The 57030-nt window shown below is 60.6% G+C and carries 53 protein-coding genes and 1 pseudogene (2 of these 54 only partly in view); 32 read left to right on the top strand and 22 right to left on the bottom strand.

The window, feature by feature from the left end; translation table 11 throughout:
* The 16 genes from rseP to ispD all read left to right on the top strand — a co-directional run.
* A protein-coding gene (rseP, locus tag L8I05_RS09550; protein ID WP_242168563.1) for a sigma E protease regulator RseP crosses the window boundary here: on the top strand, positions 1 to 195 show its 3' end. 1158 nt of this gene lie to the left of the window's left edge; the window shows 195 of its 1353 coding nt (coding positions 1159-1353); its start codon lies off the left edge, out of view; it ends in the stop codon at positions 193 to 195.
* A gap of 74 nt (positions 196 to 269) precedes the next feature.
* The gene (gene bamA, locus L8I05_RS09555; protein ID WP_177016259.1) at positions 270 to 2657 is read left to right on the top strand and encodes an outer membrane protein assembly factor BamA; all 2388 of its coding nucleotides are present in this window, start codon (positions 270 to 272) and stop codon (positions 2655 to 2657) included.
* Between the two features lie 45 nt (positions 2658 to 2702).
* Positions 2703 to 3206, top strand: coding sequence for an OmpH family outer membrane protein (locus L8I05_RS09560; protein ID WP_003172279.1), 504 nt, complete (start codon positions 2703 to 2705; stop codon positions 3204 to 3206).
* A gap of 3 nt (positions 3207 to 3209) precedes the next feature.
* The gene (gene lpxD, locus L8I05_RS09565) at positions 3210 to 4265 is read left to right on the top strand and encodes a UDP-3-O-(3-hydroxymyristoyl)glucosamine N-acyltransferase (RefSeq protein WP_177016258.1); all 1056 of its coding nucleotides are present in this window, start codon (positions 3210 to 3212) and stop codon (positions 4263 to 4265) included.
* A gap of 111 nt (positions 4266 to 4376) precedes the next feature.
* Entirely contained in the window at positions 4377 to 4817 is a 441-nt protein-coding gene (fabZ, locus tag L8I05_RS09570; protein ID WP_003172281.1) for a 3-hydroxyacyl-ACP dehydratase FabZ, read from the top strand.
* Positions 4814 to 5590, top strand: coding sequence for an acyl-ACP--UDP-N-acetylglucosamine O-acyltransferase (lpxA, locus tag L8I05_RS09575; RefSeq protein ID WP_159954662.1), 777 nt, complete (start codon positions 4814 to 4816; stop codon positions 5588 to 5590). Before fabZ ends, lpxA begins: the two co-directional genes overlap by 4 nt.
* A 2-nt stretch (positions 5591 to 5592) precedes the next feature.
* Entirely contained in the window at positions 5593 to 6732 is a 1140-nt protein-coding gene (lpxB, locus tag L8I05_RS09580) for a lipid-A-disaccharide synthase (protein WP_242168565.1), read from the top strand.
* Between the two features lie 2 nt (positions 6733 to 6734).
* Positions 6735 to 7361: a ribonuclease HII gene (gene rnhB / locus L8I05_RS09585; RefSeq protein ID WP_162530304.1), complete on the top strand. Its 627-nt coding sequence runs from the start codon at positions 6735 to 6737 to the stop codon at positions 7359 to 7361.
* Positions 7362 to 7438: 77 nt separating this feature from the next.
* Positions 7439 to 10960, top strand: a complete 3522-nt coding sequence (gene dnaE, locus L8I05_RS09590) for a DNA polymerase III subunit alpha (RefSeq protein WP_159954665.1) — start codon at positions 7439 to 7441, stop codon at positions 10958 to 10960.
* Positions 10961 to 11089: 129 nt separating this feature from the next.
* Complete coding sequence (locus L8I05_RS09595; RefSeq protein WP_159954666.1) at positions 11090 to 12037, top strand: acetyl-CoA carboxylase carboxyltransferase subunit alpha; 948 nt, start codon at positions 11090 to 11092, stop codon at positions 12035 to 12037.
* Between the two features lie 164 nt (positions 12038 to 12201).
* Positions 12202 to 13521 (top strand): tRNA lysidine(34) synthetase TilS, encoded by a 1320-nt coding sequence (gene tilS / locus L8I05_RS09600; RefSeq protein ID WP_242168567.1) that lies wholly within the window; start codon positions 12202 to 12204, stop codon positions 13519 to 13521.
* Positions 13522 to 13794: 273 nt separating this feature from the next.
* Positions 13795 to 15426: a CTP synthase gene (locus tag L8I05_RS09605; protein ID WP_106577157.1), complete on the top strand. Its 1632-nt coding sequence runs from the start codon at positions 13795 to 13797 to the stop codon at positions 15424 to 15426.
* Between the two features lie 5 nt (positions 15427 to 15431).
* Positions 15432 to 16277, top strand: a complete 846-nt coding sequence (kdsA, locus tag L8I05_RS09610; protein ID WP_010212442.1) for a 3-deoxy-8-phosphooctulonate synthase — start codon at positions 15432 to 15434, stop codon at positions 16275 to 16277.
* 157 nt (positions 16278 to 16434) lie between these two features.
* Positions 16435 to 17724: a phosphopyruvate hydratase gene (gene eno, locus L8I05_RS09615; RefSeq protein WP_106577156.1), complete on the top strand. Its 1290-nt coding sequence runs from the start codon at positions 16435 to 16437 to the stop codon at positions 17722 to 17724.
* A gap of 184 nt (positions 17725 to 17908) precedes the next feature.
* Positions 17909 to 18187, top strand: a complete 279-nt coding sequence (gene ftsB / locus L8I05_RS09620) for a cell division protein FtsB (RefSeq protein ID WP_058412406.1) — start codon at positions 17909 to 17911, stop codon at positions 18185 to 18187.
* Positions 18184 to 18891, top strand: coding sequence for a 2-C-methyl-D-erythritol 4-phosphate cytidylyltransferase (gene ispD, locus L8I05_RS09625; protein ID WP_242168569.1), 708 nt, complete (start codon positions 18184 to 18186; stop codon positions 18889 to 18891). The genes ftsB and ispD overlap by 4 nt, the downstream gene beginning before the upstream one ends.
* Before the next feature lie 111 nt (positions 18892 to 19002).
* On the opposite strand, the gene L8I05_RS09630 is transcribed toward ispD, so the two are convergent.
* Positions 19003 to 19899 (bottom strand): LysR substrate-binding domain-containing protein, encoded by an 897-nt coding sequence (locus L8I05_RS09630; RefSeq protein WP_242168570.1) that lies wholly within the window; start codon positions 19897 to 19899, stop codon positions 19003 to 19005.
* Between the two features lie 109 nt (positions 19900 to 20008).
* Between L8I05_RS09630 and L8I05_RS09635 the strand changes: the two genes are divergently transcribed.
* The 8 genes from L8I05_RS09635 (at position 20009) to rpoS (ending at position 27141) form a co-directional block, all read left to right on the top strand.
* Positions 20009 to 21121 carry an S-(hydroxymethyl)glutathione dehydrogenase/class III alcohol dehydrogenase gene (locus L8I05_RS09635; RefSeq protein ID WP_159954671.1) on the top strand — a complete coding sequence of 371 codons (1113 nt, stop codon included), beginning with the start codon at positions 20009 to 20011 and terminating at the stop codon, positions 21119 to 21121.
* Between the two features lie 8 nt (positions 21122 to 21129).
* Entirely contained in the window at positions 21130 to 21975 is an 846-nt protein-coding gene (gene fghA, locus L8I05_RS09640) for an S-formylglutathione hydrolase (RefSeq protein WP_242168572.1), read from the top strand.
* A 54-nt stretch (positions 21976 to 22029) separates the two neighbouring features.
* Positions 22030 to 22503, top strand: a complete 474-nt coding sequence (gene ispF / locus L8I05_RS09645; protein WP_012722614.1) for a 2-C-methyl-D-erythritol 2,4-cyclodiphosphate synthase — start codon at positions 22030 to 22032, stop codon at positions 22501 to 22503.
* A complete protein-coding gene (gene truD / locus L8I05_RS09650; RefSeq protein WP_159954673.1) occupies positions 22500 to 23558 on the top strand; it encodes a tRNA pseudouridine(13) synthase TruD in 1059 nt (352 codons plus the stop codon). Before ispF ends, truD begins: the two co-directional genes overlap by 4 nt.
* A complete protein-coding gene (gene surE, locus L8I05_RS09655; RefSeq protein WP_159954674.1) occupies positions 23546 to 24295 on the top strand; it encodes a 5'/3'-nucleotidase SurE in 750 nt (249 codons plus the stop codon). The genes truD and surE overlap by 13 nt, the downstream gene beginning before the upstream one ends.
* 41 nt (positions 24296 to 24336) lie before the next feature.
* Positions 24337 to 24972 carry a protein-L-isoaspartate(D-aspartate) O-methyltransferase gene (locus L8I05_RS09660; RefSeq protein WP_169850588.1) on the top strand — a complete coding sequence of 212 codons (636 nt, stop codon included), beginning with the start codon at positions 24337 to 24339 and terminating at the stop codon, positions 24970 to 24972.
* 209 nt (positions 24973 to 25181) lie between these two features.
* The gene (locus L8I05_RS09665; protein ID WP_159954675.1) at positions 25182 to 26024 is read left to right on the top strand and encodes a peptidoglycan DD-metalloendopeptidase family protein; all 843 of its coding nucleotides are present in this window, start codon (positions 25182 to 25184) and stop codon (positions 26022 to 26024) included.
* A 106-nt stretch (positions 26025 to 26130) separates the two neighbouring features.
* Complete coding sequence (rpoS, locus tag L8I05_RS09670; protein ID WP_159954676.1) at positions 26131 to 27141, top strand: RNA polymerase sigma factor RpoS; 1011 nt, start codon at positions 26131 to 26133, stop codon at positions 27139 to 27141.
* Between the two features lie 394 nt (positions 27142 to 27535).
* Here rpoS and L8I05_RS09675 read toward each other — a convergent pair whose 3' ends face one another.
* Positions 27536 to 27745: a cold-shock protein gene (locus L8I05_RS09675; RefSeq protein WP_002554837.1), complete on the bottom strand. Its 210-nt coding sequence runs from the start codon at positions 27743 to 27745 to the stop codon at positions 27536 to 27538.
* Between the two features lie 389 nt (positions 27746 to 28134).
* On the opposite strand from L8I05_RS09675, the gene dcd reads away from it, so the two are divergent.
* Together dcd and L8I05_RS09685 are read left to right on the top strand one after the other, a co-directional pair.
* Complete coding sequence (gene dcd / locus L8I05_RS09680; protein ID WP_003189215.1) at positions 28135 to 28701, top strand: dCTP deaminase; 567 nt, start codon at positions 28135 to 28137, stop codon at positions 28699 to 28701.
* A 107-nt stretch (positions 28702 to 28808) separates the two neighbouring features.
* Entirely contained in the window at positions 28809 to 29006 is a 198-nt protein-coding gene (locus L8I05_RS09685; RefSeq protein ID WP_083359791.1) for a hypothetical protein, read from the top strand.
* 31 nt (positions 29007 to 29037) lie between these two features.
* Here L8I05_RS09685 and pdeM read toward each other — a convergent pair whose 3' ends face one another.
* The 15 genes and pseudogenes from pdeM to L8I05_RS09760 form a co-directional block, all read right to left on the bottom strand.
* Positions 29038 to 29688 (bottom strand): ligase-associated DNA damage response endonuclease PdeM, encoded by a 651-nt coding sequence (gene pdeM, locus L8I05_RS09690; protein WP_242168574.1) that lies wholly within the window; start codon positions 29686 to 29688, stop codon positions 29038 to 29040.
* Positions 29688 to 32168 carry a ligase-associated DNA damage response DEXH box helicase gene (locus L8I05_RS09695; RefSeq protein ID WP_242169343.1) on the bottom strand — a complete coding sequence of 827 codons (2481 nt, stop codon included), beginning with the start codon at positions 32166 to 32168 and terminating at the stop codon, positions 29688 to 29690. Before L8I05_RS09695 ends, pdeM begins: the two co-directional genes overlap by 1 nt.
* Before the next feature lie 57 nt (positions 32169 to 32225).
* Positions 32226 to 32990: an ATP-binding cassette domain-containing protein gene (locus L8I05_RS09700; protein ID WP_242168576.1), complete on the bottom strand. Its 765-nt coding sequence runs from the start codon at positions 32988 to 32990 to the stop codon at positions 32226 to 32228.
* Positions 32991 to 33003: 13 nt separating this feature from the next.
* Positions 33004 to 34122 (bottom strand): succinylglutamate desuccinylase/aspartoacylase family protein, encoded by a 1119-nt coding sequence (locus L8I05_RS09705; RefSeq protein WP_242168578.1) that lies wholly within the window; start codon positions 34120 to 34122, stop codon positions 33004 to 33006.
* Between the two features lie 9 nt (positions 34123 to 34131).
* Complete coding sequence (locus L8I05_RS09710; protein WP_159954680.1) at positions 34132 to 34842, bottom strand: ABC transporter permease; 711 nt, start codon at positions 34840 to 34842, stop codon at positions 34132 to 34134.
* Positions 34839 to 35567, bottom strand: coding sequence for an ABC transporter permease (locus L8I05_RS09715; protein WP_177016247.1), 729 nt, complete (start codon positions 35565 to 35567; stop codon positions 34839 to 34841). The genes L8I05_RS09710 and L8I05_RS09715 overlap by 4 nt, the downstream gene beginning before the upstream one ends.
* 59 nt (positions 35568 to 35626) lie before the next feature.
* A complete protein-coding gene (locus L8I05_RS09720; protein WP_106577139.1) occupies positions 35627 to 36406 on the bottom strand; it encodes a transporter substrate-binding domain-containing protein in 780 nt (259 codons plus the stop codon).
* 328 nt (positions 36407 to 36734) lie between these two features.
* On the bottom strand, positions 36735 to 38369 hold the full coding sequence (locus tag L8I05_RS09725; protein WP_242168581.1) for an ATP-dependent DNA ligase: 1635 nt from the start codon (positions 38367 to 38369) through the stop codon (positions 36735 to 36737).
* Positions 38366 to 39370, bottom strand: coding sequence for a ligase-associated DNA damage response exonuclease (locus L8I05_RS09730; protein ID WP_242168583.1), 1005 nt, complete (start codon positions 39368 to 39370; stop codon positions 38366 to 38368). Before L8I05_RS09730 ends, L8I05_RS09725 begins: the two co-directional genes overlap by 4 nt.
* A 218-nt stretch (positions 39371 to 39588) precedes the next feature.
* Positions 39589 to 42030 (bottom strand): penicillin acylase family protein, encoded by a 2442-nt coding sequence (locus L8I05_RS09735; RefSeq protein WP_242168586.1) that lies wholly within the window; start codon positions 42028 to 42030, stop codon positions 39589 to 39591.
* Between the two features lie 195 nt (positions 42031 to 42225).
* Positions 42226 to 42870 carry a glutathione S-transferase N-terminal domain-containing protein gene (locus tag L8I05_RS09740; RefSeq protein ID WP_159954686.1) on the bottom strand — a complete coding sequence of 215 codons (645 nt, stop codon included), beginning with the start codon at positions 42868 to 42870 and terminating at the stop codon, positions 42226 to 42228.
* Positions 42871 to 42963: 93 nt separating this feature from the next.
* The gene (locus tag L8I05_RS09745) at positions 42964 to 43749 is read right to left on the bottom strand and encodes an ABC transporter ATP-binding protein (protein WP_242168588.1); all 786 of its coding nucleotides are present in this window, start codon (positions 43747 to 43749) and stop codon (positions 42964 to 42966) included.
* Positions 43746 to 44804: an iron ABC transporter permease gene (locus L8I05_RS09750; RefSeq protein WP_242168590.1), complete on the bottom strand. Its 1059-nt coding sequence runs from the start codon at positions 44802 to 44804 to the stop codon at positions 43746 to 43748. The genes L8I05_RS09745 and L8I05_RS09750 overlap by 4 nt, the downstream gene beginning before the upstream one ends.
* Positions 44805 to 44934: 130 nt before the next feature.
* Positions 44935 to 46062, bottom strand: a pseudogene (locus L8I05_RS09755) (ABC transporter substrate-binding protein).
* A gap of 25 nt (positions 46063 to 46087) precedes the next feature.
* Positions 46088 to 48472 (bottom strand): TonB-dependent siderophore receptor, encoded by a 2385-nt coding sequence (locus L8I05_RS09760; RefSeq protein ID WP_242168592.1) that lies wholly within the window; start codon positions 48470 to 48472, stop codon positions 46088 to 46090.
* Between the two features lie 196 nt (positions 48473 to 48668).
* On the opposite strand from L8I05_RS09760, the gene L8I05_RS09765 reads away from it, so the two are divergent.
* Positions 48669 to 49379 (top strand): response regulator, encoded by a 711-nt coding sequence (locus tag L8I05_RS09765; RefSeq protein ID WP_242168594.1) that lies wholly within the window; start codon positions 48669 to 48671, stop codon positions 49377 to 49379.
* Positions 49376 to 50761, top strand: coding sequence for an ATP-binding protein (locus L8I05_RS09770; protein WP_242168596.1), 1386 nt, complete (start codon positions 49376 to 49378; stop codon positions 50759 to 50761). Before L8I05_RS09765 ends, L8I05_RS09770 begins: the two co-directional genes overlap by 4 nt.
* A gap of 125 nt (positions 50762 to 50886) precedes the next feature.
* On the opposite strand, the gene L8I05_RS09775 is transcribed toward L8I05_RS09770, so the two are convergent.
* Genes L8I05_RS09775 through L8I05_RS09790 form a run of 4 tightly spaced genes read right to left on the bottom strand, consistent with a single transcriptional unit; the run spans position 50887 to position 52565 of the window.
* On the bottom strand, positions 50887 to 51096 hold the full coding sequence (locus L8I05_RS09775) for an SEC-C metal-binding domain-containing protein (RefSeq protein ID WP_065890089.1): 210 nt from the start codon (positions 51094 to 51096) through the stop codon (positions 50887 to 50889).
* Positions 51093 to 51575: an LEA type 2 family protein gene (locus tag L8I05_RS09780; protein WP_242168598.1), complete on the bottom strand. Its 483-nt coding sequence runs from the start codon at positions 51573 to 51575 to the stop codon at positions 51093 to 51095. The genes L8I05_RS09775 and L8I05_RS09780 overlap by 4 nt, the downstream gene beginning before the upstream one ends.
* A gap of 19 nt (positions 51576 to 51594) precedes the next feature.
* Entirely contained in the window at positions 51595 to 52065 is a 471-nt protein-coding gene (locus L8I05_RS09785) for a YchJ family protein (protein ID WP_242168600.1), read from the bottom strand.
* A gap of 2 nt (positions 52066 to 52067) precedes the next feature.
* The gene (locus tag L8I05_RS09790; protein ID WP_242168602.1) at positions 52068 to 52565 is read right to left on the bottom strand and encodes a DUF6231 family protein; all 498 of its coding nucleotides are present in this window, start codon (positions 52563 to 52565) and stop codon (positions 52068 to 52070) included.
* 190 nt (positions 52566 to 52755) lie between these two features.
* Between L8I05_RS09790 and L8I05_RS09795 the strand changes: the two genes are divergently transcribed.
* The 3 genes from L8I05_RS09795 to L8I05_RS09805 all read left to right on the top strand — a co-directional run bounded on the left by L8I05_RS09795 (position 52756) and on the right by L8I05_RS09805 (position 54656).
* Positions 52756 to 53451, top strand: coding sequence for an OmpA family protein (locus tag L8I05_RS09795; RefSeq protein ID WP_242168604.1), 696 nt, complete (start codon positions 52756 to 52758; stop codon positions 53449 to 53451).
* Between the two features lie 160 nt (positions 53452 to 53611).
* Positions 53612 to 53905, top strand: a complete 294-nt coding sequence (locus tag L8I05_RS09800; protein ID WP_159954697.1) for a DUF1145 domain-containing protein — start codon at positions 53612 to 53614, stop codon at positions 53903 to 53905.
* Positions 53898 to 54656: a collagen-like protein gene (locus tag L8I05_RS09805; protein ID WP_242168606.1), complete on the top strand. Its 759-nt coding sequence runs from the start codon at positions 53898 to 53900 to the stop codon at positions 54654 to 54656. Before L8I05_RS09800 ends, L8I05_RS09805 begins: the two co-directional genes overlap by 8 nt.
* Positions 54657 to 54759: 103 nt before the next feature.
* Here L8I05_RS09805 and L8I05_RS09810 read toward each other — a convergent pair whose 3' ends face one another.
* A complete protein-coding gene (locus tag L8I05_RS09810; RefSeq protein WP_242168608.1) occupies positions 54760 to 55224 on the bottom strand; it encodes a CopD family protein in 465 nt (154 codons plus the stop codon).
* 99 nt (positions 55225 to 55323) lie between these two features.
* Here L8I05_RS09810 and dinG point away from each other — a divergent pair, with 99 nt between their 5' ends.
* On the top strand, positions 55324 to 57030 hold the 5' portion of the coding sequence (gene dinG / locus L8I05_RS09815) for an ATP-dependent DNA helicase DinG (protein ID WP_159954700.1). 438 nt of this gene lie beyond the right edge of the window; only the first 1707 of its 2145 coding nucleotides appear in the window; the start codon lies at positions 55324 to 55326; the stop codon falls past the right edge of the window.

Raw genomic sequence — 57030 nt, forward strand, 5'->3', positions numbered from 1 at the left:
AGTATTAGCCTTGGGGTTCTGAATTTGCTGCCCATTCCAGTATTGGATGGGGGGCATCTGTTGTTTTATCTGGTCGAGTGGGTGCGTGGTCGCCCCTTGTCGGATCGGGTGCAGGGTTGGGGGATACAGATCGGTATCAGTTTGGTGGTCGGAGTGATGTTGTTAGCTCTGGTCAACGATCTGGGACGACTGTAACGCTTCGCTGAATTGCGAATCTGCCGCATTTTGCGGCAGTTTGTTTATTGCCAGTTGGAATAAGAAAGGACTTCATGAAACGTCTGCTGCTAACTGCGGTTCTCACCGTATTGATGATCGCCGAAGTTCACGCCGAGTCCTTCACTATCTCCGATATTCGTGTCAACGGCCTCCAGCGGGTTTCCGCGGGTAGCGTCTTTGGTGCCTTGCCGTTGAACGTCGGGGAACAGGCGGATGATCGTCGCCTGGTGGAATCCACTCGTGCGCTGTTCAAAACCGGGTTCTTTCAAGATATCCAACTGGGTCGCGAAGGCAATGTCCTGGTCATCACTGTCGTCGAGCGACCTTCTGTCGCCAGTATAGAGATCGAAGGTAACAAAGCGATCTCCACTGACGACTTGATGAAGGGGCTCAAGCAATCCGGCCTTGCCGAGGGCGAGATCTTCCAGCGCGCCACCCTTGAAGGTGTGCGTAACGAACTGCAACGCCAGTACGTTGCCCAGGGTCGCTACTCCGCGACCGTGGAAACTGAAGTGATCCCCCAGCCTCGTAACCGTGTGGGCCTCAAGGTCAACATCAACGAAGGCACTGTGGCGGCGATCCAGCACATCAACGTGGTGGGCAACACCAAGTTCGCTGATGACGACCTGATCGACCTGTTCGAACTCAAGACCACCAACTGGCTGTCGTTCTTCAAGAACGATGACAAGTATGCGCGTGAGAAGTTGTCGGGTGACCTGGAGCGTCTGCGTTCCTACTACCTGGACCGTGGCTATATCAACATGGATATCGCTTCGACCCAGGTGTCCATCACCCCGGACAAGAAACACGTCTACATTACTGTCAACGTCAACGAAGGCGAGAAGTACACCGTTCGTGACGTGAAGCTCAGTGGCGACCTGAAAGTACCTGAAGACCAGGTCAAGGCATTGCTGCTGGTGCAGAAGAACCAGGTGTTCTCGCGCAAGCTGATGACCACCACGTCCGAGCTGATCACCCGCCGCCTGGGTAACGAAGGCTACACCTTCGCCAACGTCAACGGCGTGCCGACGCCGCACGATGATGACCACACTGTGGACATCACTTTCGTGGTCGACCCAGGCAAGCGTGCCTACGTGAACCGCATCAACTTCCGTGGCAACACCAAGTCTGCGGACGAAGTGCTGCGTCGCGAAATGCGTCAGATGGAAGGTGGCTGGGCATCGACTTACCTGATCGACCAGTCCAAGACCCGTCTTGAGCGCCTGGGCTTCTTTAAGGAAGTCAACGTCGAAACCCCGGCCGTACCGGGTGTGGATGACCAGGTTGACGTGAACTACGCCGTTGAAGAGCAAGCCTCGGGCTCGATCACCGCCAGCGTCGGTTTTGCACAGAGTGCCGGCCTGATCCTGGGTGGTTCGATTACCCAGAACAACTTCCTCGGTACCGGTAACAAGGTTTCCATCGGCCTGACCCGAAGCGAATACCAGAGCCGCTATAACTTCGGTTATGTCGACCCCTACTGGACTGCTGACGGTGTGAGCCTGGGCTACAACGCCTTCTATCGCACCACCGACTACAAAGACCTCAACGTTGACGTTGCAAGTTATGCGATCGACAGCCTTGGTGCCGGTGTCAACATCGGTTACCCGATCAGCGAAACGTCGCGTCTGACCTTCGGTTTCACTGCGCAGCAGGACAAAATCAAGACCGGTGTGTACACCACGGATGAGATTTTCGACTTCGTGCGTAAAGAGGGCGACCAGTTCCTGAACTTCAAGGCGTCGGTCGGCTGGTCTGAATCGACCCTGAACAAAGGTGTGCTGGCGACGCGTGGCCATTCCCAAAGCCTGACTGCGGAAGCCACCACGCCGGGCAGCGACCTGTCGTTCTTCAAGCTCGACTACCGTGGCCAGTTGTTCCAGCCTCTGAGCGATAACTACACCATGCGCCTGCATACCGAGCTGGGTTATGGCGACGGTTATGGTTCAACCAACGGTCTGCCGTTCTACGAGAACTACTACGCAGGTGGTTTCAACTCGGTTCGTGGTTTCAAGGACAGCACCTTGGGCCCACGTGGTACGCCAAGCCGTGGTGTAGCCGTGACCGGCAACCAGGGTACGCAGCCTGATTCGGACAATGACGCGCTGGCCTTTGGTGGTAACGTGTTGATCCAAGGTGGTGCGGAGCTTCTGTTCCCGCTGCCATTCGTCAAGGATCAGCGTTCGTTGCGCACTTCGGTTTTCTGGGACGTCGGTAACGTGTTCGACTCCAAGTGCCAACAGATCACTAACCCGAGCGGTGTGAAGTCTCAGACCGAGTGCAACGACATCAGCCTGAGCAACCTCGCCAGCTCCGTGGGTGTTGGTGTGACGTGGGTGACCGCGCTTGGCCCATTGAGCTTTGCTCTGGCCATGCCGATCAAGAAACCGGATAACGCTGAAACCCAGATTTTCCAATTCTCCCTCGGCCAGACGTTCTAAGCGTCTGACCCAAGATAACGACAACGGATTCTGTAGGAGTACATCGTGCGTAAGTTGACTCAATTGGTTCTGCTGGCCACTGTGCTGGTAACCACCCCGGCCTTCGCCGAAATGAAAATCGCCGTTCTGAACTATCAGATGGCTCTGCTGGAATCCGACGCGGCCAAGAAATACGCCGTGGACGCCGAGAAAAAATTCGGTCCGCAGCTGACCAAGCTCAAGACGCTGGAAAGCAGTGCCAAGGGTATCCAGGACCGCCTGGTAGCCGGCGGCGACAAAATGCAGCAAGGCGAGCGTGAGCGTCTGGAGCTTGAGTTCAAGCAAAAGGCTCGTGACTATCAGTTCCAGTCCAAGGAGCTGAACGAAGCCAAAGCCGTTGCTGACCGTGAAATGCTCAAGCAGCTCAAGCCGAAACTCGACAGCGCTGTGGAAGAAGTCATCAAGAAAGGTGCCTTTGACCTGGTGTTCGAGCGTGGCGCCGTGATTGACGTCAAGCCTCAATACGACATCACCCGTCAGGTGATCGAGCGCATGAACCAGCTGAAGTAAGCCATGACCGCGACTATCAAACTCGGCGAGTTGGCCGAGTTCCTGGGAGCCACCTTGCGTGGCTCCCCGGAGAAAGAAATCACTGGGCTAGCCACCTTGCAGGAGGCTGGCCCAGCTCAGTTGAGCTTCCTCGCAAATCCCCAATACCGTAAATACCTGGTCGACAGCCAAGCCGCAGCCGTGTTGCTGAAGGCCGCCGATGCCGAAGGGTTTACCGGGGATGCGCTGGTGGTGGCTGATCCTTACCTGGCGTATGCCCGGGCCTCGCATCTATTCGATCCAAAGCCCAAGGCCGCTGCCGGTATTCATCCGTCGGCGGTTATTGCCGATGATGCTCAGGTTGACCCTGCGGCCAGCATTGGTGCGTTCGCCGTGATCGAGAGTGGCGCGCGCATTGGCGCCGGCGTCACCGTGGGTGCCCATTGCTTTATCGGTGCGCGCTGTGAAATCGGTGCCGATGGCTGGCTGGCACCCCGCGTTACCCTGTACCACGACGTGCGTATCGGTGAGCGTGTGGTGATTCAGTCGGGCGCCGTGATCGGCGGTGAAGGTTTTGGCTTTGCCAACGCCAAAGGCGTCTGGCACAAGATTGCCCAGGTCGGCGGCGTATTGATCGGCGATGACGTGGAAATCGGTGTCAACACCGCTGTGGATCGCGGGGCGTTGGCCGATACCGTGATCGGTAACGGTGTGAAGCTCGACAACCAGATTCAAATTGCCCATAACGTGCAGATTGGCGATCACACCGCCATGGCCGCCTGCGTGGGGATTTCCGGCAGCACCAAGATCGGCAAGCATTGCATGCTCGCCGGTGGCGTCGGGCTGGTGGGGCATATCGAAATTTGCGACAACGTCTTCATTACCGGCATGACCATGGTGACCCACTCGATTACCGAGCCTGGGTCCTACTCTTCCGGTACGGCCATGCAGCCTGCGGCTGAATGGCGCAAAAGTGCGGCACGTTTGCGCAAGATCGATGAAATGGCCCGACGTCTCAAACAGGTCGAAAAGCGTGTCGAGGACGTGACCCCTGGCGGTAATGCTTCATCAGAAGGCTGATACCATTTCCATATCAAGTGTGCACAGCCGCTAGACTGCCTCCTTGATTTGCTAGCGGGGCGTGCGTTTAGTCCGCCCGCCCCCAATCTTTATTACAGGCTTCCCCCCGAAATGATGGACATCAACGAGATTCGCGAATACCTGCCCCACCGTTACCCGTTCCTGCTGGTGGACCGTGTAGTGGACCTCAATGTTGAGGAAAAGCGCATTCGTGCCTACAAGAATGTCAGCATCAACGAACCGTTCTTCAATGGTCACTTCCCTGCGCATCCAATCATGCCGGGCGTGTTGATCATCGAAGCGATGGCCCAGGCTGCCGGTATCCTTGGTTTCAAAATGCTCGACCTCAAGCCTGCCGATGGCACGCTTTACTATTTCGTGGGCTCCGACAAGCTGCGTTTCCGTAACCCGGTCACCCCGGGCGACCAGTTGATCCTGGAAGCCAAGTTCATCAGCTGCAAGCGCCAGATCTGGAAGTTCGAATGCCAGGCCTCGGTGGACGGCAAGCCGGTGTGCTCCGCTGAGATCATCTGCGCGGAACGCAAACTATGAGTTTGATTGACCCTCGCGCAATCATCGATCCGTCGGCCGTTCTGGCCGCCGACGTTGAGGTCGGCCCCTGGTCGATCATCGGCGCAGGTGTTGAAATCGGCGAGGGGACTGTCATCGGGCCGCACGTGATCCTTAAAGGTCCGACCCGCATTGGCAAGCACAATCGTATCTACCAGTTTTCCTCGGTAGGCGAAGACACCCCGGACATGAAGTACAAGGGTGAAGAAACGCGTTTGGTCATCGGTGATCACAACATCATCCGTGAAGGCGTGACCATTCACCGCGGCACCGTGCAGGATCGTGCCGAGACCACCCTGGGCGATCACAACCTGATCATGGCCTATGCACACATCGGCCATGACAGTGTGATCGGCAACCATTGCATCCTGGTCAACAACACCGCGTTGGCGGGTCACGTGCATGTTGACGACTGGGCGATCCTGTCCGGCTTCACCCTCGTGCACCAGTATTGCCATATTGGCGCCCATAGCTTTTCCGGCATGGGCACAGCCATTGGTAAAGACGTTCCAGCCTTCGTCACGGTATTCGGCAACCCAGCCGAAGCACGCAGCATGAACTTCGAAGGCATGCGCCGTCGCGGCTTCAGCGAAGATGCGATTCACGCTCTGCGCCGTGCCTATAAGGTGGTTTATCGCCAGGGACTCACGGTTGACCAGGCCCTGACCGAACTGACCGAGCCGGCAGCGTTGTTCCCGGAAGTCGCGGTGTTCCGTGACTCGATCCAGGCATCGACTCGCGGCATTACTCGCTGATCATGGCCAATCTGCGTATCGCGCTGGTCGCCGGGGAAGCCTCCGGCGACATTCTTGGCGCCGGACTGATGCGGGCGCTCAAGGCCCAACATCCTGCGGTGGAGTTTATCGGTGTCGGTGGCCCGCTCATGCAGGCTGAAGGCCTCACTTCCTACTTCCCAATGGAACGCCTGTCAGTCATGGGCCTGGTCGAAGTGCTGGGCCGTTTGCGTGAGCTGCTGGCTCGCCGCAAGCTGCTGATTCAGACGCTGATCGAAGAAAAGCCCGACGTCTTTATCGGCATCGACGCACCGGATTTCACCCTCAATATCGAACTCAAGTTACGTCAGGCCGGGATCAAGACCGTGCACTACGTCAGCCCGTCTGTGTGGGCGTGGCGGCAGAAGCGCGTGCTGAAGATCCGTGAAGGTTGCGACTTGATGCTGACTTTGCTGCCCTTCGAAGCCCGGTTCTATGAAGAGAAGGGCGTGCCGGTGCGGTTTGTCGGGCACACCCTGGCTGATACCATCCCGCTGCAGGCTGACCGCGCCGCCGCGCGTACCGTACTGGGCCTGTCCGACGGGCCGCTGGTCGCGCTGATGCCGGGCAGTCGTGGTGGCGAAGTCGGTCGTCTGGGGGCGCTGTTTTTTGATGCCGCCGAGCGCTTGCAAGCACTGAAACCGGGTGTCCGTTTTGTTTTGCCCTGCGCGAGCCCGCAGCGTCGCGCACAAATCGAAACACTGCTGGAAGGTCGCAACCTGCCATTGACCCTGCTCGACGGCCAGTCACACCTGGCCCTCGCGGCGTGTGACGCGGTGTTGATCGCCTCAGGCACCGCCACCCTGGAAGCCTTGCTGTACAAGCGCCCAATGGTCGTGGCTTATCGCCTGGCGCCGCTGACCTTCTGGATTCTCAAGCGCATGGTCAAAAGCCCTTACATCTCCTTGCCCAACCTGCTGGCTCAGCGTCTGCTGGTGCCTGAGTTGTTGCAGGACGATGCAACGCCCGAGGCGCTCGCGCAAACTCTACTACCCTTGATCGACGGCGGCGAAGAGCAGACTCGTGGTTTCGACGACATTCACCGCACTCTGCGCCGTGATGCCTCGAACCAGGCGGCGGATGCGGTGCTGACCTTGATCGGCCACAAACAGGAAGCCTTATGAGCGTGCAAATGGGCCTGGATTTCAGCCTCGTTGCCCAAGCCCACGAACTGGTGGCGGGTGTTGACGAAGTAGGGCGCGGCCCGTTGTGTGGCGCAGTCGTGACGGCAGCAGTGATTCTCGACCCGAATCGCCCGATCCTCGGTCTCAACGATTCGAAGAAACTCACCGAAGCCCGTCGTGAAAAGCTCTATGACGAGATCTGTGAAAAAGCCCTGAGCTGGCACATCGCTCGGGCCGAAGTTGAAGAAATCGATAAGTTGAACATCCTCCACGCGACCATGCTGGCCATGCAGCGCGCGGTGGAAGGCCTGCACATCACGCCCAAAATGGCGATGATCGACGGCAACCGTTGCCCGAAACTGGCGATGCCGTCAGAAGCGGTGGTCAAAGGCGATAGCAAGGTTCCGGCTATCGCTGCTGCCTCGATCCTGGCCAAGGTCAGCCGTGACCGTGAAATGGCCGCGTTCGAATTGATCTACCCCGGCTACGGCATTGGCGGTCACAAAGGTTATCCGACGCCCGTTCATCTGGAAGCCCTGGCTCGCCTTGGCCCCACGCCGATCCACCGCCGCTCGTTTGCCCCGGTGCGCCAGGCTTACGAGGCGCGTGAGAGCCTCAGCGAGGTTTAGTCGCGAGGCTGATGTTTTGCTCAAGGCCCGGTACAATCCCGGGCCTTGTTGTTTCTAAGTTTTTAGACAGGATCACTATGCCGGCTTCATTCGTTCACCTGCGCCTGCACACTGAATATTCCCTGGTCGACGGCCTGGTACGGATCAAACCGCTGGTCAAAACCCTGGTGGGCATGAACATGCCTGCGGTAGCGGTGACCGATCAGAACAACATGTGTTCCCTGGTCAAGTTCTACAAAAACGCCATGGGCGCCGGCATCAAGCCGATTTGCGGCGTCGACCTGTGGCTGTCCAACAAAGACCCGGATAACCCCCTGAGCCGCATCAGCCTGTTGGCGATGAACGGCGTCGGTTACCGCAACCTCACCGAACTGATTTCCCGTGGCTTTATCGACGGCCAGCGCAACGGCTCGATCATCATCGAGCGCGAGTGGGTGGCCGAAGCGAGCGAAGGCGTGATCATGCTCTCGGCGGCCAAAGAGGGCGAGATCGGTATCGCGCTGCTCGGCGGTAACCCGCAGGAAGCCGAGGTGTTGGCCCGCGAGTGGATGGACGTTTTCCCTGACCGCTTCTATCTGGAAGTGCAGCGCACCAACCGTCCCAACGACGAAGAGCATCTGCACGCCGCTGTGGCCCTGGCCGACAAGCTGGGTGCGCCGCTGGTGGCGACCAACGATGTGCGTTTTATCAAGAAGGAAGATTTCGAGGCGCACGAAACTCGTGTGTGCATCGGCGAAGGCCGGGCGCTGGATGACCCGCGCCGCTCGAAGAACTACAGCGAAGAGCAGTACCTCAAAAGCGCCGATGAAATGGCCGAGCTGTTCAGCGATCTGCCCGAGGCCCTGGAAAACTCCGTCGAGATCGCCAAGCGCTGCAATATCGAAGTGAAGCTGGGCAAGCACTTCCTGCCCAACTTCCCGATTCCCGATGGCATGACCATCGACGAGTATTTCCGCAAAGTGTCGTTCGATGGCCTGGAGGAGCGCCTCAGCGTGCTGCTGCCCAAGGACACCACCGAAGACTACGATGCCAAGCGCCAGGTTTATGTCGACCGGCTGAATTTCGAGCTGGATATCATTATCCAGATGGGCTTCCCCGGTTACTTCCTGATCGTAATGGACTTTATCCAGTGGGCCAAAAGCAACGGCGTGCCGGTAGGGCCTGGCCGGGGGTCGGGTGCCGGCTCGCTGGTGGCCTATGTACAGAAGATTACCGACCTCGACCCGCTGGAATATGACCTGCTGTTCGAACGGTTCCTGAACCCGGAACGGGTGTCCATGCCCGACTTCGACGTCGACTTCTGCATGGATGGCCGTGACCGCGTGATCGAGTACGTGGCCGAAAAATACGGCCGCAACGCGGTCAGCCAGATCATCACCTTCGGTTCCATGGCGGCCAAGGCTGTAATCCGTGACGTGGCCCGGGTGCAGGGCAAGTCCTACGGCTTGGCGGACCGTCTGTCGAAGATGATCCCGTTTGAAGTCGGCATGACCTTGGAAAAGGCCTACGAACAAGAAGAAATCCTGCGCGACTTCATCAAGGTCGATGAAGAAGCCGCCGAAATCTGGGACATGGCGCGCAAGCTCGAAGGCGTGGTGCGTAACGTTGGTAAACACGCCGGTGGTGTGGTGATTGCGCCGACCAAACTCACCGACTTCTCGCCGATCTATTGCGATGAAGAAGGTGACGGCCTGGTTACCCAGTTCGACAAGGACGACGTGGAGGCGGCCGGCCTGGTGAAGTTCGACTTCCTCGGCCTGCGGACCCTGACGATCATCGACTGGGCGCTGAAGACGATTAACCGCGAGCGCGCCAAGGTCAACGAAGAACCGCTGGATATCGCCTTTATCCCGCTGGACGACAAACCGACGTACACCTTGCTGCAAAAAGCCGAAACCACGGCGGTGTTCCAGCTTGAGTCGCGCGGCATGAAGGAGCTGATCAAAAAGCTCAAGCCCGACTGCCTGGAAGACTTGATCGCACTGGTGGCGCTGTTCCGTCCGGGCCCGCTGCAATCGGGCATGGTGGACGACTTCATCAACCGTAAGCACGGCCGCGCTGAACTGGCGTACCCGCACTCCGACTACCAGTACGAAGGCCTCAAGCCGGTATTGGCGCCGACTTACGGCATCATCCTGTATCAAGAACAGGTGATGCAGATTGCCCAGGTCATGGCCGGTTACACCCTTGGCGGTGCGGACATGCTGCGTCGCGCCATGGGTAAGAAAAAGCCCGAGGAGATGGCCAAGCAGCGCGGCGGTTTCATTGAAGGTTGCGCCACCAACAATATCGACGCTGACCTGGCCGGTAACATTTTCGACCTGGTGGAAAAATTCGCCGGTTATGGTTTCAACAAATCCCACTCCGCCGCCTACGGCCTGGTGTCGTACCAGACCGCCTGGCTGAAAGCCCACTACCCGGCGCCGTTCATGGCCGCGGTACTCTCGGCGGATATGCACAACACCGACAAGGTCGTGACCTTGATCGAGGAAGTGCGCACCATGAAGCTGCGCCTCGACGCGCCGGACGTGAACGCCTCGGAGTTCAAGTTCACGGTGAACGACGAAGGTCGCATCATTTATGGCCTGGGCGCCATCAAAGGCGTGGGCGAAGGCCCGGTGGAGGCCATCACCGAAGCGCGTCAGGACGGGCCGTTCAAAGACCTGTTCGACTTCTGCGCACGGGTTGACCTCAAGCGCATCAACAAACGTACCCTTGATGGTTTGATCCGCAGCGGCGCACTCGACCGTCTCGGCCCGTATTTCCATGATGAGCCGAAGGCTTACCAGGCCAATATCGACCGCAACCGTGCAGTGCTGCTGACCGCCATGGAAGAGGCGATCAAAGCGGCCGAACAGACCGCGCGCACCCATGACAGCGGCCATGCCGACCTGTTTGGCGGGCTGTTCGTCGAAGAAGACGCGGATGTGTACGCCAACCATCGCAAGGCCAAGGAGCTGACCCTCAAGGAGCGCCTCAAAGGTGAGAAAGACACCTTGGGCCTGTACCTCACGGGGCACCCGATTGACGAATACGAAGGCGAAATCCGCCGTTTCGCCCGTCAGCGCATCATCGACCTGAAACCGGCGCGCGACACCCAGACCGTCGCCGGTATGATCATCGCCCTGCGGGTGATGAAAAATAAAAAGGGCGACAAGATGGGCTTTATCACCCTCGACGACCGCTCGGGCCGCATTGAAGCGTCGCTGTTTGCCGACGCCTTCCATTCCGCGCAGTCGTTGCTGCAGACGGATGCGATGGTGGTGGTGGAAGGGGAGGTCAGCAACGATGACTTCTCCGGGGGGCTGCGCCTGCGCATCAAGCGGGTGATGAGCATGGAAGATGCGCGCACCAACCTCGCCGAAAGCCTGCGTTTGAAGGTCAAGACCGAAGCCCTCAAAGGCGATCAGCTACGCTGGTTGGGTGACCTGCTCAAACGCCACCGAGGCGCGTGCCCGGTGACCATGGAGTACACCGGCAATGACGCCAAGGCGATGTTGCAGTTTGGCGAGACGTGGCGAATTGATCCCGCTGATGGCTTGATTCAAGCATTGCGTGACCAGTTCGGGCGAGACAACGTCTTCCTCCAATACCGTTGACGGTCAGATGTGTCTGATCTCGACTGAACATTTAATCTCGACCTAAACGCGCCTCTCCCTTAAGGTAGGGCGCGAATAGACAACCGGCTGGCCAGGCACTCCTTGGCCGTCGACCCAAGACGGACGCTTATGAACCCGAATTTTCTTGATTTCGAACAGCCGATCGCTGACCTGCAAGCCAAGATTGAAGAATTGCGCCTGGTCGGCAATGACAATTCGCTGAATATCGGCGATGAGATCGCTCGCCTGCAAGACAAGAGCAGCACGCTCACCGAGGACATCTTCGGCAAGCTGACCAGCTGGCAGATCGCGCGCCTGGCTCGCCACCCGCGCCGTCCGTATACACTGGACTACATTCAGCACATCTTTACCGAGTTCGACGAGCTGCACGGCGACCGCCACTTCTCCGACGACGCGGCCATTGTGGGCGGTATCGCTCGCCTGGACGACCAGCCGGTAATGGTCATCGGTCACCAGAAAGGCCGTGAAGTGCGCGAGAAAGTGCGCCGCAACTTCGGTATGCCGCGCCCTGAAGGCTACCGCAAGGCGTGCCGCCTGATGGAAATGGCCGAGCGCTTCAAGATGCCGATCCTGACCTTCATCGACACCCCGGGTGCCTACCCAGGTATCGACGCCGAAGAGCGCAACCAGAGCGAAGCAATCGCCTGGAACCTGCGCGTGATGGCCCGCCTGAAAACCCCGATCATCGCCACCGTGATTGGTGAAGGTGGTTCCGGCGGTGCACTGGCCATCGGCGTCTGCGACCAACTGAACATGCTGCAATATTCGACCTACGCGGTGATCTCGCCGGAAGGTTGCGCTTCGATCCTGTGGAAAACCGCCGAAAAAGCGCCGGATGCTGCCGAAGCCATGGGTATCACCGCTGATCGTCTCAAAGGCCTGGGTATCGTCGACAAAGTGATCGCCGAGCCGTTAGGCGGCGCCCATCGCGACCCGGTTGCCGCTGCTGCGACTATCCGCGCTGAGCTGGGTTCGCAACTGGCGATGCTCAAGAAGTTCGATAACGAGGCGCTGCTGGCCCGTCGTTACGAGCGCCTGATGAGCTACGGCCTCTAAAGTCGACACTACAATCGTTCCCACGCTCTGCGTGGGAATGCCGGCTGGGACGCTCCGCGTCCCGAGGGCGGTGTAAGGCTTGAGTCCTGCGCATAGGTGACGCGGAGCGTCACGGGATGCATTCCCACGTAGAGCGTGGGAACGATCATGCTCAGGGTGCTTCGATGAAATCGGTCCTATCTGCCAAACTTCTGCAAAGCCTGGCCCTGTGGCGCAACGCCCCGGCCTGGCATATCGCATTCTCGGGTGGGCTTGACTCCACCGTCCTGCTGCACCTCCTGGCCACCCTGGCAAACACCGAAACCCTTCCTCCGCTCAGCGCCATTCACGTCCACCATGGTCTGCAATCTGCCGCTGACGCCTGGCCCAATCATTGCCAAACAGTATGTGACAGCCTGGGCGTGCCCCTGCGGGTGATGCGCGTGCAAGTCCAACTCGGCGCAAGCCTCGAGCGTGCGGCGCGTGAGGTGCGTTATCAGGCGCTTACCGAGGTCACCGGGGCGGGGGAGGTGTTGCTCACCGGGCAGCATCGCGACGATCAGGCTGAAACCTTGTTGTTTCGCCTGCTGCGTGGGGCTGGCGTGCGGGGGTTGGCGGCCATGCCCGTGCATCGCCCTTTGGCGGATGGCCACTTGGTGCGGCCGCTGCTGGAAGCCTCGCGCGCTGAATTGGAAGCCTACGCCCGTGAGCATCAGTTGGCCTGGATCGAAGATCCTTCCAATGCTGATCCACGCTTCTCGCGAAATTACCTGCGTCACCGTGTTTTCCCTGCGCTGACGCAGCGTTGGCCCCAAGCGGTCGCCAGCCTGGCCCGTACTGCTGAGCACCTGAGCGAAGCCCAAGGCCTGCTCGACGAATTGGCAATCATGGACCTGCGCGCCGCCGACCAACCTTCGCCGTTTCCCTGGCTGGCCTTGCCGTCGCTGGCCCTTGCGCCATTACGCGAACTTTCCGATGCCCGCCAGCGCAATGCCCTGCGTCACTGGCTGACACCGCTTACCCGCTTACCCGACAGCGACCACTGGGCTGGCTGGTATTCCCTGCGTGATGCCAAGGGTGACGCACAACCGTTGTGGCGCCTGGCCGACGGCCAACTGCATCGTTGCGGTGAGCGCCTTTGGTGGCTGCCTACCACATGGTCGGAATTTTCCGATGCTATGGTGAGCTGGGCCGATCCGCAAAACCCACTAGAGTTACCCGGCAATGGCCAGCTCAAGTTTATTGGCAGTGCCCCCGAAGGCCTGTTGTCGGTCCGTTACCGCCAGGGCGGCGAAATCATCGAAGTGCCAGGTCGAGGCCGACGTGACCTGAAGCGTCTGCTTAACGAACGTGCGGTGCCCGGCTTCATCCGTGGCAGATTGCCGCTCCTCTATCAGGGCGAGCAATTGCTGGCAGTCCCAACCCTTGCGGGGCTATGGGCAAGCGCGTCTGGCGACTGGCAATTACATTGGATGCCACAGATCTGCGATCAAGGTTTGAGCTGATAGAGCCTTTCCGGTAGACTACGCTCCCTTCTTGATACAACTTCTGTGGATTCGACTGAATCGCAGCAGTTGCCGATTACCAAGCAGTCTTTGCTGGGCGATTCCAAAAAATGTGTAGCGATCAACGTACCGGTGTTTCATTGCTGGTCTGTCACAACGCGGCGGTTTTTTTGAAAGGTGCACTGTGATTAATGCAGGTGATCGGGGGCTTCGGCCTTCCTTCGCTTTCCCCGGCGGCTCGGACCGCTTTAACGCAGACTTCTAGGGTTTTTCATGACGCGCTACATATTCGTCACGGGCGGTGTTGTTTCTTCATTGGGGAAAGGCATTGCCTCCGCTTCATTGGCGGCCATCCTGGAGGCGCGGGGACTTAAGGTCACCATGCTCAAGCTGGACCCGTACATCAACGTTGACCCGGGCACCATGAGCCCGTTCCAGCACGGTGAAGTGTTCGTCACACACGACGGCGCCGAGACCGACCTGGACCTGGGCCACTACGAGCGGTTCATCCGCACGACCATGACCCAGAACAACAACTTCACCACCGGCCGTGTCTACGAGCACGTGCTGCGCAAAGAGCGCCGTGGTGACTACCTGGGTGCAACCATCCAGGTGATCCCGCACATCACCGACGAAATCAAGCGCCGCATCATCAAGGGTGCAGGCGATGCCGACGTGGCGATGGTCGAAATTGGTGGCACCGTGGGTGACATCGAATCCCAACCGTTCCTCGAAGCCATCCGCCAGCTGCGTTTCGAAGTCGGCGCCAAGCGCGCGATGCTGATGCACCTGACACTGGTGCCGTACATCGCCACCGCCGGCGAAACCAAAACCAAGCCTACCCAGCACTCGGTCAAGGAACTGCGTTCCATCGGCCTGCAGCCGGACGTGCTGGTGTGCCGCTCCGATCACCCGATCGATATTTCCTCGCGTCGCAAGATCGCGCAGTTCACCAACGTTGAAGAACGTGCGGTGATTGCCCTGGAAGACGCCGACACCATCTACAAGATCCCGGGCATCCTGCACTCCCAAGGCCTGGATGATTTTGTAGTCGAGCGTTTCGGCCTGCAGTGCAACGGCGCGGACCTGTCCGAGTGGGAAGCGGTGGTTGACGCCAAGCTCAACCCCGAGCACGAAGTCACCATCGCCATGGTCGGTAAGTACATGGAACTGCTGGATGCGTACAAGTCGCTGATCGAAGCGATGAGCCACGCCGGTATCAGCAACCGTACCAAGGTCAACCTGCGCTACATCGATTCCGAAGACATCGAGAACCAGGGCACTGCGCTGCTCGAAGGTGTTGACGCGATCCTCGTGCCGGGTGGTTTCGGCCTGCGTGGCGTGGAAGGCAAGATCACTGCCGTTCAGTACGCTCGCGAAAACAAAGTGCCGTACCTGGGCATCTGCCTGGGCATGCAAGTGGCCGTTATCGAGTTCGCCCGTAACGTGCTGGGCTGGAAAGACGCCAACTCCACCGAGTTCGATCACACCAGCGGCCACCCGGTCGTGGGCCTGATCACCGAGTGGGAAGATGCCACCGGCGCCGTTGAAACCCGTACCGAAAGCTCTGACCTGGGCGGCACCATGCGCCTTGGCGCGCAAGACTGCCTGCTGGAGCCGGGCTCGCTGGTTCACGATTGCTACGGCAAGGACGTGATCGTCGAGCGTCACCGTCACCGTTACGAAGTGAACAACAACCTGCTGCCGCAGATCAAAGAAGCGGGCCTGAAAATCTCCGGTCGCTCCGGTGATGGCAAGCTGGTTGAAGTGGTCGAGGCGCCGGATCATCCGTGGTTTGTGGCCTGCCAGTTCCACCCTGAGTTCACCTCGACGCCGCGCGACGGTCATCCGTTGTTCAGCGGTTTTGTCAAAGCAGCACTGACGCAACATCAGAAGAAGGCGTAAACCTGATGGCCCAGAAGATCATTCGCGTAGGCGACATCGAGATTGCCAACGACAAGCCCATGGTGCTGTTTGGCGGCATGAACGTGCTGGAAAGCCGTGACATGGCGATGCAGGTCTGTGAAGAGTACGTCAAGGTTACCGAGAAGCTCGGTATCCCTTACGTGTTCAAGGCCAGCTTCGACAAGGCCAACCGTTCGTCCGTGACCTCCTATCGCGGCCCGGGCCTTGAAGAAGGCATGCGGATCTTCCAGGACATCAAGCAAGCCTTCGGCGTGCCGATCATCACCGACGTCCACGAGCCTGAGCAGGCTGCCGTGGTCGCCGAGGTGTGCGACATCATCCAGCTGCCGGCCTTCCTGTCGCGCCAGACCGATCTGGTCGTCGCGATGGCCAAGACCGGCGCTGTGATCAATATCAAGAAGGCCCAGTTCCTCGCGCCCCAGGAAATGAAACACATCCTGAACAAATGTGTGGAAGCGGGTAATGACCAGCTGATCCTCTGCGAGCGTGGTTCGAGCTTCGGCTACAACAACCTCGTGGTGGACATGCTCGGTTTCGGCATCATGAAACAGTTCGAATACCCGGTGTTCTTCGACGTGACCCACGCGCTGCAAATGCCCGGTGGTCGCGCCGATTCCGCCGGTGGGCGGCGTGCCCAGGTGCTGGACCTGGCCAAGGCCGGTATCAGCCAGTCCCTGGCTGGCCTTTTCCTGGAAGCTCACCCGGACCCGGACAATGCCAAATGCGACGGCCCATGCGCCCTGCGCCTGGACAAGCTGGAGCCGTTCCTGGCCCAGCTCAAGCAGTTGGACGAACTGGTCAAGAGTTTTCCGACGGTAGAGACCGCGTAAGCGCCATTTCTCCGGTAGACTTTCCCTCGCTTTACGCTCAGGCCTGCGGGCCTGAGCCTTGTCGCCTGCAAGCCTGCCTCGTTGTTCCACCCTTGCGGTCGGTCAAAAGATTTCCTTCAGCTGCGTCGTTTTCGTCAACTTTGGAGTGTTTACAACAATGGCAAAAATCGTCGACATCAAAGGTCGTGAAGTTCTCGACTCCCGTGGCAACCCCACCGTCGAAGCCGACGTGCTTCTCGATAACGGCATCATCGGCAGCGCCTGCGCGCCGTCCGGTGCTTCTACCGGTTCGCGCGAAGCGCTGGAACTGCGTGATGGCGACAAGAGCCGTTACCTGGGCAAAGGTGTACTGAAAGCGGTCGCCAACATCAATGGCCCGATCCGTGACCTGTTGCTGGGCAAGGACCCGCTGGACCAGAAAGCCCTGGACCACGCGATGATCAAGCTCGACGGCACTGAAAACAAAGGCAGCCTGGGCGCCAACGCCATCCTCGCCGTGTCCCTGGCTGCTGCCAAGGCCGCCGCCCAGGACCAGGACCTGCCGCTGTACGCACACATCGCCAACCTGAACGGCACGCCGGGTGTTTACTCGATGCCGGTGCCGATGATGAACATCATCAACGGTGGCGAGCACGCTGATAACAACGTCGACATCCAGGAATTCATGGTTCAGCCGGTTGGCGCCAAGACCTTCTCCGAAGGCCTGCGCATGGGCACCGAGATTTTCCATCACCTCAAAGCTGTGCTGAAGGCCCGTGGCCTGAGCACTGCCGTGGGTGACGAAGGTGGTTTCGCACCCAACCTGGCGTCCAACGAAGATGCACTTAAAGTGATCTCCGAAGCCGTGGCCAACGCTGGCTACAAGCTGGGCACCGACGTGACCCTGGCCCTGGACTGCGCCGCGAGCGAGTTCTACGAAGACGGCAAGTACAACCTGTCCGGTGAAGGCCACGTGTTCACCTCCGAAGGTTTTGCCGACTACCTCAAAGGCCTGACCGAGCGCTACCCGATCATCTCGATCGAAGACGGCCTGGACGAGTCTGACTGGGCGGGCTGGAAAGTCCTCACCGACAAGATCGGCGAGAAAATCCAGCTGGTGGGCGACGACCTGTTCGTGACCAACACCAAGATCCTGAAAGAAGGCATCGACAAAAAGATCGCCAACTCGATCCTGATCAAGTTCAACCAGATCGGCACCCTGACCGAAACCCTGGAAGCCATCCAGATGGCCAAGGCTGCGGGCTACACCGCCGTGATCTCGCACCGCTCCGGCGAAACCGAAGACTCGACCATTGCCGACCTAGCCGTGGGCACGTCGGCGGGCCAGATCAAGACCGGTTCCCTGTGCCGTTCCGACCGCGTTTCCAAGTACAACCAATTGCTGCGTATCGAAGAGCAACTGGCGGGTAAAGCCAAGTACAACGGTCGCAGCGAGTTTCGCGGCTGATCGCTCCTTGATGGTAAAGCGTGGTAAAAAGTCAGCGGATTACGTCGGAAAAATCACGACAGCGTGAATTTCGCCGCTAATCTGATGGCTATCAAGCACAAGCCTGGTTCATCCAGGCTTCGTGCTATCAGTTGCTTCAAAAGTTTTGCATGGCTGTCTTTTTTTACTGGATACCCGGATTTCGATGCGCAGTCCCAATTGGTTGTTCCTCGTCTTGCTTTTATTGCTGGCTGGCCTGCAGTACCGCCTATGGGTCGGTAACGGCAGCTTTGCGCAGGTGAAAGAACTGACCCAGCAAATTGCCGATCAGCACGCCGAAAACGAAATCCTGCTGGAGCGCAACCGCGTGCTTGATGCCGAAGTGCTTGAGCTGAAAAAAGGCACCGAGACCGTTGAAGAACGGGCGCGTCATGAGTTGGGCATGGTCAAGGAGGGTGAAACCCTCTACCAGTTGGCCCAATGAGTAACAGTTTGCCGGCCTTCTGGGCCGTGATTCCTGCCGCGGGCGTTGGTGCCCGTATGGCCGCGGACCGTCCCAAGCAATATCTGCAACTGGGCGGGCGCACTATTCTCGAACACAGCCTTGGCTGTTTCCTCGATCATCCTGGTCTCAAGGGGTTGGTGATCAGTCTTGCGGTAGATGACCCCTATTGGCCAAGCCTGTCGAGTGCCAACGACTCTCGCATTGTGCGCGCGGACGGCGGCGACGAGCGCTCGGGTTCAGTACTCAATGCGTTGCTGCAACTCAATGCACTCGGCGCCAGCGATGACGACTGGGTGCTGGTGCACGATGCCGCGCGCCCTAACCTGAGCCGTGATGACCTCGATAAGCTGTTGGCGGAACTCGCGGATGATCCGGTCGGCGGCTTGCTCGCCGTACCTGCGCGCGACACGCTCAAGCGCGTCGACAAGCACGGCCGCGTGGTGGAAACCGTGGATCGCAGCCTGATCTGGCAGGCGTACACGCCGCAGATGTTCCGCCTCGGCGCCTTGCACCGTGCCTTGGCCGACAGCCTGGTCGCAGACGCAGTGATCACCGACGAAGCCTCGGCCATGGAATGGTCCGGTCAGGCACCACGCCTGATCGAAGGGCGCGCCGACAACATCAAGGTCACTCGTCCCGAAGACCTGGAGTGGCTCAGGTTGCGGTGGGCAAACCGCAGATAGTCAGTGACACCGCGTCGACTTCATCGCAGGCAAGCCAGCTCCCACAATTGAAATGCAATTCCCTGTGGGAGTCGGGCTTGCCCGCGATGAAGCTCGAACAGTCGCCCCAAATTACGCGCTGTACTCCGGCCGCTCAGCCAACCCCTCCTTCAAAAAATCCACCAGCTTCCTGACCTTTGGCGACAAATGCCGTTGCTGTGGGTACAGCGCCCACACCGCTGTATTCGGCGGCTGATTCGCTTCCAGTAACGACACCAGTGCGCCACTGTGCAGATGCTCCAGCACGTAATAGTCCGGCAACTGGCACAACCCGACGCCTTGCAATGCAGCGTCCAGCACCGCTTGCCCACTGTTGCAGCGCCAGTTGCCCTGCACGCGTTGTGAGAATTCGCGCCCGTCCTGGGCGAGTTGCCAGATATCCGAGCTGCCGATCAGGCAGTTATGCCGACTCAATTCCGACAAACTATGTGGCCGACCATACCGCGCCAGGTAGGAAGGTGACGCACACAAATACATGCGCCGTGGCGCCAAGCGACTGGCAACCATGCGCGAGTCTTGCAAGCGGCCGAGACGGATCGCCAGGTCGAGGCCTTCATGCACCAGGTCCAGCTGGCGATTGGTCAGCTCGATATCGACGCGCAGTTGCGGGTAGAGCCCCATGAACCGCGTGACCAGCGGCACAATAAACCGCTCGCCGTACGCCACCGCGCAGGTCATGCGCAACATGCCCTTGGGTTCACTGGTGAGATCGCCCACGGCGCGCAAGGCTTCTTCGCGACCATCCTGTAAACGCTGGCAGTGCTGCAGGAAGGTCTGGCCGGCCTCGGTCAAGGTCACTTTGCGGGTGCTGCGATACAGCAATCGCGTTTGCAGCCGCTCCTCCAGGCGTGCGACCTGGCGGCTGATGTGCGACGACGACACGCCCAGGCGTTCGGCAGCCGCCGTAAATTGGCTGCATTCGGCCACCGCGACAAACTCATCAATGCCTTCCCAGCGGTTCTCCAGCATCTTGATTATCCCTGTACAGCAATAAAGTTTTGCTTTGGGCCGGATTATTAATCAATGAGCCATGTTTTACACTCACGGCCTCAGTTTTTAATTCCATGGAGAAACCCGGATGATCAAGTCCCGCGCCGCCGTAGCCTTCGAAGCGAAAAAGCCCCTTGAGATCGTTGAAGTGGATGTCGCCATGCCCAAGGCCGGCGAAGTGCTGTTGCGCGTGGTCGCGTCCGGCGTGTGCCATACCGACGCCTACACCTTGTCCGGCGCCGACCCGGAAGGCATCTTCCCGTCGATCCTTGGCCATGAAGGCGGCGCCGTCGTTGAGGCGATTGGCGAGGGCGTTACGTCGGTGGCCGTCGGCGACCACGTGATCCCGCTGTACACCCCGGAATGCGGCAAGTGCAAATTCTGCCTGTCGGGCAAGACCAACCTGTGCCAGGCCATCCGTTCCACCCAGGGCAAAGGCTTGATGCCCGACGGCACCACGCGTTTCTCCTACAAAGGCCAGCCGATTTTCCACTACATGGGCACCTCGACCTTCTCCGAATACACCGTGCTGCCGGAAATTTCGGTAGCCAAGATTCCTAAGGAAGCACCGCTGGAAAAAGTCTGCCTGCTGGGCTGTGGTGTCACCACGGGCATTGGCGCGGTGATCAACACTGCCAAGGTCAAGCCGGGCGACACCGTGGCCATCTTTGGCCTCGGCGGCATTGGTCTGTCGGCCGTCATCGGTGCGGTCAAGGCCAAGGCCGGGCGCATCATTGCCATCGACATCAACCCGGCCAAGTTCGAAATCGCCAAGCAACTGGGCGCCACTGACTGCATCAACCCGAAAGACTACGACCGCCCAATCCAGGACGTGATCGTCGACTTGACCGACGGCGGCGTGGACTTCTCGTTCGAGTGCATCGGCAATGTGCACTTGATGCGCGCCGCGCTGGAGTGCTGCCACAAGGGGTGGGGCGAGTCGGTGATCATCGGTGTTGCCGGTGCTGGCCAGGAAATCGCTACTCGCCCATTTCAGCTGGTGACCGGGCGTGTCTGGCGCGGTTCGGCGTTCGGTGGCGTGCGTGGCCGCACCGAATTGCCAAGCTACGTGGAAATGGCCCAGACCGGCGAGATCCCGCTGGACACGTTCATCACCCACACCATGGGCCTGGAAGACATCAACAAAGCGTTTGACCTGATGCACGAAGGCAAGAGCATTCGTACCGTCATCCACTTCTGAGGTCGGCCATGAGTCTGGAAAACCTGTCCTGCCAGAAGAGCTTCGGCGGCTGGCATAAACGCTACAAGCATCATTCCGATGTGCTCGGTTGCGACATGACCTTTGCCGTCTACCTGCCGCCGCAAGCGGAGCAGGGCGGCAAGCTGCCGGTGGTTTACTGGCTGTCCGGGCTGACCTGCACCGATGAAAACTTCATGCAGAAGGCCGGCGCGCAGCGCGTGGCCGCCGAGCTCGGGTTGATTATCGTCGCGCCGGACACCAGCCCGCGTGGCCCGGGTGTGCCCGGCGACCCGGACAACGCTTGGGATTTCGGCCTGGGTGCCGGCTTCTACTTGAACGCCACGCAGGAACCCTGGGCCAAGCACTATCGGATGCACGACTACGTGGTGCAGGAATTGCCTGCGTTGGTTGAAGCGCATTTCCCGGCATCGGATAAACGCGGCATCAGCGGTCACTCCATGGGCGGCCACGGTGCGTTGGTGTGTGCCTTGCGCAACCCGGGGCGTTACCAGTCGGTGTCGGCCTTTTCGCCGATCAACAACCCGATGGATTGCCCGTGGGGCCAGAAAGCCTTCTCCCGCTACTTGGGCGAAGAGCGCTCGAAGTGGCGCGAATGGGACGCCTGCGTGCTGATCAGCGAAGCCTCGCAAAAGCTGCCATTGCTGGTGGATCAAGGCGACCGCGATGATTTTCTCGCCGTGCAGCTCAAGCCCGAAGCCCTGCAGCAAGCAGCCAAGGCCGCCAACCATCCGCTGGAACTGCGCCTGCAACCTGGCTACGACCACAGCTACTTCTTTATCGCCAGCTTCATCGAAGATCATTTGCGACATCATGGTCGTGCTTTGCTCGGTTAATGTGAGGCAAAAGTAGGTAGAATCACGCCCTGAATTAAATCGGGGCGTTTTTTTATGCGTATTGGCCACGGCTATGATGTGCACCGTTTCGCCGAAGGCGATTTCATCACCTTGGGCGGCGTGCGCATTGCACACCACCATGGGTTGCTGGCTCATTCCGACGGCGACGTTGTGTTGCATGCCTTGAGCGATGCGTTGCTCGGCGCGGCGGCGTTGGGCGATATCGGCAAACACTTTCCGGACACCGACCCTACGTTCAAGGGCGCGGACAGCCGTGTGTTGCTGCGCCATGTGGTTGGCCTGATCCACGCCAAAGGCTGGAAGGTCGGCAACGTCGACAACACCATCGTGGCCCAGGCGCCGAAAATGGCCCCGCACATCGAATCGATGCGCGCACTGATTGCCGCGGACCTGCAAATTGAACTGGATCAAGTCAACGTGAAAGCGACCACCACCGAAAAGCTCGGGTTTACCGGCCGGGAAGAGGGCATCGCGGTGCACTCCGTTGCCTTGTTGCTGCGCGCATGAATGACCTGCAACTGTTGGGCCCACGGGCCTATGGCGAGGCCTTGGGCAGCGCGGTCCTGAAAGCGACGGCTGAAGATTTCCAGGTCGACGAAGTGCTGGATATCCCGCTGACCGGCGACGGCGAGCACCTGTGGTTGTGGGTAGAGAAACGTGGCCTGAATACCGAAGAAGCCGCGCGGCGTATCGCCAAGGCCGCCGGCGTGCCGTTGCGCACCGTCAGTTATGCCGGGCTCAAGGACCGCCAGGCGTTGACCCGCCAGTGGTTCAGCATACAGCTGCCGGGCAAGGCCGACCCGGACATGAGCGGTGCGGAAAACGACACCCTCAAGATCCTCAAAATGGCCCGTCACAAGCGCAAGCTGCAGCGCGGCGCGCACTCAGCCAACGGCTTTACCTTGCGCCTGACCCAATTGGCCGGCGACACCGCTGCCATCGACGCGCGTTTGCAACTGATTGCCCAGCATGGCATCCCCAATTACTTCGGCGCCCAGCGTTTCGGCCATAACGGTGGCAACGTGGTGGACGCGCGTGAATGGGCCGCGCGCAAGGCCTTGCCGGAGCAGCGCAATGTGCGTTCGCGACTGCTGTCCACCGCGCGTAGCTTTTTGTTCAACAAAGTCTTGGCGGCACGTGTGGCAGACGGTTCCTGGCAGCGCGCCCAGGTCGGCGACCTGTTGGCGTTCACCGACAGCCGCAGTTTCTTCCCCGCGGGGGAGGCTGAATGCAGCGACCCGCGCCTGGCCATTCTGGACCTGCACCCAACCGGGCCGCAGTGGGGCGAGGGCGATTCGCCCGCCACCGGTGCAACCCACGCGCTGGAACAAGCCGTCGCCGCCAGCGAAGCCGACCTGCGCGATTGGCTGGTGAATGCCGGCATGAGCCAGGAACGGCGCATTCTGCGACTGCCCATTGGCGGGTTGACGTGGCATTATCCCTCGCTGGACATTCTGCAATTGGAATTCGTCCTGCCGGCCGGATGCTTCGCCACTGTGTTGGTGCGCGAGCTTGTTGATCTGGTGCCGGTGGGGCAGACGGACAACCCATGCGTATTCTGATATCAAACGATGACGGTGCCACCGCACCTGGCCTTGCCGCGCTTTATGCTGCGCTGGAAGATTATGCCGAGTGCGTGGTGGTTGCCCCGGACCAGGACAAGAGCGGCGCCAGCAGTTCGCTGACGCTCGACCGTCCGTTGCACCCGCAGGTTCTGGCCAATGGCTTTATCAGCGTGAACGGCACCCCCACCGATTGCGTGCACCTGGCGATCAACAGCTTGTTGGACCAGGAGCCGGACCTGGTGGTGTCGGGCATCAACCTGGGCGCCAACCTGGGCGATGACGTGTTGTATTCCGGCACCGTGGCGGCGGCCCTTGAAGGCCGTTTTCTGGGGCGTACCTCGTTTGCTTTTTCGTTTGCCTCGCGGCAACTGGATAACCTGGCGACGGCGGCGTATTTCGCGCGCAAGCTGGTAGAGGCCCATGGTTCCCTGGACTTGCCGCCGCGTACCGTGCTCAACGTGAACATTCCCAACTTGCCGCTGGACCATATTCGCGGCATCCAGCTGACGCGCCTGGGCCATCGTGCCCGTGCGGCGGCGCCATTAAAGGTGGTCGACCCGCGTGGCAAGGAAGGTTATTGGATTGCGGCGGCGGGCGACGCCGAAGATGGCGGCCCAGGCACTGACTTTCATGCGGTGATGCAAGGTTATGTTTCGATTACCCCGTTGCAGCTTGATCGCACCTTCAGTGATGCCTTCAGTAGTCTCGATGGCTGGCTCGAGGGGCTACGTTGATGGCGCGTGAACAAGACGACCTGCTGCGCCGTGGCATCGGGATGACCTCCCAGCGTACCCGCGAGCGTTTGATTCAGCGTCTGTACGAAGAAGGCCTGTCCAATGCCCAGGTATTGGAAGTCATCCGGCGCACACCACGCCACCTGTTCGTCGATGAAGCACTGGCGCACCGCGCCTATGAAGACACCGCATTGCCCATCGGCCATAACCAGACCATCTCGCAGCCTTATATGGTCGCGCGCATGAGTGAGCTGCTGCTGGCGGCGGGGCCTTTGGACAAGGTGCTGGAAATCGGCACCGGGTCGGGTTATCAGACCGCCGTGCTGTCGCAACTGGTCGAGCGGGTGTTCTCGGTGGAGCGCATCAAGGTGCTGCAAGACCGCGCCAAAGAGCGCCTGGTTGAATTGAACCTGCGCAACGTGGTGTTCCGTTGGGGCGATGGCTGGGAAGGCTGGCCCGCGCTGGCGCCGTATAACGGCATCATCGTCACGGCCGTTGCGACCGACGTGCCACAAGCGTTGCTCGATCAACTGGCGCCTGGCGGGCGGCTGGTTATCCCGGTGGGCTCCGGCGAAGTGCAACAATTGATGCTCATTATCCGTGAGGACGAAGGCTTTTCGCGGCATGTGCTGGGCGCCGTACGCTTCGTACCCTTGCTTAATGGCCCGCTGGCCTGATCATTTGTTCGCAAACAGTGAATTCTGTTGTTGGGGATGTGTCTTACAGCGGGGCTTATTGAGTCAACATGAATAGAAGCCGGCCTTAAACATGATGAATTTTTCGTTTCAGTCGTGTGCCGGTAAAAGTCCAATGCCCAGTTATACTTGCGTCATATTTCAGGCCTGATACAGGCATTCATGTTCAGCCACCACAAAGGGAGCGGCGGGTGAGTCTCACAGGTCTTGCGCAGCGTATGAGTAAAACAAGCTTTCAGCGACTGGTGCTTGGCCTTGTCTTGAGTTCCTTATTGGCGGGTTGCTCCAGCTCTCCCTCCAGTGGCGCGCGGGTTGTCGACCGAAGTAAGGCCAGCGCCGTGCCGCAAAAGCCGACGGTCACCACCGGCCAATATGTAGTGCGAAAGGGGGACACGATGTTCTCGATCGCCTTCCGCTACGGCTGGGATTACAAGGCGCTGGCAGCGCGTAACAATATTCCTGTGCCATACACGATACATCCGGGGCAAACCATTCGTTTCGATGGGCGCACCGGTTCTGCGCCTACGGCAGTTGTGACAAATTCCGGATCTTCGCCTTCCTCCTCGAGCAGAACCACGATCATCACCCGGCCTGCAGGCAGCGCCACGCCTACCGTTGCGAGCAAGCCGGCCCCCGCGCCGTTGCCGCCTGCAGGGCCTGCGCCGACCGGTTGGGGATGGCCTTCAAACGGAGTGTTAATTGGAAAATTCTCTTCAAACGGTAGTTTGAATAAAGGCATTGATATCGCCGGGGATTTGGGACAGCCTGTTTTAGCTGCGTCTGATGGGACAGTGGTGTACGCCGGGAGTGGTTTACGGGGCTACGGCGAGCTGGTCATCATCAAACACAGCGATACCTACGTCAGTGCCTACGGTCATAACCGCAGGTTGTTGGTTCGGGAGGGGCAGCAGGTCAAAGTCGGACAGACAATTGCCGAAATGGGGTCAACGGGTACGGACCGGGTGAAACTGCACTTTGAGATTCGCCGTCAAGGGAAGCCTGTAGATCCGCTGCAATTCCTACCCCGTCGTTGATGTGTTGCACAGCTTGTTCCCTCACGTAGAAGGAACAGGCTCCAGCGTTGCCAAGGATAAAGGCGTCGCTTGAGCTTGAGGTCGAACTCACCAAAGGACTATAACAATGGCTCTCAGTAAAGAAGCGCCGGAGTTTGACATCGACGATGAGGTTCTCCTTGAAATGGAGATTCTCACCGAAAAGGAATCGATGTCGAATGATGAGGGGTCTGTTGCACCTTCAGTTCGTACCAAATCCAAGAACTCCACCGCGTTAAAGCAACACAAGTACATTGACTACACGCGGGCGCTCGACGCCACGCAGCTGTACCTCAATGAAATCGGCTTTTCCCCTCTGCTCACTCCCGAAGAAGAAGTCCATTTTGCGCGTTTGTCGCAAAAGGGCGATCCGGCTGGGCGCAAGCGCATGATTGAAAGCAACCTGCGACTGGTGGTGAAAATCGCCCGCCGCTACGTCAATCGTGGCCTGTCGCTGTTGGACTTGATCGAGGAGGGCAACCTGGGCTTGATCCGGGCGGTGGAGAAGTTCGACCCTGAGCGCGGCTTTCGCTTCTCAACCTATGCCACCTGGTGGATTCGCCAGACCATCGAACGGGCGATCATGAATCAGACCCGCACGATCCGGTTGCCGATCCATGTGGTCAAGGAGCTCAACGTCTACCTGCGGGCGGCGCGTGAGCTGACCCAAAAACTCGATCATGAACCCTCGCCTGAAGAAATCGCCAACCTGCTGGAGAAACCGGTAGGGGAGGTAAAGCGTATGCTCGGCCTGAACGAGCGCGTGTCTTCGGTCGATGTCTCGCTGGGTCCGGATTCGGATAAAACCCTGCTGGACACCCTGACGGATGATCGTCCGACGGATCCTTGTGAGCTGTTGCAGGACGATGATCTTTCCCAAAGCATTGACCAGTGGCTGTCTGAGCTTACGGACAAGCAGCGTGAAGTGGTGATTCGCCGCTTCGGCCTGCGTGGCCATGAGAGCAGCACGCTGGAGGATGTAGGCCTGGAGATCGGCCTGACCCGTGAGCGGGTGCGGCAGATCCAGGTAGAGGGCCTCAAGCGCTTGCGTGAGATCCTTGAGAAGAATGGCTTGTCGAGCGAGTCGTTGTTCCAGTAACGGCTTATACGCAGCTATGAAAACGCCCGGTGCATGGGAGTGCACCGGGCGTTTTGCTGTCTGATCGTTCCCACGCTCCGCGTGGGAATGCAGCCATGGACGCTCAGCGTCCCCCAGCGTGACGCAGAGCGTCACAAAAGGCATTCCCACGCAGAGCGTGGGAACGATCAAAATATACGCAGCTATGAAAACGCCCGGTGCATGGAAGTGCGCCGGGCGTTTTGCTGTCTGATCGCTCCCACGCTCTGCGTGGGAGTGCAGCCAAGGACGCTCTGCGTCCCCCGGCGTGACGGAGAGCGTCACACGAGGCATTCCCACGCAGAGCGTGGGAACGATCAGGCATAAAAAAACCCCGCTTTTAAGGGCGGGGTTTTTTCGACTAAGTCAGTACAAGTTAGATAACTTGAACTTCTTCAGCTTGCATGCCTTTCTGACCGCGGGTAGCGATGAAAGAAACCTGTTGGCCTTCTTTCAGGCTTTTGAAGCCGTCGGATTGGATAGCTTTGAAGTGAACGAACAGGTCGTCACCGGATTGTGGAGTGATGAAGCCGAAGCCTTTTTCATCGTTGAACCACTTAACGGTACCAGTTTGGCGATTAGACATGGTGTATCTCCTTGGACAAAGTTAACTGCGACTCAGGAAAAGCCCTGGCCGAGACTGAGTGCAAAGAGCAGGAAAAATTCTTGGAGATGGTTGGATCGAAATTCAACATATCGTGTAGAGATTCTCAGTGACACAAGCAGCACAGTGGCGCCACCTTAACCCTTTTTGCGGAACGTGCCAATGGTATTTCCGAAGGTTTCTCTATTTTCGTGACTGGCGGTGGTATTTACAGTCACTGCCGGCTGCACTATGAGTCCCGGCCCCGCTGGCTGCGGCTTATAGCAGCCAGTGCATTCGTCAAGAAAAGCCCCGCGCCCTTTGAACCCCACGGCCGGCCCCGGTAAGATGCCCAACAGAATTTTTCCACCTCGCTATTCAGGACACCCGCCATGAGCATCAAATCGGACAAGTGGATTCGCCGCATGGCGCAAGAACACGGCATGATCGAACCGTTCGTTGAACGCCAGATTCGTGGCGAAGGCGATGAGCGTGTGATTTCGTACGGTGTGTCCAGCTACGGCTACGACGTACGCTGCGCCGATGAGTTCAAGGTGTTCACCAATATCAATTCGGCGATTGTCGACCCGAAAAACTTCGACGAAAAGAGCTTCGTCGACGTCAAGAGCGACGTGTGCATCATCCCGCCAAACTCTTTCGCCCTGGCGCGCACCGTGGAGTTTTTCCGCATTCCCCGCGACGTACTGACCATTTGCCTGGGTAAAAGCACCTACGCGCGTTGCGGCATTATCGTCAACGTGACGCCGCTTGAGCCGGAATGGGAAGGCCACGTGACCCTGGAGTTCTCCAACACCACCACATTGCCGGCGAAGATCTACGCCAATGAAGGCGTGGCACAGATGTTGTTCCTGCAGTCTGACGAGGCTTGTGAAGTGTCCTACAAAGACCGCGCGGGCAAGTATCAGGGCCAGCGCGGCGTCACACTCCCACGCGCTTGATCGAAAGGTCTTACACGTAAAGGGAATTAGTCTGCGGGAAGTGACTCTATTGGGTGTACTGCCTCGGTGCGTGCAAAACGCACCGAGCCACGCTTGAGGAGTACTTTATGAAGATCGACCCGCGAATCAGCGCCGAACTCGCCCGGCTTGAACCCAACCAGATTGGTGTTTTGGCCTGGTCCCTGATGGCCGACCCTGCGTATGCAGGCGGCATCCCTGGCCAACCTGACGAAGATTACCCCCAGCCCACCGAGCCCGGTGTGCCCACAATTCCCGATGAGCCGCCACCCGCACCCGTCGCTTGACGGTTGTGTGTCAGCACGTCTGGCCGGACCTTTACTGGACTGGCCAGACATCCTCATCGCCGATCACGTAGATCCGCTGATGATCCTTCTGATCCACCGCATAGCCACCGGTAAAGGCGCCAAATGCGGGTAGCAGGCTGACCTGCAGCCCAAGCTGAAAACAGGGCAGGCGCAAACTCTGCCGGCCCTTGCCGCGCAAGCGATACACTGGATGCACATGCCCTGCCAGCACATGGTGGCTGGCGTGCGCGTCCGGCTCGTGTTGCAGCGCAAACGGGCCCATCAGCAACGGTTCGGCGACCACCTCAATCCCCAGGTCGGCAGGCGGATCGCCCGCGCGTTTATCATGATTGCCGCGAATCAACGTCAGGGCCAACGCGTGATTACGCTCACGCCAGGCTCTCAAGGCGCTCAGGGTGCCGCTGGCGTGAGAGCCGGGGCCATGCAGGAAGTCGCCGAGAAAGATCACCTGCGCGCACGGCAGAGCCGATAACAAGCGGTCCAGACGCTGCAGGTTTTCAGTGGTGGTGCCCTGCGGCACCGGTTGCCCCAGGCTGCGATAGGCCGAGGCCTTGCCAAAATGCGCATCGGCAATCAGCAGGCACCGGCGCGCGGGCCAGTACACGGCCTTTTCCGCCAGCAGCCATAGTTCTTCTCCCTCAAGTGTCACCGAACACACCATCAACGTTTCCCGTTATCCGCGACTTTTTCCAGGTCCTTGACCATCCGTGCAATGCGCTCCGAAAGCTTCTCCGAACTCATGCTCTCGCGCATCCGCTCAACCAGCAGCGGGAAGGCCAGCGGCGTCGGTCGCTCAATCACATGCAAGTCCAGTTTCAGCGCCGACAGGTGGAGCAATGTCGCTTCCAACCGACGAATATCCAACTCGTCACGCAGGACTTCTTCCCCGGCCTGGGTCAGCAAAAGGTTCTCTGGGTCGTATTGCTTGAACACTTCAAAAAACAAACCGCTGGAAGCCTGCACCTGGCGTGTGCTTTTGGGGGCGCCGGGATAACCGGCAAACACCAGCCCGGCGATGCGTGCGATTTCGCGAAAGCGGCGCAGAGCCAATTCACCTGCATTCAGGCTGGCTGCCACGTCCAACAGCAAGTTGGCCGGACTCAACAGCGCTTCGTTGAGCAACAGAGGCCACTCCACCGGCGTGGCACTCAACAGCTCCAGGCCGTAATCATTCACTGCAATCGAAAAGGTCACAGGTTGCAATTGGCTGACGCGCCACGCCAGCAAACTCGCCAGCCCCAAATGCACCTGGCGCCCGGCAAACGGGTAAAGAAACAGGTGCCATCCCTCCCGCGACTTCAGCGCTTCGGCCAACAAATGCGTGCGCGTCGGCAGGCCTGACCAGCGCAACTGAGTTTGCAGCAAAGGCTGCACTGCGCGCATTTCAGGGCCGTCGAAGTGGCCGTGTGCTGCCGCATCAAAACGCTCGACCACAGCCTGTGCCAGCTCATTGGAAAGTGGCATGCGCCCGCCATTCCAGCGCGGCACAGCGGCTTTTTTCGCGGTGCTGCGGCGCACATAAGCGGTCATGTTTTCCACCCGCACCAATTCCAGCAAACGCCCGGCAAACAGGAAACCATCGCCGGGCTTGAGCCGCGCAATAAAACCTTCTTCGACACTGCCCAGGTTCTTGCCGCCGCCGCCCTTGCTCCAGAATTTCAGCTGGATACTCGCATCGCTGACGATGGTGCCGACGCTCATGCGATGGCGCCGCGCCAGGCGCGCATCCGGCACGCGCCAGACGCCTTGCTCATCGGGCTCCACACGACGGTAATCGGGGTAGGCGGTCAGCGACAGCCCGCCATGGCGCACAAACCCCAGCGCCCAGGCCCAATCAGCGTCCGTGAGGTCGCGATAAGCCCACGCACCGCGTACTTCGGCGAGCAGCGCGTCGGGCGTAAACCCGCCGCCAAGAGCCATGCTCACCAGATGTTGTACGAGCACATCCAGCGGCTTGTAAGGCGATTCGCGAGCCTCAATGCGCCGCTGCGCGATTGCATCCTGGGCGGCGGCGGCCTCCACCAGTTCCAGGCTGTGGGTTGGCACCAGCGTCACACGCGATGGCCGCCCCGGCGCATGGCCCGAGCGTCCGGCGCGTTGCATCAGGCGCGCCACGCCTTTGGCCGAGCCGATTTGCAGCACGCGCTCCACCGGCAGGAAGTCCACGCCCAAATCCAGGCTGGAGGTGCACACCACCGCCTTGAGCTGGCCGTCTTTCAAGGCGCGCTCCACCCAGTCGCGGGTTTCGCGGGACAGCGAGCCGTGGTGCAAGGCGATCACGCCGGCCCAATCCGGGCGCGCGTCCAGCAACGCCTGATACCAGATTTCCGACTGCGCCCGCGTATTGGTAAACACCAGGCAACTGCTGCTGGAGTCCACTTCGGCGACGACCTGCGGCAACATCTTCAAACCAATATGCCCGGCCCAGGGAAAACGCTCGGAGGTGGGCGGCAACAAGGTATCGACCTGCAACGCTTTGGCCGTTTGCCCCTGCACATTGATCCCGCCGCCTTGTGGGACCAACACTTCCAGCGCGTGAGCCTGATTACCCAGCGTCGCTGAAATCCCCCACACCATCAGTTCCGGGTGCCAGCGCCGCAAGCGCGCCAGCGCCAGTTGCAACTGCACGCCACGCTTATTGCCGATCAGCTCATGCCACTCATCCACGATCACCATGCGCACGTGCGCCAGGCTCGTCTCGCTGTCAGCCCGCGCCAGCATCAATGTCAGGCTTTCCGGCGTGGTGACCAGCGCGGTCGGCTGGCGGCGGCTTTGGCGCGCGCGTTCGCTGCTGCTGGTGTCGCCGGTGCGCAGGCCGACGCTCCAGGGAACCTGCAACGCCGCAAGCGGCGCTTCTAGGGCGCGCGCAGTGTCGGCCGCAAGTGCGCGCATGGGCGTAATCCACAGCACTGTCAGCGGTTCAGCAGGTGGTTTGCGTTTACCCGTGGCGGGCGGGCGAGTGATGGCGAAACGATTGAGGGCGGCAAACCACAGCGCATAGGTTTTACCCGCGCCCGTGCTGGCATGCAGTAAGCCCGAGTGGCCTTGCTTGACTGCCGCCCACACCGCTTTCTGAAAGGCGAACGGCTTCCAGCCCTTGGCGGCAAACCAGTGTTTTGCGAAATCGTGAGGTTTTGCCATACGGCGGCTGACGCTCTGGAGGCTCTCTTTCAAAGACCCTCCAGGCGTCACAAAGGTTTACTTCAAATTACCGCTCAAGAACTGCTGCAGGCGCTCGCTCTTCGGATTGCCCAGCACGTCCTCAGGCGTGCCTTGCTCTTCCACCAGGCCCTTGTGCAGGAACAGCACCTGGCTCGACACCTTGCGCGCAAAGCTCATCTCGTGGGTGACCATGATCATGGTGCGGCCTTCCTCGGCCAGCCCCTGGATCACCTTCAATACTTCACCGACCAACTCCGGGTCGAGGGCCGAGGTCGGCTCGTCGAACAGCATCACCTCCGGCTCCATCGCCAGGGCGCGGGCGATGGCCACCCGTTGCTGCTGGCCGCCGGAGAGAAACGCCGGGTATTGATCGGCAACGCGCGCCGGCAAGCCCACCTTGTCCAGATAGCGGCGGGCGCGGTCTTCGGCGTCTTTCTTGCTGCAACCCAGCACCCGGCGCGGGGCCATGGTGATGTTTTCCAGCACGTTCATGTGGCTCCACAGGTTGAAATGCTGAAACACCATCGCCAGCCGCGTGCGCAGGCGTTGCAGTTCGGCGTCGTCGGCCACGCGCATGCCGTGGCGGTCGCTGACCATGCGGATCGGCTGGCCGTCGAGGGTCATCGCGCCGTCGTTGGGGGTTTCCAGAAAGTTGATGCAGCGCAAAAAGGTACTTTTGCCGGAACCGCTGGCGCCGATCAGGCTGATCACGTCACCGGTCTTGGCCTTGAGCGAAACACCTTTGAGCACTTCATTGTCGCCATAGCTTTTATGCAGGCCTTCAACCGTCAATTTGTACATGGGGCGTGCATCCTCAAGGCGAAAGTAGGTAGCCGCTGCGATAGGCTTCATGGCCTGCGACATGGCTGATCACCATCCCGGCAGTGGCCATGCGCCGCAGCGAACGGGCGTAAAGCAGGCCGGCCTTTTGGCAGTGCACAGGCGTTACGCGGTCAGTAATGGGGTCGATGATTTCGGCGATCAGTTGCCCGGCTTCCAGGTACTCACCCGGCAGCACGCTGAACACCAGCAAGCCGCCGACCGGTGTGGTCACCGGTTCCACGCCCGCCAGCGGGGTGGCCGGGTAGGGCAGCTCGGGCAGTGGCGCCGCGTCGCCGGCAATCGCGCCGAAGTGTGTCAGGTAGTCGATGATCGCCTGGCAGTCGAGGCTGGCCAGGCCATGATTGACGTCGCCTTGGCCGCGCAACTCGACGGTCACCGAGAAGCTGCCCATGGGGATCGGGAAGCGCTCGCCGAAGCGTTGCTGCAACTGCCACCACACCAGCGTGAAGCACTCATCAAAGGATTGCCCGCCGGAATCGGTGGCGAGCAAGTTGGCTTCCGAGCCGATATAGCGCGCCAACGGTTCCACCTGCGGCCAGGCCTCGGGCGTGGTGTACAGGTGCGCCACGGCTTCGAAGTCGCAATGCAGGTCGAGCACCATGTCGGCATCGCAGGCCAGGCGTTGCAATACCAGGCGCTGGGATTGCAGCTGGGTGTCGGCGGTTTGGGCGGCGAGGGCCAGACTCAAGGCGTCGCGAATCAGCTCGACGTTGTGCTTGGGGTCATCGCCCAAAAAGTCTTCAACCTGATTGCCGACTTCTTCGCTGAGGTCGACAAACAGGCGATTGAAGTTCTGCCCGCTTTCCAGCTCGTAGCGGCCCAGCGGAATGTCCATCAACACCTGTTCCAGGCCCACCGGGTTGGCGATCGGCACCAACACGATTTCGCTGCGCAGCCTGCCGGCAGCCGCCAGTTCAGCCAGGCGCACCTTGAGGTGCCAGGCCACCAGCATGCCCGGCAGTTCATCGGCATGCAGCGATGACTGGATGTAGATTTTGCCTTCGGCCTGTTCCGGGCCGAAGTGGAAACTGTGGATCTGCCGCGCCGTGCCTGGCACCGGCGCGATCAGATCATGTACCTGATGACGCATCACGACTCCTTAGTGACTCGGCCCGAGGAAGGCCAGCCAGCGACGCTCGGCCAAGCGAAACAGACCGACCAGGGCAAAGGTCACGGTCAGGTAGATCAACGCGGCGATGCCGAAGGATTGAAAGGTCATGTAGGTGGCCGAGTTGGCGTCCCGGGCGACCTTGAGAATATCCGGCACCGTCGCGGTAAAGGCTACCGTGGTCGAGTGCAGCATCAGGATCACTTCGTTGCTGTAGTACGGCAACGAGCGGCGCAGGGCGGACGGCATGATGACGTAGGCATACAGCTTCCAGCCGCTTAAGCCGTAGGCCTTGGCCGCTTCGACTTCGCCATGGGCCATGCTGCGAATCGCCCCGGCGAAGATCTCGGTGGTGTAGGCGCAGGTGTTCAGGGCGAACGCGAGGATGGTGCAGTTCATCGCGTCGCGAAAGAACGCATCCAGTACCGGCTGCGCCCGCACGGCCGCGATGCTGTAGATCCCGGTGTAGCAAATCAGCAACTGGATATACAGCGGCGTGCCACGAAACAGGTAGGTGTAGAACTGCACCGGCCAGCGAATGGAGCGCTTGCGCGAAACCCTGGCGATGGACAGCGGGATCGAGACCACGAAGCCAATCACCAGCGCTGCGCTGAGCAGCCACATAGTCATCGCCAGCCCGGTGATGTGCTGGCCGTCGCTATAAAGGAAGGGCCGCCAGTATTGCTGCAGAAGTTCGATCATCGCACGGCCTCCCGGGACCCAGCGGAGTAGCGGCGCTCAAGCCAGCGCAGGACGACGTTGGACGCGCTGGTGATCAGCAGGTAGATCAACGCGGCGATAACCAGGAAGTAAAACAGCTGGTAGGTGCTCTTTCCGGCGTCTTGAGCGGCCTTGACCAGGTCCGCCAGGCCGATGATCGACACCAGCGCCGTGGCCTTGAGCATCACCATCCAGTTGTTGCCGATGCCTGGCAGGGCAAAGCGCATCATCTGCGGGAAGGTCACGAAGCGAAAGCGCTGCCCGCGCGTGAGCCCGTAGGCGGTCGCCGCTTCCAGCTGGCCGCGTGGCACCGCGAGGATCGCGCCACGAAAGGTCTCGGTGAAATAGGCACCGTAGATAAAGCCCAGGGTGATAACCCCGGCGCTGAATGGGTCGATCTCGATGTAGTCCCATTCCATAAAGTCGGTAAAACCGGTCAGCCAGATTTGCAGGCTGTAGAAAATCAGCAACATCAGCACCAGGTCGGGCACGCCGCGAATCAAGGTGGTGTAGAGCTGGGCGGGAATGCGGATCAGGCTGACGCTGGACAGTTTCGCGCTGGCGCCGAGCAGGCCCAGCAGGACGCTGACGGCCAGGGAGGCGACCGAGAGTTTCACGGTCATCCACGTACCTTGCAGCAACAGCGGGCCGAACCCCTTCAAACTGAAGGCACTCAGCCCCAGGGTTTGCAAAAGATCTTCAAACATGAATTCAGGACCTATGGCGATAAAAAAGCGCCCACCTGAAACAGGTGGGCGCCAGGGTGTTATTTACCGCTGTACAGGTTCAGATCGCCGAAGTGTTTCTTCTGGATGGTGGCGTAGGTGCCATCATCGTGTAACGCTTTGATACCTTTATCGAGCAAGGCCTTGAGGTCTTTGTTACCTTTTTTGATACCGACCGCAGTTTTCGACGGCAGCAATGGGTCGTCGATGGCCTTGCTGACTTCGTAGTCAGCGCCTGCCGGCGACTTCAAAAAGCCCAGTTCGGCTTGCAGCATGTCCTGCACCGACGCGTCGAGACGGCCGGAAGTCAGGTCAGCGTACACCTGGTCCTGGTTGGCGTAAGCCTTGGTGGTCACACCGGCCTTGTCCAGCACGGCCTTGGCGTAGGCTTCCTGGATAGTGCCTTGCTCGTAGCCCACGGTTTTACCCTTGAGGGACTCAGGCGTGGAGAAGTTCGCGCCTTTTTTGAACACCAGGGAGGTCGGGCCGGAGAACAGCTCGTTGGAGAAGTCGATCGCCTTTTCACGGGCTTCGGTCACGGTCATCGAGGAAATCACGCCGTCGAACTTGTTGGCGTTGAGGCCTGGAATCATGCCGTCGAAGTCACTTTCGACCCACTTGCACTTGACCTTCAGCTCGGCGCAGATCGCATTGCCCAGGTCGATATCGAAGCCCACCAGGCTGCCATCGGCGGCCTTGGATTCGAACGGCGCGTAGGAAGGATCGACACCAAAACGCAATTCCTTGTATTCCTTGGCTGTAGCAACACCAGCAGCCATGCACAGAGCCAGTGCAGAAAGGGTCAGCAATGCTTTTTTCATTATGTAATCCCTGGAAACCAAGATAAGCGCTTGTGGCGCGTTTAGGACTGTTACTGAACGGTGTCAGACGGATCACAAGTAGCAATTTCTGCACCATAGTTCCGAATGACTGTTTTAAAAGGTGGGATAAGGGAGATGTGAGTGTAGGAGATGCCCGAAAATGGGCACGAAAATTCGAGTGCACTATTTCAGGTCAGGCACCAACACAAAATGTGGGAGCTGGCTTGCCTGCGATGGCAGTGGGTCAGCTAAACAAAGCTTAATTGACCCACCGCCATCGCGGGCAAGCCCGGCTCCCACAGTGATTTGTGGTGTTTGTGGAAAAGGGTCAGGTCAGTAAGTCCTGCAGCGTTCCGAGGTTATCGGCCTCATCCACCGCCTTATCCTGCCGCCACCGCAACATCCTCGGAAACCGCACCGCAATCCCGCTCTTATGCCGCTTCGACAGGGCAATCCCTTCAAACCCCAACTCAAACACCATGCTCGGCGTCACGCTGCTGACCGGCCCGAACTTCTCCACCGTGGTTTTGCGCACAATGGCGTCAACCTTGCGCATCTCTTCGTCGGTCAGCCCCGAATAAGCCTTGGCAAACGGCACCAACGTGCGCTCAGTGCCGGGCGGGCCGTCCCACACCGCAAAGGTGTAGTCGCTATACAGGCTGGCGCGGCGGCCATGGCCACGTTGGGCGTAGATCAACACCGCATCGACACTGAACGGGTCGACTTTCCATTTCCACCACACGCCCATGTCCTTGGTGCGGCCCACGCCGTACAGGCCGTCCCTGGCCTTGAGCATCATGCCTTCCACGCCAAGGCGGCGAGAGTCTTCGCGTTGCTCGGCCAGGTCGGCCCAACTTAAGCCCGTCAGCAAGGGCGATGGCAACAGTACCGCCTGGTTGCACTGCGCAATAACCTGCTCAAGCTGGGCGCGGCGCTCGGCCTGGGTGTGGTTACGCCAGTCGTCGCCCTGGTATTCCAGCAGGTCATAGGCGAGGACCGCGACCGGCGCGTCCTCGAGGACTATTTTGCTCAGGGTCTTGCGGCCGATCCGCTGCTGCAACAGGGCGAAAGGTTGCACCGAATCCTTCCACACCACGATTTCGCCGTCGATCACCGTGCCATCCGGCAAGCCGCTGACCAGGCTGTGCAGCTCAGGAAAGCGCTCGGTCACCAGCTCTTCGCCACGCGACCAGACCCACAGCCGGCCTTCACGCTTGACCAGTTGCGCGCGAATACCATCCCACTTCCATTCCACCTGCCAGTCGGCGGGCGAACCGAGCAGGGTGTCGAATTGCTCCACCGGTTGCGCCAACCCGTGGGCGAGAAAAAACGGATAAGGCTGCCCGCCGCGTTGCGCATGTTCGTCAGACGATTCGGCGGCGATCAACTTGAGGTAGCCCTCAGCCGTAGGACGGTTCGACAAGTCGGTGTAACCCACCAAGCGCTGCGCCACACGTTTGCTGTCCAGTTCAGCCATGGCGGCGAGGGCGCGGGTCACCAGTAATTTGGACACGCCCACGCGAAAGCTGCCGGTGATCAATTTGATGCACACCATCAAGCTCGGCTGATCCAGTTGCGCCCATAGCGCGGGCAGGCGTTCGGCCAGTTCCAGCGGTGGCAAACCGCGCAAGGGCAGGAGTTTGTCTTCCAGCCACACCGCCAAACCATCTTCTGAGGTGTAGGAAGATTCCGGCAACAGCAGGGAAATGGTTTCGGCCAGGTCACCCACCGACTGGTAACTCTCTTCGAACAGCCAGGGTTCGATGCCCGACGCTTCGGTGGCCATGTCGCGCAGCAAGCGCGTCGGCACCAGTTGCCGCGGCCGCCCACCGGAGAGGAAATACACCGCCCATGCCGCATCTTCTGCTGGGGCCTGGCGAAAGTAGGCTTGCAGCGCGGCGAGCTTGGCGTTGCTGGAGGTGGTGGCGTCGAGGTTGGCGTACAGCTCGGCGAAGGCTTTCATGCCGTGGCCTCTTCTTCGTCGTCACCGTATTCGGTGGTGAATCCCTGGGCATCCAGGCCTTTTTCCCGCAGGTGACGCACCAGAACGCCGACAGAGCCGTGGGTGACCATCACCCGCTCGGCACCAGTTTGCTCGATGGCCCACAACAGCCCCGGCCAATCGGCGTGGTCCGAGAGCACAAAGCCTCGGTCCACACCACGCCGCCGCCGTGTGCCGCGCAGGCGCATCCAGCCGCTGGCAAAGGCGTCGCTGTACTCACCGAAGCGGCGTATCCAGGTGCTGCCCCCGGCCGACGGTGGCGCGATGATCAGGGCTTGGCGCAGCAGCGGGTCGGTCTTTTTGAAGTCGCCGGCGTAGAGGGTTTCGGGGATATAGACCCCGGCCTCGCGGTACACGCGGTTCAGCGGCTCGACCGCGCCGTGGCTGAGGATCGGGCCGATGCTGGCGTCAATCCCATGCAGGATGCGCTGAGCCTTGCCGAACGAATAACAGAACAACACGCTGGCCTTGCCGGCGGCGATATTGGCCTGCCACCAGTCATTGATGCCGGCGAAGATTTGCGCCTGGGGCTGCCAGCGGTAGATCGGCAGGCCAAAGGTGGATTCGGTGATAAAGGTGTGGCAACGCACCGGTTCGAAGGGCGCGCAGGTGCCATCGGGCTCGACTTTGTAGTCGCCGGACGCGACCCAGACTTCGCCCTGGTATTCCAAACGCACCTGGGCCGAGCCCAGCACATGCCCGGCCGGGTGAAAACTCAGGGTCACGCCGTGGTGCACGAGTTGTTCGCCGTACGCCAGGGTTTGCAGGTTGATGTCCTGGCCCAGGCGCGAACGCAGAATGCCTTCGCCGGTGGCGGCGGCCAGGTAATGCTGGTTGCCGGTGCGGGCGTGGTCGCCGTGGGCGTGGGTGATGACCGAACGCTCTACCGGGCGCCACGGATCGATATAGAAATCTCCGGCGGGGCAGTAGAGGCCTTCGGGCCGGGCAATGACAAGGTCCATGGGCGTGCCGGGGGCAGTGGGCTTATCAGGTAGGAGGCGGGGGGAATAAAAGAAGTTCGATTGGATATGGGATCGTTCCCAATGTGGGAGCTGGCTTGCCTGCGATGGCGGTGCATCAGCCACTTGATCAGTGACTGACACGGCCTCATCGCAGGCAAGCCAGCTCCCACAGAAGCCAGCTCCCACATTTTTATCGGGTTCCTCCAGCGGGAACCGGGTTACTTGCCGGGCGTGAGGGTCAACCGCGTCTTCCCATACGCCTTGTCGAAGTTCTGCGGCTGCATCGGGAAGCTCAGGTATTGCGCCTTGAGCAACGGGTCGATGCCATTCGCGTAGTTCGGGCTGGCCGGGTTGCCGGACTGGCCGATGCCGCCCTGGCCGGTCATCGGTTCCACCTGGCCGAAGTCGACGATCATGCGCAACGCCGGCACCTGGGTGGTGTTGAAATCCTGGCCCCAGCTGTACGGCGCCGGGTTCAGGGTGTTGTGGTCGCCACCACTGGCCAGTGGGCCGCGAATCACTTGGCCGTTGGTGTTTTTCCAGGTGGTGCTGTGCAGTTTGCCCCACTGCCAGGCCTTGTGATCGCCGCCCAGTTGGCTGTCGCCTGCGGTGATCGCAGCGGCCAGGCTGCGGGCGAGGATCGCCGGTTTGTCTTCTTTCTGCGCGGTGCGCACGTCGTCCCAGAACGGGCTGTCTTCGCGGCCCAGCAAGTGGTCGGCATTGGCGGAGTACGACAGGTTGGCGTTGCTGATAAAGGCTTTCCAGCTGGCGCTGGTTTCCGGGCCGAGTTCGTCGAGGAAGATCTGCTTGGTGCTTTCCTGCAGGAACAGCTCGTAGATCGCCGCATCGGCGGAGGTTGGCGCCAGGCGACCATCAAAGGCCATCAGGCGATTCAGCGCCTCGCGGGCCTTGGTCGCGTCAGCCGCGGGCAGTGCATCGATCGCCTGTTTCAGCGGCTGGGCCATGCCCGGCGCCTGGAACATGGTCTTGAGCTTGGCGGCGAAGGGGGTGGTCTGGTCGTATTGCATGGCGATCATGCTGCGGCTGTCATGCTTGCCGGCATTGGCCAGTTGCGCCAGGCGTTCGCTGCGCTCCGGCGCATCCCAGGAGTTGGACAACTGCATGCCATAGCCGCGCGGCGCGGTGCGCTGGTTGGCGGTGCCAATCCAGCCTTGGGCCGGGTCTTGATCGTACGGGTGCAGCATCGCGTCGGCGTAACCGTCCCAGTCAAACCGCGCGTCCCAGCCCGGCGAGGGCAGCAGGCCTTCGCCTTCGCGGCGGTTGGGGAAGCGGCCGGTGACTTGCCAGCCGATGTTGCTGGCGTCGGCGAAGATCATGTTCAGTGCAATGGCGCGGATTTCCCGGGTCGCGTCCGAGGCCTTGCCGGCGTTTTGCGCGCGGGACAGGTCGAAGAACGCGTCCAGGCTCTTGTCGTCCTTGAAGTCAGCGGTTTGCAGCGCTAGGCCAAACCCGGTGGTCAGCGCCTGGCTGCTGTTGAGCAGGGCGCCGTGGCGGGTTTCGTACACCACTTCGCGCAGTGGCCGCTGGCCTTTGGCGAAGAAGGTTTCGTTGCGCACGATGGCCGGCAGCCATTTGCCGTTGTTCTCGTAGTACAAGGCGTTGCCTTGGCGCTTGACCTTCTCCAGGAACAGGTCCTGGGTGTCGCCTTTGACGGCGCTCATGCTCCACGCCACTTTGCCGTTGAAACCGGACAGCAGCGTTGGCAGGCCAGCAATCGAGGCGCCGACCGCTTGATATTTCGGCGCACGAATCTGCACGTAATTCCACGGCGACGGCGCTTGTGGCTGGGCCGCAAGGTCGCTGGCCAGCAGGCTTTTGCCACTGCGGCTGCGCTGCGGGCCGATGGCCCAGTTGCTCGAGGTCGTCACCGCCAGTGCGTTGAGGCTGTTGAGTTGCTGGCCGACGGCTTCCAGCCCGGCAAGGCCGGTGATCTGGCCGAGGTTCACGCCTTTGAGCTTGTCGGTTTCAGCCTGCGGAATCGGCTCATCCGGCGCGCTTGGGGTAAGCCAAGCGAGTTTGTCGACGCCGACTTTCTGCGCCAGCACCAGCGACGAGAGTTCTTCCTGCAGGTTGCTCGACTCGCTGAAGTTCAGCAGGCAGAACAACAGCGCCGAATCTTCCGGCTTCCAGTACTCGGGCTTGTAGCCGGTCTGGGCCAGGTCTGGCGGCAGCTTGTCGCGGTAGCGGAACAGGTAGGCGTTGACGCCGCGGGCGTAGACTTCAAAGAAGCGCTTGAGGCGCGGCGACGAGGCGTTATACAGCTCGCCGGCGCTTTTTTTCAGGTTGACGGCGCGCATGAAACGGTCGACGTCGAGCACTTGCGGGCCGGACATTTCCGCCAGACGGCCCTGGGCCAACAGGCGCAACGTGACCATCTGCGTGATGCGGTCGCTGGCGTGGACATAGCCGAGGCTGAACAGCGCGTCATGGAAGGTGTTGCTTTCGATCAGCGGCATGCCTTGGGCATTGCGGCGTACCGAAACATTCTGTGCCAGGCCTTTGAGCGGCTGCACGCCGGCAACGGGAGGCAAGGTGTCCTGGGTGCTCTGGAGCTGGCAACCGGCCAGGCTTAATGCACTGGCCACTGCCGCGGCAACGCCGAACCGGGGAAGAAAATGTGAGAGGGCTGGCGAGGCCATGGCAAAGCTCCTGCGGGGGGTAGCGTCATTAAAGGCGCTACGTTAGTGAGCGCGGCGAAACGACGCAAGCAGGATCGTTCCCACGCTCTGCGTGGGAATGCATTTTGTGACGCTCTGCGTCACGCTTTGTGAGCGGACGCAGAGCGTCCAGGCGGCATTCCCACGCGGAGCGTGGGAACGATCATTGCCTGGGGCTCAGGCTTTGGGCGGATTCACTTTTTGCACCCATTCATACGCCCGAACCGTCGCCGGCCGTTCCTTGATGCTGTTGAACCAGCGCTGCACGTGGGGGAAATCTTCCAGGCGCTGGCTCTGCCACTTGTGGGAAACAATCCACGGGTAGATCGCCATGTCGGCAATGCTGTAGTCCTCGCCCGCCACGAATGCGCGATCCGCCAGGCGTCGGTCCAGCACGCCATACAGGCGTGCGGTTTCATCCACGTAGCGTTTGATCGCGTAGGGGATTTTCTCCGGCGCGAACTGGCTGAAGTGATGATTCTGGCCCGCCATCGGCCCCAGTCCGCCCATTTGCCAGAACAGCCACTGCAGCGCTTCCTGGCGACCGCGCAGGTCTTTGGGAATGAACTGGCCGGTTTTTTCCGCGAGGTACAGCAGGATGGCGCCGGATTCAAACAGCGAAATCGGCGCACCACCGTCGGTCGGGTCGTGATCGACGATGGCCGGGATGCGGTTGTTGGGAGCGATCTTCAGGAAGTCCGGCTTGAACTGCTCACCCTGGCCGATGTTGATCGGGTGCACCTTATAGGGCAGACCGGCTTCTTCCAGGAACAGCGATACTTTGTGACCGTTGGGGGTAGTCCAGTAGTACAGGTCGATCATGAAGCTCTCCAAATGAGCGAATGCCTGTACCTATAGGTGATGATTGCAGGGCAATAATTCAATCAAACATTTACGTCTAACCTTAGACGCTTTTCACACTGCGCCATCCACCAACACCTGCAGCGACTGCTGCGAGCACCGTTCAATGCGCACCTGCACGCCATACACCTGGGCAAACAACGCTGGGTCGAGCACCTCATCCGCCTTGCCACTGGCATACAAACGGCCCTGGCGCAGCACGGCAATGTGGTCGGCAAAGCGCGCGGCGAGGTTGATGTCGTGCAGCACCACCACCGCGATCAGGTTGTGTTCGCGCACCAGCCCGCGCACGCAGTCCATGACCTTCAACTGGTAATTGAGGTCGAGGGCGCTGGTGGGTTCGTCGAGCAACATCACCTGGGGGCGACGCGCGATGAGTTGGGCGAGGCTGACCAATTGGCGTTGGCCGCCCGACAAGGTGCTCAACAGTTGATCGGCCAGGTGCGTGATACCGATGCGCTGCAACGCCTCAAAGGCTTCGCGCAGGCAGGCTTCGCCGGACAGCGGAATGCCTTCCACATTGGCCACGCGCAGCGCGGCCGTCACGCTTTCCATCACGCTGAGGCTCAGGCCGGGCGGCAGGTTTTGCGGCATGTAAGTGACGCGGCGCGCACGCTCGGCCACGGACATGGCCGACAAGTCGAGGTCGCCCAGCCTTACAACGCCTTGCATCTTTTCCAGCCCGGCCACAGCGCGCAACAAGGTGGATTTGCCCGCGCCATTCGGGCCGATCAGTGCCGTCAGGCTGCCGTGGGGCAGGGTGGGCAAGCTCAGGTCATGCACGATGTGCCGACGCCCGTAGCTGACGTTGGCATTGTGTACCGATAAACCCGCACTCATAACTGTCTCCCGCGTTTGAATACCAGCACCACGAAAATCGGCACGCCCACCAGCGCGGTGACGATGCCGACCGGCACGATCACGCCGGGCATGATCAGCTTGCTGGCAATCGAGGACAGCGCCAGCAACAAGGCGCCGGTCAAGGCGCTGGCGGGCAGCAGGAAGCGTTGGTCTTCGCCCACCAGAATCCGCGCGATATGCGGACCGACCAGGCCGATAAACCCGATGGTGCCTACAAATGCGACGGCGGTGGCTGACAACAAACTGATGCGCAGCAGCGAAAAAAAGCGCAGGCGCTTCACGTCCACGCCAAAACTTTGCGCGCGATCTTCGCCCATACGCAGCAAGGTCAGTCGCGGCGCCGCGGCGAAGGAAAACGGCAGAACCACCGCGACGACTAGGGCGAGGATGCCGAGTTTGTCCCAGTTGGCCCGGGTCACGCTGCCCAAGGTCCAGAACACCAGCTGTTGCAAAACGTCTTCGGTGGCGACCAGTTGCAGCAACGCCACCACCGCGTTGCAACTGAACACCAGTGCGATGCCAAACAACACCAGGCTTTCCACCCCGGCGCCGCGCAGGCGCGACATGGCTTGCAGCAAAAATACCGACGCCGCCGCGAAGATAAATGCCGAGATCGAAATCGCAGTGTTGGCCGACACCCACAACGTGGTCACCGGAAATACGATCACCAGGGATGCCCCCAGTGCCGCCGCCGACGACACGCCGAGGGTAAACGGGCTGGCCAGCGGGTTATTCAAAATCGCCTGCATTTCGGCCCCGGCCAGCGACAGCGCACAGCCGACCAGCACCGCCATCAGTGCATAGGGCAGGCGCACGTTCCAGATGATTACCTGGTCGGTTGCGCTCAGGTGCGACGGGTGCAGGATGCCGTCGAGCAACGCCAGCAGGCCCATGCCCGACGGGCCGCTGGCCAGGTCCACCAGCATCGCGCAGACCAGCGCCGTGCCCAGTAGCGCCAGCAGCCAGGCGCGGCGTGCCAGCAAACGGCGATAGCCGTGGGTGGCACTGGCGAGGTCGAGGGTTTGAGTGGTCATGGCGCTCACATTCTTGAAAACACTGAAAATCCAAATGTGGGAGCTGGCTTGCCTGCGATAACGGTGTATCAGTCGACCCATTCAGTGACTGACACTCTGCTATCGCAGGCAAGCCAGCTCCCACAGTTTTTTACCGCGTTTCTACAGGGGCCTTGGCGTCAATCCAGTAAGCACCCTGCAACGGCATGCCCAGGAACTGCTGGTTGATCTGCGCCATGGTCGCCTGCGGATCGAGAGTGGCGAACAGCTCCGGGTGCACCCACTTGGCCAGCGCTTCAATGGCCAGCAGGTTGTACGGCGAGTTGTAGAAGTCATGCCACAGCCCGTGGGCATTGCCCTCGCGGATTGCACGAAGATTGGCAAACTCGGGGCGCGCCAACACGCGATCAAACGCCTCACGCGCCTCGTCAGTGCTCACGCCAGCGCCCAGGATCAAGCCCGGCGTGTGGTTGCCGGTGGCCACGTACACATCCGGGTCGGCTTTCAGCGCGTACTCGACGCTGATATCCCCCAGTGCACCCGGCACCACATCGGCGGCGATATTGCGCCCGCCGACCAGCTTGATCACTTCACCCATGCCGCTTTTACCGGTGGTGTGCCCCGGCGCTTGCCAGGCACCGGCCAGCAGTTCAAGGAACACGCTCGGGCGCGGGCCAGCCGGCAGCGTGGCGACGGCGTCGGTGATGACCTTGATGTGCTGGTCATAGAAATCCAGGAAGGCTTAAGCCTGGGCTTCACGCCCCAGCGCCTGGCCCAGCGCGTTCATGCTGGTGTGGGTGCCTTGCACCGGGTTGATCCGGAAATCGACGAACAGCACCGGGATGCCGGCCTTGGCCAGCACATCAGCCACCGCGCTGTGTTCGGTCGGGCCGTGACCGGAAATGCTGAACACCGCCAGGTCGGGTTTGAGCGACAGAATTTCCTCGGCGCTGACGCTTTGCTCCGACGCCTGCCCGATCAGCGGGATGTCTTTTACCGTGGGAAATTTCGCCACGTAAGCGCTGTAGGTATGCTGGTCCAGCAGCTTCAAATCGTTCTGCCAGCCGACGATGCGCTGGAACGGCGCGTCCTTGTCGAGCAGGGCAAACGCCGAAATCAACCGGCCTTCACCCAGCACGACGCGTTTGACGTCGTCCTTGACTTCGACCTTGCGGCCCAGCACGTCGGTGACTTCGTGGGCGGCGGCGGTTTCGGCGTGGCCGAAGGCGAGCGCGGCGCACAGCACACCGAGCTTGAGCGCGTTACGGGGTTTGAACATGGGCAGGACTCCTGGTGAGGGAAAATCAGAATTCATAATCGACACTGGCTGTCAGGGTGCGCCCGGCGCCTGGGATGCCGTAGAGCTGGAAGCCATCGAGGGACGCGCCGACCTGGCTGTAATAGAACCTGTTGAACACGTTGTTCAGGTTGAGGTTGACCGTGGTGTCCTTGTTGACCTTGTATTGCGCCGCCACGTTACTCAGCCAGTAACCAGGGGCTTTTTCGTGGTCGCGCACGTAGATCGCGTTGACCCCGGACGGGCCGCTGGCGTAGCTGCTGTTGTTGTTCAAGCCGCCGACGTATTTGTTGTCGCTGTAGCGGCGACGGCCCACGTATTGCTCGCCGTAGCTCAGGCTCAGGGCGTCGGTGAAGGCGTAGGTGGTCCACAGGTTGGCGGTCAGGTCGGGGACGTTCTTGGCTTCCGCGCCTTTGTTGATGCCCTTGGTCTGCGTGCTTTTGAGCGCCGAGAAACCGCTGTAGGCGGTCCAGCGCGGGGTGATATTGCCTTGCAGGCCGAGTTCGACGCCGTCCACGCGCTTGGCGGGCAGGGCGCGCACCGGCGCGGACTCGCCGTCCTGGTATTCCCAGGCGTTGTCCAGTTCGGTGCGGAAGATCGCCGCCGTGACATTCAGCATGTCGTGGGCAATGTCCCACTTGGTGCCCAGCTCGTAGGTTTTCGATTTGGCCGGGCTGTAATTGCTGGTAGTGGCCGCGCCATAAATCTGGTTGTTGGTGGACGCGCCCAGCGCCGACGGCTGCGCCGCTTCGCTGTAGGACACGTAGAGGCTGCCGTTCGGCAGCGGCTTGTACACCGCGCCGACGCGTCCACTGACGGCGCCGTCGGTGCTGCTGATGCTGGCCTGGCCGCGTTGTGTGGTTTGCGCGCGCCAGTTGTCGTAGCGCAACGAGCCGAGCACTTGCCACTGCTCGTTGAGGGTGACGGTGTCGCCCAAGTAGAGGCCGGCGTTGTCGATCACCGAGCGCGGGTCGCCTTCGCCTTTGGTCACGTAAGTGCTGGCGAAGCTGTGGCTGGGGTCGTTCATGTTGAAGAACATGTCGCCGGCGGGTACTTCGGCGTTGCGTTTCAGGCCGCCGTAGGTCTCGTGATAGAACTCCAGGCCGCTGACCACCGCGTGTTGCAGGCTGCCGGTGTTGAACGTGAAGCTGAAGTCGGTCTGGTTATCGAGGATGGTGTAGCGCTTGGACAAGCCGAAATCACTGCCACGCAGGATGCCGTAGCCAGTGTTGCTGTTGTTCACATAGTCGGTGTAGGCATTCACCGTGCTGCCGGGCACTTGGCTGATCGGGCCTACGCCGGTGTAGCCCAACGTCGCACAACGGGCGCCGCTGCAGGTTTTTTTACCGTTGGCGTCGGCGGCGAAGAAACGCGCCGGGGACAGTACGGTGAAGTTGTCGCTGCGTTCCCAGCGGGTCTGGTTGCGCAGGTTGGCGTCATTCCAGTCGAAATCATGTTCGAAGCGCGCGGTCAGCGAGGTGGTTTCGTTTTCCTGCGTATACAGGCTGGAATCGCCGTACCAGTTGGAGCGTTTCACACCCGGCATGCGGTGGCCGTCGGTGCCACGCTGGATCGGCACGCCGCCATCCGGGGTGTTGGTGTCTTTCTGGTAGAAGGTGTCGACGAAGAACCGCGTGTCGGTGCCCAAGCCAAATCCGAACGAGGTGGCGATGCCCCAGCGGTCGTAGTCCACGTCGTCGCGGTCGGCCACCTGGTTGTAGTGCTTCATCAGGTTGATGCGCACGGCGGTAGTGTCGGTCAGCTGTTTGTTGATGTCGGCGGTGAGGCGTCGGTAGCTGTCGGTGCCGATCCCGGCGGAGACTTTGTTGGCGTCGCCCAGGTGCGCTTCTTTACTGACCAGGTTGACGCTGCCGCCCACTGCCGAAACCCCGGATTCGATAGACCCGGTGCCCTTGAACACTTCAGCCTGTTGCAGGTTGAAGGTGTCTGTGCGCGTGGACATGCCGGCGTCACGCACGCCGTCGACGGTCAGGCTTTGCTCGGAAGAAAACCCACGAATCGAAAACAGATCGCCCCAGCCCAGGTTGCCCTCGCCGGACATGAAGGTGATGCCCGGCACGTTGCGCAACACTTCCTGCAGGGTTTGCGCGTTCTGCTCCTTGAGCACCTGCTGCGGCACGATGGTCACGCTTTGCGGGGCGTCGAGCAGCGGTTGGCTGATTTTTGCCGAGGTTACCCGGTCGACCTTGAAGCTCGACGTGGCTTCTTCGCCGTCGACCTTGATTTGCGGCAGGCTCACCACCGAATCGTTGGCTGTGGCGGCGGGCGTATCGGCCCAGGCCGTCGGTGCAACGCTGCCGGCAGCAAGAAAACCGAACATCGGCGCCAGGGTTGAATGCAGCGTATGGCGGTGAGGTGTTGGCAATGACATGGGCTACTTCCGAGTCTAAATTACAATTACTCTCATTTAGGTTCGGTAGTCTAAAGAGCGATTCCGCCGGCCATGCCCCGGCTTTGTATCGCTGATGCGTGATTATGGTTTCCCACAACATTCCATTACATTTGCGTACACCGCTGGATGAACTTTCGGCTATCTCCTGCGTTTTGAGTTTTCGGATCGAATGCCCATGGCAAAGCTTGACCACCTGTTAATCGTCGATGACGACCCGCAAATCCGCCAGCTGCTCTGTGACTACTTGAGTGATGCCGGTTTTCAGGTGTCCACCGCCGCAGACGGCAAGGAAATGCGCCGCCGCCTGGCGCTGAATGTGATCGACCTGATCGTGCTCGACCTGATGCTGCCCGGCGAAGATGGCCTGAGCCTGTGCCGCGAACTGCGCGTCAGCTCCAACACGCCGGTGGTGATGCTCACGGCCAAGGGCTCGTTGATCGACCGCATCGTTGGCCTGGAAATCGGCGCCGATGACTACCTGCCCAAACCGTTCGACCCACGTGAGTTGCTGGTGCGGATCAAAGTGGTGTTGCGCCGGGTGCAGAGCTTCCCCGACCGTGCGCGGCTGGACGAGGCGCCGAGCATTCGTTTTGCCGGCTGGCAACTCGACACACGGGCGCGGCAATTGCTCACGCCGCAGGGCGTGGTGGTCAGCCTGGGCAATTCGGATTACCGCGTGTTGCGCCTGTTGTTGCAGCACCCGAACCGGCCATTGAGTCGCGATTTTTTGCTCAACCATGTGTTCGACAAGGACAGCACGCCGTTCGACCGCTCCATCGACGTGTGTGTGAGCCGCTTGCGCTCGCAGCTGCCGGCCGGGCTGATCAAGACCGTGCGTAACGAGGGTTACATGCTCACCGCCGATGACGTGGTGCTGGAGTCGTGAGACTGCTGCCGCGTTCGTTGTTCGGGCGGCTGGTGCTGATTCTGGTCAGCGGCATGCTCGCGGCGCAGGCGTTGACCAGCAGCATCTGGTACGACCGGCGCCATGGCCAGGTGCTGGAAATCCCCGCGCGGTTGATCGCCACACGCCTGGCGGACGTGGTGCGCCTGGTGCACAGCGACCCGCAGCAGGCCGACCAGTTGATCAAACTGCTTAATACGCCGCACTTTCAGCTGACCTTGAGCGACCAGGCCAGCAGCACGCCCAGCAGCCTCACCGACAGCGACCGGCCGACCGAGCGCCTGATCAAGAAGGTGTTGTCGGAGAAAACCGGCTACACGCAAACCCTGATTCTGCTGCGCCTGTCTTTGGTCGATGGCGAAGGGCAAACCGCCGGGCTCTCGACCTTGCTCAGCTCCAAACCGGTGGTGGGGCAATTTCTGATCAACCTGCGCCTGCCCGATGGGCGCTGGTTGTTGGTCGACGCCAGTGAAGAGCAGGGCTGGACCAGCACCTCGCCGCTGGATCTGTTGTTCGATTACGTGATGCGCATCTATTTGCTGCGGGTGTTGGTGCTGGTGCTGATCGCCCTGGTGGCGGTGCGCCTGGCCATCCGCCCGTTGAATGCCCTGGCCAAGGCCGCCGAAGCGCTGGGTCGGGATATCCAGCGCCCGCCGTTATCGGTGGACGGCCCCACCGAAGTGCGCCGCGCCGCCCAGGCGTTTAATGCGATGCAGCAGCGGCTGATCGCCAACATCGCCGAGCGCACGCGGTTTCTCGCAGCGATTTCCCACGACTTGCGCTCGCCGATCACACGCTTGCGCCTGCGCACCGAGATGCTCGAAGACACGCGCACCAAGGAGCGCTTTCGCAGTGACCTGGAAGAAATGGAGCACATGGTGTCCAGCACCCTGGACTTTGTCAGCAGCGGCGAAATCAACGAGACGCGCCAGAACATCGACATCAATGCCTTGCTGCAAAGCCTGCAGGCAGACCTTGAGGACGTGGGCGAAAGCGTGACCATCGTGGGCCGCGCCCGCCAACCGTTGCCGGGGTACGCGCGCAGCCTCAAGCGCTGCGTGCAGAACCTGCTGGAAAATGCGGTGCGCTATGGCAGCGACGTGGTGGTGCGGGTCGAGGATCAGGCCGACAGTTTGAAAGTCGTCATCAGCGACCGTGGCCCCGGGATTCCCCAGGAGCAACTGGAGCAGGTGATGGAACCCTTTTACCGGGTTGAAGGCTCACGCAATGCCGAGACGGGCGGGTATGGGCTGGGGCTGAGCATTGCGCACACGATTGCACGGGCGCATGAGGGGCGGTTGAGTTTGAAGAATCGGGACGGCGGGGGATTGGAGGTGGAGCTGCAGTTTCAGAGAAAATCCTGAGTTGAAATACAAAACAAATGTGGGAGCTGGCTTGCCTGCGATTGCGGTGGGCAAGGTGACACATTTTTAGCTGTCAGACCGCTATCGCAGGCAAGCCAGCTCCCACACTGACTGCATTCAGGGCATCAAGCCCCGTGGCACTTCTTGAATTTCTTCTCGCTGCCGCATGGGCAAGGATCGTTGCGGCCAACGTCCTTCAAGGCGTTGCGCACCGGCTCCTGGTGAGCGTGGCCGCAGTTCGGGCCGTGGACATGACCGTGGTCGTGATCGTGATGATCATGGTGATCGTGATCGTGGTTGCAGTCAGGACCATGGACATGGGGTTGCTGAGTCATCGATGTCGCTCCGGAATAAAATCGCCGGGCATTATCTCGCCATTGTGGGCCACCTGCACGTCATTACCGATGAATAATCCGGTTTTCAGCTCGCCCTCCAGGCGATAGGGCACAGGTTTGTTCGGGTTTTTCAGCATCTGCACCACATCGCGAATCTGCGGCCACAGGTTGGTGCGCACCGTCACCTTGAAAAACCCATGGCTGCGCGGCGGTATGGTCAGCCATTCGTTGGACTCGCCTTCGGTCAGCACAAAATCGTCCAGCGTTACCTTGTAGATCAGGCCGCGCACGGTCAGGTCGGCGTCGTCGCGGTTGTCCACGCGAAAGAACAGTTTGAATTTCTGCTCCAGCAACTTGGCGCGCACCACTTCGACTTTTACCAGGGCGACGTGGGGCGGGGGCGCATCGTCCTCGAACCATGAGGCGCAGCCGGTCAGGCCAAGGGTCAACGCCAGCATCAAGCTGTAAATCCGGAGCATGGCGTCAGTCCTGTGGTGGTTAGAGGTAGCTGGAACAGCACTTCTTGAATTTTTGCCGACTGCCGCACAAACATACATCATTGCGTCCGACCTTCACCTCTACCGTCGGGTCGATGAAGTACCAGCGCCCCTCGTTCTGTACGAAAGACGACTGCTCGCGGTGGCTGTGTTCGCCGGTGCTGTCGTGCCAGCGCGCAGTAAAGGTCACGAACGCATGCTCCGGCTGGCCGCCAAACACCTCGGAGCTTTCCACCTCAAGGCCGAGCCAGGTGCTCTGGGCGCTCCAGGCGCCGATGGCGGCGCGGTCCAGGCCCGCCTGTTGCGCGGGCAGCGTGGTGGCGACCAGGTAGTCGACCAGGCCCAGCACATAGGCGCTGTAGCGCGAGCGCATCAACGCGGTGGCGCAGGGCGCCGGGTGGCCGGCGTGATAATGGCCGCAGCAGGCATCCAGCAGGTTGCCACTGCCGCAGGGGCAAATGGATGTACTCATGGTTACCACCAATACTTTCCGAAGTTTTCCGGGTTGGCCCAGAAGCGGGCGTTGAGCCAGTCCGGCACCTGTTTATAGTCAAGCAGATCATAGGTAAACAGCGTCAGAACCTGCTCATCACGCTGGAAACGTTCGCCGGCCTGCAGGGCCAGGGAGAAAAAGTCAGTGTCCTTCCAGCCGCAGGCATTCAGGTCTGCCAGCACCGCAATGCGGCTGGCATTGAGGTTGCGGATGCCGCCGAGCAAGGTCAGGCCTTGCGGTTTTGACAGGTGCTCCAGGCAGTCGACCACCAGCGCCAGGTCAAAACGCTGCGCCGCCAGCTCTGCGGGCAACGGCCCAGGCTGTGCGGTGGCGACCACGGTGTCCGGGTGCTCGGCTTGAAAGGCCTCCAGCGCCGGAAACTGGCTGGCACCCAACAGCAACAGGCGTTTGGGCTGGTGCAGATCGAGCAAGGCAGCCAGTGCTTGCTGGGGCGTACGGGAAGAAATACCAGCGGTCATCAGAGATCCTCACATCAGGACCGTAGAGACTAGCGCGGCTGAGCGTGCGGGCCTAGAGCGGGCGGCGGCGAAAAGTCCTGCATGTGCGGCCAACCTCAATAAATACGGGGATGCGGCCCAGTGGCGCAGATGAAAAGAGCCGTCTTTACTCCACCTGTCGGCCCCCGCCGATCCCCTCAGGAGAAATCAGATGAGCATCATGCGGACAGCTCTACCCTTGGTTCTGCTAACCGGAGTATTGACAGGTTGCGCAGGTTTGCAAAAAACCGATTGGCCCACCTGCGCAGCCGTCGGTGGTGTGACAGGCGCTGCGATTGGCGCCACTCAAAGTTCGGCGTACGCAGGTTATGGCGCGTTGTTGGTCGGCGGCATGGCCGGCGCCTATTGCTGGGTGCACGGTGATGGCGATGAAGACGGCGATGGCGTGCCGGACAGCCGCGACAAGTGCCCAGGCACGCCTAAAGGCGTGCAGGTGGATGCCAACGGTTGCCCACCGGTGCCGGTCGCGGCCGTGGTTGAGGAAGTTGTGGTCGTCAAGGAAGAAACCATCGTGATCCGCGATGTGCACTTCCAGTTCGACTCGGCCAACCTGACGGCAGCGGACAAAACCAAACTCGACATCATCGCCACGCGCTTGAAAAAAGAAGCCCCTGGCGCGCAATTGCGGGTCAGCGGGCATACCGACAGCGTCGGCAAAGACGCCTACAACCAGAAACTGTCGGAACGCCGCGCGCACTCGGTGACCGATTACCTGGTAAGTGCGGGAGTGCCGCGCAGCAGCTTCGTGTCGGTGGTCGGCGCGGGCGAAAGCCAGCCGGTGGCCGATAACAAAACCGCTGACGGCCGCGCCTTGAACCGTCGCGTGGAAATCAAAATCAACCGCTGACAGCCCTTGCCCCTGTGGGAGCCACAGGGGCATTGCTGACGATCCTCGCCGAAACCGCCGACAAAACGCCCCTTTATCAAGTTTTTTCATCCTTCACTGGCAAATCGCCTGTAGAAGTCGTTACTGTGCGCCCAAAGAATAATAGGCAGGGGCATGCGGGATGAAAGTGTTTTGGGGGCTGGGGAAGTTTCTGACGTTGCTGTTCTGGGTTGTGGTGGTGGTCAATCTGTTCCGACCGCTCGCCAATCCGTTCCACCTGTTGGTCAGCCTGGCCGGCAGTCTGTTGTTTCTCACCCATCTGTTGGAGTTGCTGTTGTTCAACAGCAGCTTGAAATACCGTGCCCACCCCTGGCGTGACCGCTTGCAGATTCTGCTGGTGGGCATGTTCCATGTGCGGGGCCTGTCGGCGCCTGCTGCTATTGATGAAGTAAACAAGGAGGCCAATCATGCGTAAGGTTTTTCTGTTGGCCCTGTTGGTCAGCCCCATTGCCCTGGCTCAGACCGTCAGTGTTGAAACCAACTCGCTGATGCGCCTGCCCAGCAGTACCAGCGTGTTGCAGCTGGAGCGCCTGGATGTGGCGGACTACGGCACGTTGTTGGTGCCGGCGACGATCAGCCAAGTCACGGTGGACGAGTTGCACTTGGGGCGTGAGGCACGCATCGCCATCGCCCCCGGTAATACCGCGCTGCAATTGCAGGTGCGCAACGCGCAGCTGGAACATGGCAGCCAGATCACCTCGCGCGGTGCCCCCGGCACCCACGAAAGGCCGGCCAAAGCCGGGCGTGACCTGGTGCTGCGCATCAACGCGCTGACTGCCGACGAACTGTCGGTGGACGCGCGTGGCGGCGCCGGTGCCCAAGGCTATGCCGGGCTGGATGGCGCCAACGGCGTTGACCCAGGCTGCACCTGGGGGTCGGCGGGGCGTGGCGCGAATGGCGATAACGGCGGTGATGGCCTGCCAGGCGCAGCGGGCGCGACCGTGCGGGTCGAGCTGCCGCAGAGCTTCCCCGCTGAGCAGATCAAGGTCTGGGTCGATGGCGGGGCGGGCGGTTTGGCCGGCACGGCCGGTAAGCCGGGTAAAGGCGGGCTGTCCAAGGGCTGTGTGGTGTATCGCGCCGATGGCGGCGAGAAGGGCCGCCCAGGGCTGGAAGGGCAGCCGGGGCCGGCTGGGCCTGCGGGTGCTGTGACTATTCAGCGGCTTTGAGTCGACGGGTCTGACGCCATCGCGGGCAAGCCCGGCTCCCACATTGAAATGCATTCCAAATGTGGGAGCCGGGCTTGCCCGCGATGGCGGACTAAAGGTCGCCTCAGAACATCGGCCGAGCCGAAGCAATCGCCACCACCACCAACCCCACAATCAAATTAATCCCCACCAGCTTGCGGATCTGCCCCAGCGCAGCCGCACCCGCCGGCCAATCTTCGGCCGCCACCGCCGCACGCAATTGCGGGAACTTCAACGCCTGGATACGGATAAACAGCGCCGTCATCACCAGATACAAGCCCATCATCACCTGCACATAACGCGGTGCGGTTTCAAAACCGCTGAAGCGCAATTGCAGCAGGCCGATGCCGCTGATCGGCAAAACCGCCACGGCGACCCAGACCCACACGAAAAAACGTTGAAACACATTTGCCCACAGCGTGAGCCGGGCAGGGCCCTCAAGTGCCGCCATAGCGGCGGGGCGCAGGATCATCCAGGCGAAAAACATACCGCCGACCCAAACCAGGGCGGCCAATACATGCAGGGTGTAAGCGAGGCTAAACGCGGTCATTGTGGTACTCCGTTCTGCGCGGGATTAATTAGCGGGGTATGATAGCGGCCGATCCGAACCACTGAAAATTTATCCAGCGTTTTTTGCGCCCGACTATCCATGATCAGCACTGAACTCAAAACCACGATCCAGGGCGCCTATTCGCGTTTTCTCGAAGCCAAGAGCTTGAAACCGCGCTACGGCCAACGCCTGATGATCGCCGAAGTGGCCAAAGTCCTCGGCGATATCGACACCGACGACGAAGGTCGGCGCAGTGGCGACCCGGCGGTCGTGGCCGTCGAGGCCGGCACCGGCACCGGCAAGACCGTGGCCTACAGCCTGGCCGCGATCCCGACCGCCAAGGCTGCCGGCAAGCGCCTGGTGATCGCCACCGCCACCGTCGCCCTGCAAGAGCAGATTGTCTACAAAGACTTGCCCGACCTGATGCGCAACAGCGGCCTGAACTTTACTTTCGCCCTGGCCAAGGGCCGTGGCCGTTACATGTGCCTGTCCAAGCTCGACGTGTTGTTGCAGGAAGGCCATGCGCAAACCGCCACCGCTTCGCTGTTCGAAGAAGAAGGCTTCAAGATCGAAGTCGATGAAGTCAGCCAAAAGCTGTTTACCAGCATGATCGAGAAGCTCGCCGGCAATAAATGGGACGGCGACCGCGACAGCTGGCCTACCGCGCTGGAAGATTCCGATTGGGCGCGCCTGACCACCGACCACAGCCAATGCACCAACCGCCATTGCCCCAACTTCGGCCAGTGCGCTTTTTACAAAGCCCGCGAAGGCATGGGCAAGGTCGACGTGATCGTCACTAACCACGACATGGTCCTGGCCGACCTGGCCCTGGGCGGCGGCGCCGTGTTGCCGGACCCGCGTGACACCCTTTACGTGTTCGACGAAGGCCACCACTTGCCGGACAAGGCCATCGGCCATTTCGCCCATTACACGCGCCTGCGCTCCACCGCCGACTGGCTGGAAACCACCGCCAAGAACCTCACCAAATTGCTGGCCCAGCACCCGCTGCCCGGCGATCTGGGCAAGCTGATCGAACAGGTGCCGGAGCTGGCGCGTGAGATCAAGACCCAGCAGCAGTTCATGTTCAGCGCCTGCGAACAGGTCGCCGACTTCAAGCCCGGCGAAGACGTGGAAGGCCGTGAGCGGCCGCGTCACCGCTTTGTCGGCGGGCTGATCCCCGAGCACATGCGTGAAATGGGCATTGAGCTGAAGAAAGGCTTTTCACGCCTGACCGACCTGTTCACCCGCCTCACCGACCTGCTCAAGGAAGGCATGGACGGTGAGGTCAATATCGGCATCGCCAGCAATCAGGCCGAGGAATGGTATCCGCTGTTCGGCAGCCTGTTGTCGCGCTCCCAGGGTAACTGGGAGCTGTGGACGGCCTTCACCGTCGAAGACCCGGAAGACAACCCGCCGATGGCGCGTTGGTTGACCCTGTCGGAAAGCGGTGCGCTGTTTGATATCGAGGTCAACGCCAGCCCGATCCTCGCCGCCGAAATGCTGCGCCGCAACCTGTGGAACGTGGCCTACGGCTGCCTGGTGACCTCGGCGACGCTGACGGCCCTGGGCACTTTCGACCGCTTCCGCATGCGTGCCGGCTTGCCGAAAAAAGCCGTTACGGCGGTGGTGCCGAGCCCGTTCCATCACGCCGACGCCGGCGTACTGCGCGTGCCGGACCTCAAGGCTGACCCGCGCGACGCAGCGGCGCACACCGCAGCGATCATCCGCGACCTGCCGGAGCTGGTCGAAGGCTCGCGCGGCACCCTGGTGTTGTTCTCTTCGCGCAAACAGATGCAGGACGTGTTC

Origin of the sequence: Pseudomonas sp. MONT-RG-20F-20-E-7-02 (assembly GCF_022662395.1) — a bacterium.
Classification (GTDB): domain Bacteria; phylum Pseudomonadota; class Gammaproteobacteria; order Pseudomonadales; family Pseudomonadaceae; genus Aquipseudomonas.

Excerpts from the sequence above, each read along its gene's own strand:
- bamA (WP_177016259.1), top strand. The coding sequence starts at position 270 with ATGAAACGTCTGCTGCTAACTGCGGTTCTCACCGTATTGATGATCGCC.
- lpxD (WP_177016258.1), top strand. The coding sequence starts at position 3,210 with ATGACCGCGACTATCAAACTCGGCGAGTTGGCCGAGTTCCTGGGAGCC.
- fabZ (WP_003172281.1), top strand. The coding sequence starts at position 4,377 with ATGATGGACATCAACGAGATTCGCGAATACCTGCCCCACCGTTACCCG.
- lpxA (WP_159954662.1), top strand. The coding sequence starts at position 4,814 with ATGAGTTTGATTGACCCTCGCGCAATCATCGATCCGTCGGCCGTTCTG.
- lpxB (WP_242168565.1), top strand. The coding sequence starts at position 5,593 with ATGGCCAATCTGCGTATCGCGCTGGTCGCCGGGGAAGCCTCCGGCGAC.
- dnaE (WP_159954665.1), top strand. The coding sequence starts at position 7,439 with ATGCCGGCTTCATTCGTTCACCTGCGCCTGCACACTGAATATTCCCTG.
- L8I05_RS09595 (WP_159954666.1), top strand. The coding sequence starts at position 11,090 with ATGAACCCGAATTTTCTTGATTTCGAACAGCCGATCGCTGACCTGCAA.
- tilS (WP_242168567.1), top strand. The coding sequence starts at position 12,202 with ATGAAATCGGTCCTATCTGCCAAACTTCTGCAAAGCCTGGCCCTGTGG.
- L8I05_RS09605 (WP_106577157.1), top strand. The coding sequence starts at position 13,795 with ATGACGCGCTACATATTCGTCACGGGCGGTGTTGTTTCTTCATTGGGG.
- kdsA (WP_010212442.1), top strand. The coding sequence starts at position 15,432 with ATGGCCCAGAAGATCATTCGCGTAGGCGACATCGAGATTGCCAACGAC.
- eno (WP_106577156.1), top strand. The coding sequence starts at position 16,435 with ATGGCAAAAATCGTCGACATCAAAGGTCGTGAAGTTCTCGACTCCCGT.
- ftsB (WP_058412406.1), top strand. The coding sequence starts at position 17,909 with ATGCGCAGTCCCAATTGGTTGTTCCTCGTCTTGCTTTTATTGCTGGCT.
- ispD (WP_242168569.1), top strand. The coding sequence starts at position 18,184 with ATGAGTAACAGTTTGCCGGCCTTCTGGGCCGTGATTCCTGCCGCGGGC.
- L8I05_RS09630 (WP_242168570.1), bottom strand. The coding sequence starts at position 19,899 with ATGCTGGAGAACCGCTGGGAAGGCATTGATGAGTTTGTCGCGGTGGCC.
- L8I05_RS09635 (WP_159954671.1), top strand. The coding sequence starts at position 20,009 with ATGATCAAGTCCCGCGCCGCCGTAGCCTTCGAAGCGAAAAAGCCCCTT.
- fghA (WP_242168572.1), top strand. The coding sequence starts at position 21,130 with ATGAGTCTGGAAAACCTGTCCTGCCAGAAGAGCTTCGGCGGCTGGCAT.
- ispF (WP_012722614.1), top strand. The coding sequence starts at position 22,030 with ATGCGTATTGGCCACGGCTATGATGTGCACCGTTTCGCCGAAGGCGAT.
- truD (WP_159954673.1), top strand. The coding sequence starts at position 22,500 with ATGAATGACCTGCAACTGTTGGGCCCACGGGCCTATGGCGAGGCCTTG.
- surE (WP_159954674.1), top strand. The coding sequence starts at position 23,546 with ATGCGTATTCTGATATCAAACGATGACGGTGCCACCGCACCTGGCCTT.
- L8I05_RS09660 (WP_169850588.1), top strand. The coding sequence starts at position 24,337 with ATGACCTCCCAGCGTACCCGCGAGCGTTTGATTCAGCGTCTGTACGAA.
- rpoS (WP_159954676.1), top strand. The coding sequence starts at position 26,131 with ATGGCTCTCAGTAAAGAAGCGCCGGAGTTTGACATCGACGATGAGGTT.
- L8I05_RS09675 (WP_002554837.1), bottom strand. The coding sequence starts at position 27,745 with ATGTCTAATCGCCAAACTGGTACCGTTAAGTGGTTCAACGATGAAAAA.
- dcd (WP_003189215.1), top strand. The coding sequence starts at position 28,135 with ATGAGCATCAAATCGGACAAGTGGATTCGCCGCATGGCGCAAGAACAC.
- L8I05_RS09685 (WP_083359791.1), top strand. The coding sequence starts at position 28,809 with ATGAAGATCGACCCGCGAATCAGCGCCGAACTCGCCCGGCTTGAACCC.
- pdeM (WP_242168574.1), bottom strand. The coding sequence starts at position 29,688 with ATGGTGTGTTCGGTGACACTTGAGGGAGAAGAACTATGGCTGCTGGCG.
- L8I05_RS09695 (WP_242169343.1), bottom strand. The coding sequence starts at position 32,168 with ATGGCAAAACCTCACGATTTCGCAAAACACTGGTTTGCCGCCAAGGGC.
- L8I05_RS09700 (WP_242168576.1), bottom strand. The coding sequence starts at position 32,990 with ATGTACAAATTGACGGTTGAAGGCCTGCATAAAAGCTATGGCGACAAT.
- L8I05_RS09705 (WP_242168578.1), bottom strand. The coding sequence starts at position 34,122 with ATGCGTCATCAGGTACATGATCTGATCGCGCCGGTGCCAGGCACGGCG.
- L8I05_RS09710 (WP_159954680.1), bottom strand. The coding sequence starts at position 34,842 with ATGATCGAACTTCTGCAGCAATACTGGCGGCCCTTCCTTTATAGCGAC.
- L8I05_RS09715 (WP_177016247.1), bottom strand. The coding sequence starts at position 35,567 with ATGTTTGAAGATCTTTTGCAAACCCTGGGGCTGAGTGCCTTCAGTTTG.
- L8I05_RS09720 (WP_106577139.1), bottom strand. The coding sequence starts at position 36,406 with ATGAAAAAAGCATTGCTGACCCTTTCTGCACTGGCTCTGTGCATGGCT.
- L8I05_RS09725 (WP_242168581.1), bottom strand. The coding sequence starts at position 38,369 with ATGAAAGCCTTCGCCGAGCTGTACGCCAACCTCGACGCCACCACCTCC.
- L8I05_RS09730 (WP_242168583.1), bottom strand. The coding sequence starts at position 39,370 with ATGGACCTTGTCATTGCCCGGCCCGAAGGCCTCTACTGCCCCGCCGGA.
- L8I05_RS09735 (WP_242168586.1), bottom strand. The coding sequence starts at position 42,030 with ATGGCCTCGCCAGCCCTCTCACATTTTCTTCCCCGGTTCGGCGTTGCC.
- L8I05_RS09740 (WP_159954686.1), bottom strand. The coding sequence starts at position 42,870 with ATGATCGACCTGTACTACTGGACTACCCCCAACGGTCACAAAGTATCG.
- L8I05_RS09745 (WP_242168588.1), bottom strand. The coding sequence starts at position 43,749 with ATGAGTGCGGGTTTATCGGTACACAATGCCAACGTCAGCTACGGGCGT.
- L8I05_RS09750 (WP_242168590.1), bottom strand. The coding sequence starts at position 44,804 with ATGACCACTCAAACCCTCGACCTCGCCAGTGCCACCCACGGCTATCGC.
- L8I05_RS09760 (WP_242168592.1), bottom strand. The coding sequence starts at position 48,472 with ATGTCATTGCCAACACCTCACCGCCATACGCTGCATTCAACCCTGGCG.
- L8I05_RS09765 (WP_242168594.1), top strand. The coding sequence starts at position 48,669 with ATGGCAAAGCTTGACCACCTGTTAATCGTCGATGACGACCCGCAAATC.
- L8I05_RS09775 (WP_065890089.1), bottom strand. The coding sequence starts at position 51,096 with ATGACTCAGCAACCCCATGTCCATGGTCCTGACTGCAACCACGATCAC.
- L8I05_RS09780 (WP_242168598.1), bottom strand. The coding sequence starts at position 51,575 with ATGCTCCGGATTTACAGCTTGATGCTGGCGTTGACCCTTGGCCTGACC.
- L8I05_RS09785 (WP_242168600.1), bottom strand. The coding sequence starts at position 52,065 with ATGAGTACATCCATTTGCCCCTGCGGCAGTGGCAACCTGCTGGATGCC.
- L8I05_RS09790 (WP_242168602.1), bottom strand. The coding sequence starts at position 52,565 with ATGACCGCTGGTATTTCTTCCCGTACGCCCCAGCAAGCACTGGCTGCC.
- L8I05_RS09795 (WP_242168604.1), top strand. The coding sequence starts at position 52,756 with ATGAGCATCATGCGGACAGCTCTACCCTTGGTTCTGCTAACCGGAGTA.
- L8I05_RS09800 (WP_159954697.1), top strand. The coding sequence starts at position 53,612 with ATGAAAGTGTTTTGGGGGCTGGGGAAGTTTCTGACGTTGCTGTTCTGG.
- L8I05_RS09805 (WP_242168606.1), top strand. The coding sequence starts at position 53,898 with ATGCGTAAGGTTTTTCTGTTGGCCCTGTTGGTCAGCCCCATTGCCCTG.
- L8I05_RS09810 (WP_242168608.1), bottom strand. The coding sequence starts at position 55,224 with ATGACCGCGTTTAGCCTCGCTTACACCCTGCATGTATTGGCCGCCCTG.